Below are 57,671 nucleotides of genomic sequence, written 5' to 3' on the forward strand. Positions count from 1 at the left end.
GAACAGTTGAATCAATTATTAAACGAATTGGATTCAGGGTGAAAATATCAGGAGCGCAATGGAATATTGAGAGCGTTCCCTCTATCCTTTCTCTTCGCTGTGCTTATCTCAACGGTCAACTTTCAATTTGATGTATTTGCCAAAGTGAGATGCACCCCTCACAACGACAGAACCTTTAAAAGTTTTACTACTGGATTCAGGAGTTTTAGTCATGTGTCTTTACTTGAACTCGTTCGCTTAATTGTACCCAATTGACTAGCGGATGACGAGAAAAGCAGTTTACCTCTAAAACAAGATTTTCTTTAAAGCTTACAGGGTATAGCTTACAATCACATTCGTTTCGTAGCCTTCCAAGCTAACTATGCGGGTTCGATTCCCGCTGCCCGCTCTTTAATTAAATTACCTCAAACCTAGGATAAATCAACGGTTTGAGGCTTTTTATTGGCGAAAATACGGGGCTGTAGGGGGTCAGGTTGAATACAAAATGACTACGAAATGACCAAATTGACTATCAAATGACTACGAAATAGTCAAATTGAGTATCAAGTGAGTATCAAATCACTACCCGATCGCCCTTTTTGAATACAATTTGGAGACAAATGAATACAAATTGAATACAAAGCATACCTGTATTGAGTTTGAGCCGTTTAGCTTTGCAAGTATCTCTACAATCACTTCTACATCTCAGCTTGTGGTGAGCTGGGTGCAACAATAATTGGTTAACATAGAGTGCCCTGATTTGGCAAGATTGGCGATCGCCCTCAGCTTGAGTTATGACTGATTCAGAATCGCATCAGTCACAAGGAGAACCCGTGAAATATTTTTCAGTAGTCATGTATTTGCTGCGGGAACGGCAACAGTTTCTCGAAGAAATTCGCGACGGTGTTAAGCTCAAATCTAAAATTTTCGGTTTGTTAATTTCCAGTACCATATTTTTTGGCATTTACGGAGCAATATTAGGTGCATCTAGTACGTGGATGCAATGTCTGGTTTCCGCAATTAAATTGCCAGCACTTTACTTACTGACGCTGATTATCTGCTTTCCCACACTGTACTTTTTTAATGTCATGTTTGGTTCAAAACGCACTTTTGAACAGTATTTGACATTGTTGATGACATCGATGGCGATGATTAGCGTTTTGCTGTTTGGATTTGCACCTGTCAGCCTGTTTTTTCTCATCAGCAGTACCAATTACAATTTTTATCTGCTGCTCAATGTTGCTATTATGGCAATCACTGGATTTTTGGGGGTAAATTTCATTTATCAAGGAATGCACTTTCTGTCCGAACAAGATGCCGAAGGCAAAGACATCAGGCTAAATATTTTGCGGTTCTGGTTGGGACTTTATGCGTTTGTGGGCAGCCAGTTGGGATGGACTCTGAGACCGTTTTTTGGCGCGCCCGGACAAGCTTTTCAACTGTTCCGAAGTCGAGACAGCAATTTTTATATGAGTCTGTGGGATTCTATTAGGTCTCTGGCAGGATTTTAATTCATGCCAATTTAAGGAGATTTGGAAGAGTGATACAAGCGGATTTGGATGGGTTAAGAATTCCTGAAAAGGAGTTGGAAGATTTGAGCGGAATAGCTGTGAGCGACGGGTTTTCAGGGAATTTTTATCGACCTGCTACACTCCGGGACGGCAAAAAGCTGTTTGCTTTTTTGTTGCATGAGTTGCTGATATTTTGTGTGACCCTTGTTGTGTCGCTCCCTGTGGCTTTGCTGGTCAACAAACATGAAGTTAGTTCAGTTAGCGATGCTGAGATATTGGTTCGGGTTTTACAAATAACTTTGGGTTTGTCGCTGGCGATTACTGTTGCTTGGAATGTCTATCAATGGGTGAAAGCAAAGCCTTTAGAAACGTTGGCGAGTCTGCTGGATGAAGTTGAGAAGTATCATGAGGTGATTCAGGCTTTAGATATTATCGATCGCCTAACGGCTGCGGGCAATTTACAAGCCAATTTAATTAATCGACAAGATGCAATTGAAGCCTTACAAATCACTAAAGAAAGTTTGGTTTGTGCTTTAAAAACAGAGAGGATTCTGCGGGAAAATCAGCAATTTATCGGTCGCCGTTACGAGTTATTTGCTAATATTGAAAGTAATTTGGCGGCTTTGATGGCATTGGATGTCAGCGATCGGGCGTCTGAATACGGGCGGTTACTAAATGAGGCTTTGGAGATTGGGATGAGCGTGCACAAAGAGGTAAAAAAGTTGCAGAATGGCAAGTGATACCATTTGAGATTTGAGATTTGAGATTGCAATGGCTGATGAATTAAGTTTTGTAGGGTGCGTCGCCATAAACAATCCCTAAATTCACTCAATAATCTGACGGCGACGCACCTAGACAAATGCTATTAAAACTTTAATCGTCAAAGATATCTAACTGTTCGCCCTCAGACTCTTTTTTGCCATCTTTCTTAACACCTTTCCGCAGCCCGATCGCAATTTTGCTATGTTTCTCAATCTGCTTCATCACCTGTCTCGCCCTGTCAATCACCGACGGCGGTAAACCAGCCAACCTCCCCGCTTCAATTCCATAAGACTTATCAGCACCGCCGGGGTGAACTTCGTGCAAAAATACGATTTGATCCGGCAATTCCTTCACAGTCACCTGATAATTTGCCACATTATCCAAAATCGAAGCTAACTCGTTCAATTCGTGATAGTGAGTCGCAAAAATCGTCCGCGCCCGAATCTCGCTGGCTAAATATTCTGCTACAGACCAAGCAATCGAAAGCCCGTCAAACGTCGCCGTTCCCCTGCCAATTTCATCCAACAACACCAATGATTGCGGCGTGGCGTGATTGAGAATATTGGCAGTTTCGTTCATTTCCACCATAAACGTAGATTGACCTGTTGCCAAATCATCCACGGCGCCAACACGGGTAAAAATGCGATCGCAAATTCCCAAAGTCGCAGCTTTCGCAGGCACAAAACTGCCCATTTGCGCCATTAACTGAATCAAACCCACCTGCCGCAAATAACAACTTTTCCCGCTAGCATTCGGGCCAGTTAAAATAATTAAATCCGGGCGATTTAGCGCTGCTTCCCGACCCAAAAAAGCCGAATTCGGCACAAAAAATCCCGGTGGTAAAGACTTTGCTACCACCGGATGACAACCTTCAATAATTTTAATTTCCCGACTTTCAACCATAGTCGGGCGACAGTAATCTTGATAAACCGCTACTTCCGCCAAACCACACAAAACATCGGCCGCCGCCACCGCGCGAGAAACGTTGCGAATAATTTCCGCGTGCTCTCCTACCTCCGATCGCAATTTCGCAAAAATATCGTATTCCAACTGATTTAAATCTTCCCGCGCTGTCAGAATTCGCACTTCCCTTTCTTTTAATTCTTCAGTGCTGTAGCGTTCTTCATTGGTGAGAGTTTGCTTGCGGGTGTAGTCGTTCGGTACTTGGTCAATTTTAGATTTTGTAATACTGATGTAATAGCCGAAAGCTTTATTGTAGCCTACTTTTAAATTAGAAATTCCGGTGCGTTTCCGTTCGTTAGCTTCTAAATTGGCAATCCATTCTTGGTCTCCTGATGCAGTTTGGCGCATTTCATCAAGCATTACATTGATTCCCGATCGAATCAAACCTCCTTCTTTTAAATGAATCGGCGGTTCGTCAACTAAATGAGTGTGAATTTGAGTTGCTAATTCTTCGAGAAGTGGCGGGACAATTTGCAGCGCTTTCAAATAGGGCGATCGCCCTTGAGTTGCGATCGAGGCTAATTCCGGCAATTTCGAGAGAGAATCTGCTAAAGCGACCAAATCCCGCGCGCTAGCTGTTCCAGAACCGGCACGGCCAGTCAGTCTTTCGATGTCGTAAATTTGGCGGAGTAACTGCTGCAAATCTTGGCGCAGCGGATTGTTTTCTACTAATTCTTGAATCGTATCGTGGCGGGCGCAAATGCCTTTAATGTTGAGCAAAGGCTGCATCGCCCAGCGGCGCAAAGCCCGGCCTCCCATTGCGGTGCTGGTTTTGTCGATCGCCCACAGCAGCGAACCGTGAAACACCCCATCTCTGACGGTTTGAGTAATTTCGAGATTGCGCCTGGTTTGGTAGTCGAGTGTGAGAAAGTCGGTGAGAGTATAAGTGTGCAATCTTTGCAGAGCAACTGCTTTTTCTTTTTGAGTTTCTTCAAGATATTGCAGCAAACCGCCCGCAGCGCGCACTGCGAGGGAAAGATGTCCGCATCCCATGCCTTCGAGCGATCGCACTTTGAACTTTTGCAGGATTCTCTGTTTGGCTTCGGACAAACTAAACGGGATTTGCGATCGCAAAGAATAGCAAAACGAAGTCGGCAAACAATCGGGTAAATGCTCGGATTTCTCTCCTGGCCTCAACATCGTCACCAAATCCGGCGCATTAGTTGGTACCAAGACTTCCGAAGGCTGCAATCGCAGCAATTCTAGAGTTAATTGTTCTAAACTGTCCGCTTGAGTAGTGACGAATTCTCCCGTAGAAATATCAGTATAAGCCAATCCCCAATGGACTCCAGCGATGACGACTGCTGCTAAAAAGTTATTTTGTCGGGGTTTGAGCATTCCGTCGTCTGTCAAGGTTCCGGGAGTGAGAATGCGGGTGATTTCGCGCTTGACTTGGCGGCCTTCGCGGGCGGCGATCGAGGCATCTTCAACTTGGTCGCAAACTACTACAGCATAGCCTTTTTCTACTAACTGAGAACTGTAGCGATCGAGGGCGTGGTGTGGCACTCCTGTCATCGGCACTCGACCGATTTCTTTGCCGCTTTCTTTGCTAGTACAAACCAGTTCTAATTCCCGCGAAATTGTCACGGCATCTTGAAAAAAACACTCGAAGAAATCTCCGACTCTAAACAATAAAAGTGCGTGCGGATACTGTTCTTTCACTTCCACATACCGCTGCATCATCGGAGTCAGCTTGGTGAATTCTAGTAGGCGGTGGTCGGCATTGGGGATGTTGGCTTGACTGGGGTCTGTTGGGGTAGATGCAGTGTAAGGCATAAAAGGCGATCGATAAATTTTTATCTTTAACAATTTTACCGCAAGCTCGGCTTTGAGGTATAGCTAATGATACAGTATTTGACAATTAATCTTCCTGAAGCAGGGTGCGTGATGCTCAATTTTTAGGGCGAGTATTGAGCGATCCGAAAGTCAGACACCTACTTAATCATCGCTCAACCCCCTTTTTATTGAAAAATTTTAGGTAATAAATTATCTAATGTGAGCTAATTAACGACATTTCGTGAGAATTAATGGTAGTTTCGTTATTGAATCTGACCATTGTTCTCTTAACTTGCGATCGGCAATTTGCAGAAAATAAGTGTAAAGCTCTGTGTTTTCTGCTTCTCTAAATAAGAATTTTGTTTGCTATGGATAAAACAGCCTAAAGATAGATTTATAAATAATACCTAAGATAGAGACATCTAAGATTCAATCGATTTAAAATGAAAGTTGAATTGGCATTCATTATTCAATAAAAAACAATGCTTTTACAAGAAAAAGAATCCGGCGACTTGGTAGAAATTATCGATATCGAGACTTTAATCAGCCCTGCCAAAAATCATGTATCGGGCAGAATTCAAGCTGGTGAAGAAGAGCAAGACCCGGCAAATTTTGATAAGGATAAATTGGTTTTTCCGTCCGGCGAAGTTCTGCCGCGCTGCTGGATTGACGAAAATTATAAAACTAAAGGTTTGTAGTAGGGACTTCAGTCCTCGATTGACTCATTAAGTAATTCAGGACTCAAGTCCGAACGCTCAAACCTAAGAGAGGACTAAAGTCCTTACTAAAAACCACAGGTTCGTAGTAGGGACTTCAGTCCCTAATTGACTAATTAAGTAATTTAGGACTAAATTCTGAATGCTCAAACCAAACTGAAAGACTAACGATTATATTTGCGGTAAGAATAAAAATGGCGATTAATTGTTAACTATTCGATCGACTTGATGCGCTTCTGTGATGTCTGGAATATCCAGACGCTCGGCTAATTTGCGAATCACGGCTTCTGGTACAGGTGCGTTGCGGGAACTGTTGCGGCGCAATACTTCCTCCAAGGGAACTTCGAGATAAACAATCCGAATTCGCGCGTTGTAAGCAGCAAATAAATCAATTAACTGCTGCCGCATTTGTTTGCTTGTATTGGTGGCATTCCACACAAAAGAAGTTCTCGATCGCAAATATTCCTTAGCTCTTTGTTTTGCTTTGTCTAGAATAGCACTCTGGTTTTTTTCTGGGGATATATTCATCTCCAACCTCAGCGCATCCAAGGAAATTACGGGCAAACTTGGCAGGTTTTCTTTGATCCAATAATCTTTGCCACTTCCGGGCAATCCCGACATCAAAACAACTTCGCATTTGGTATCATCAAACATTTCAGCATCGGGATTGCCGTTATCTTTGCGGAAGTAGATAAATCGGCTGTGTGCTGAGGGGAATTGTCGGGGAGAATTCAAGCAATTATTTTCTTGACAAAACTCCCGAAATAGTTCTATTTTATCCAGGATTTCTTGTCTGTCGCTACACTCGCGGCCGCGCACGTCGGCTTCGGCTAAAAGTGCGAGGAAATCGCAGCGAACAACTTGACTGGCTTTAATTACAGACTGCTGTGGGTTGGGTTTGTCGAGTAGCCAGATGGGTAAACTGCCGAATTGGACGATCGCGCAAACAGTCTCCCGAATGCTAAACTGCACCGGCGGGTCGAATTGAGATAAAATTTGTCTGACCATCCTCGCACCTTGACGGGCGTGACCTTTTGAGCTAATTCTCCCATTTTCTTCTATCTTGGTAAAAGCCGGTTTTGCGACATCGTGCAGCAAAGCCGCAGCAAACAGCATTGAACGTTCTTGGACGCCAAGCTGCCGCCAATTCAGGGAAGAGATTAAGGCTTCGCAGACCATTTTGGTGTGAATTAAGACATCTCCTTCAGCGTGATAAATCGGGTCTTGCTGACATCCTTCTAAGTTTTGAATCCAGTCAAAATGATTTTGAATGCTTCCCCAATCTAGGAACCAATCGGGCGGTTCAGGACAAAAGGGAAAAGTCCAAGTTTGGGATTGTGAGAATAAAGTAGTCATGGTTTTACCTGTTTGTTAATATTGTAATTTCTTAGTCCGCGGAGGCGGATATTGTTTGTATAGTCGCGGTTTCAACCGCCGACTCTCAACGGACTATTAGGAGTCTTCAACTAAAATTAAATAAATCTGCGCCGGGACACAAAATATTAGGTACAATGGGACGATTCAGCCAATGTCCTTCGGCATTTTTAATAGCAGTCAAAAAGCTAGCGCGCACGTACTTATAACGCGCCTTGACAATTCCATTTTCTTCGATTTTAATATACAAGCCCTCCATAAAATCGCTCTGATCGGTCTCCTTCAAACACCGCTCTTCATCTAATCCTAATTGCCGGCATTGCAAGCGTAACCGATTCAAATGTCCGGGTTCAATAAAATTAGATTTTTCCATAAACTGCATCATTTGCTTGGGCGATTTTAGCACTCCCGAAAACAGCACTGGAACTGACATTAACGGCAGTCCGCTTAACAACTTGCAGCGGGCTTCTGTACTCAAAAATTGACGATTTTCTAAGTCCAGCACATCGTATTCCATAAAATAATGCGGCAAAAAATCATAAAAAACCGTGTGTTTGGCATAAAGCCATTCGCCGTACAGAATATAGCGATTTCCCAGCACTTCTCCCAGCACTCCGCTGAGACTGAAAGCCCACTGTTTGAACAAATTAAAATGTTTTTCTCTGGGCCCGCCGGTGAGATAGTGGCCACGACTTTGCAGCAGCATTTGTCCGTCTGGGGCGAAGCTGATGCCTGTATTTGCGCCGTCTACCTTTTCTTCGATGATTAAAGGGCGATCGGCAATAGCGCTAAACGGCACGCTGTCGAGGTCTTCATCACCCGGCTGGAAACGCGAACCTTCGATGTGATAAGTTCTAGGATATTTCACAATTTCCACCATCAGCTTACCCATCCATTTTATATTTTATATTTTATATTTTATATTTTAGAGGCTATCCAATCCATTTAACCATTATAATTGAATTATCACAAAGGAGCATATATTTTGAAATCTCAAAATTTCCAGAGCATATCATCAGCAATCGCTGGGATTCTATTAGTAGTCGCGATACTCCTCGGCTTTAACTCTTTTGTTGTCATCAATCCGGGTGAAGCAGGGGTGGTCAGCGTTTTGGGGAAAGCCACAGATGGAGCATTGTTAGAGGGATTTCACCTCAGACCCCCGTTGATATCCAAGGTAGATATATACGATGTAACAGTGCAAAAGTTTGAAGTTCCCGCCCAAAGTGCTACTAAAGACCTTCAGGATTTAAATGCTAGTTTTGCGATCAACTTTCGCCTCGATCCTACGAGAATTGTTGATGTCAGAAGGACTCAAGGAACCTTGGAGAATATAGTCTCAAAGATTATTGCTCCTCAGACGCAAGAAGCGTTTAAAACAGCGGCTGCACTGAGAACGGCTGAACAATCTATCACTCAAAGAAGCGAACTGAAAAAAGACTTTGATGCTGCACTGAAGGAACGGCTGTCAAAATATGATGTAATCGTGCTTGATACCAGCGTTGTCAACATTCGATTCTCGACAGATTTTGCCAAAGCAGTTGAAGAGAAACAGGTTGCTGAACAGCGGGCGCAAAGGGCTGTTTATGTTGCTCAGGAAGCAGAACAACAGGCTCAAGCTGACATTAACCGCGCTCAAGGTAGGGCAGAAGCTCAAAGACTTTTGGCGGAAACTTTGAAAGCTCAGGGCGGCGATTTGGTGCTGCAAAAAGAGGCGATTGAAGCTTGGAGAAGCGGCGGTGCTCAGATGCCAAAAGTGCTGGTTATGGGCGCAGGTTCAAGTCGGGTTCCTTTCATTTTTAATATGAATGATATGCAGGAAGAGCCCGCTCGCAAAACAGTGACTAACAATTAAAATCGGACTGACGCCAAGAAACCCGGTTTCTCCGAAAATATTGGCTTTGCTAACGATAAATCCCGCCAGCAACCGGGTTTGCTCAGAAAGCGTACATAAGTTTTATGAGAGTTTGCGGAGTATGCTACACTGCTGAAAGCCAAAAGATAACGACAGCTTAAAACCTGTCGCTATCAAAGCAAAGTCCGCAATTCATATGCAGACAACACACTCATTCTAGAAAGTAAGGAAAAAATCATGACCCGCGCGATTATGGAAACGAACAAAGGCACAATCAATTTGGAATTGTTTGATGCAGATGCGCCTAACACAGTTAATAATTTTGTTGACTTGGCAGAAAAAGGTTTTTACGACGGATTAGCGTTTCACCGAGTCATTCCTAACTTTATGGTTCAAGGTGGCTGTCCAAAAGGTACTGGAACCGGCGGCCCCGGCTACAAAATCAAGTGTGAAATCAACTCCAAAAAACATATTGCAGGAACTTTATCGATGGCTCATGCAGGTAAAGATACGGGCGGCAGCCAATTCTTTATTTGCCATTCTCCCCAGTCGCATTTAGATGGAGTTCACACAACTTTTGGCCAAACAGATGATATGTCTGTCGTGAATGCAATCCGCCAAGGCGATAAGATTATTTCGCTCAAAATCGAGCATTAATCCTCATTAATTACTTTCGTTTGTAATAAGGACTTTAGTCCTTATTACAACAAATTAAATACTAAATATATATATCTAATAAGTTATACTTTGGGATTCAAGAGGATTATGCTATCAATTGGCGATCGACCTTATTTGCTTGCATGACTTTTTTTGTAAATTTTTGCGATCGATATATTGCTCCTGAGATCAGTAATGATATAAAATAAATATAGTTCAGATCGGCAATTAAAAAAGTGAAATTAGTATGCTCAATAGAGGTTTGAGGAAAATAAAAAGAGAAGCTTCTCTGCTTCAATCTAGCTTATCTTATAAGTGGAGACTTTTGCAACACATCAAAAAATTACCTGCACTGAATCCGACGAATCAGTCCATTGTCGAGGCTCTTAGGAAGGAAGGGGCTTTTATTACTTCTCTACAAGCTTTGTCATTGCCAATGAATGAACAACTTTTGGATGCAGTGAAGGCGATATTACCTAATAATCCAAAATCTCCGGCTTTTGAAGATCAATACGTTTATCATGTTAATTCAGCAGAAATTATCAAGAATTCAGAAATCTTTTTATGGGGTCTTCAAGAGCGGTTGTTTGACATTGCTGAAAATTATCTTGGGGTTCCCGTTGCTTACCGGGGTTTGTTTTTTCAGAAAGATTTTGCGAACGAACAGCAGGTACATACAAGATTGTGGCATAAAGACCCTGAAGATCATAGACTTCTCAAAATAGCTGTTTACTTGAATGATGTGAATCCTGAAAATGGCCCGTTTGAATATATTCCAAAGCATTTCAATTCTCAGTTAAGCCCTCTCAAACGAAAACTTTTATTTTCTGATGCAGAAGTAGCGCAACATTTAGACCAATCAAATTGGGTTTCATGTACAGGGCTAGCAGGTACTGTTGTTTTTTTCGACTCTCACCATGTTTTTCATCGCGGTAAGATGCCTATCAAGTCACACCGCGACGCAATATTTTTTAATTATCACTCCAGACAACCGATTAAAGTGTTTTCTGATCATTGGAAAGCTCCTTTTTCACCAGATGAGTTACTCGTGCTTTCAAAAACTCTTTCTCCACGCCAGAAAGAATCAGTTTTTTGGTGGGAAAATGGTGCGGAGTCATTCCAGCCAAAGTTGATGGCTAGGTGAAACATTTAATCAAGGAGAGGGGAAGTGAATAGTATCCGCCAAACCGACAATATTATTTCATTAATCGAGCATTGATTCTCAGTAATTGAGTTGCGTTTGTAGTAAGGATTAAAGTTCTTATTATAAACTTAACTCGGTTAAATTGAATCATTCATCTTCAAGGGAAATGTCTAACTGTTCAATCTCTAAATTTTCTTCCTCATCCTCATAATTAAATTCCAATCTGCTCTGCTTAATAATTTCGTTCAACATATTATTTAAATATCCTTTGGCAACAGCCTCTTCAAATCTTTCGATAATAATAGCAACATTAATTATTTCTTCTATACATTCCATGTAACGTGAAACTATTGCATTTATTGAATACTGTTTTCGAGCTTGCGCCTCAATTTTAGATTTAATTTCAATATCAGAATCTGAAGATTTAACGACAAATGTTATCGGATACTTTTCAATTTTATCAATGTCTAGGAAATATTTATTCATATCTACAGTTTCTGTCACCTGAAAAAACCGTCCCAAAGGCTTCATTACAAAATCAATGCCACCATCATTTGCATTTGTCCGGCCTGTTTTAAACAGTTTTAAATTTTCTTGCTGGAGCTGATCAACCTCATAACCCCAATAAATCGATCGGTCACTATAGTAGTATTTTAATATACTGTAGCTGACGATCTCGAAGATTCTAGCATCTACCGTTGGTGCGAGTATTTGTTTAATAAATTCTATTACTTGACCCTCTGTCAATGCTTGAGCATCTTTACAAAGTTGAAGAAATTTTTCAAAGCTATCTCTCTTAGCTTCAACGTAGGCGTCAATAATTTGAATTACTGTTTCGGCTATATTATGTACGTTTTCCTGAATTTTAACTTTTAATAAATTCTCGTTAAACCAATACCTGTTAGTTTTTGGATTTCTCAGAATTGGGATGAAGTCACAAGTAGGAAAATATCTTTTAAATTCTTCATTAAGTCTGTGGTTCAAAGCATGGTTCTGAAGCTTTTGTCCAAACGGTAATTCGCGCTGTCTCTTAAAAATATTTGTATAAACTGCACCTTCATAATCTGAATACATCTCGCTTTGATGAAAATCTCTTGAAAAATAGTCTTCAACTAAAACATATATACCGTATAAATTGGCAAAACTCCCTCTTGATTTTGAGCCTTTATTTGCAGATTTAGTTTTGATATTCAAATATTGAATTAGCTCGCTTCCAGCAAATATTTGCTCGCCCGACGCACCAAAGTTTTCTTGTAAAACTTTTTTAATTGTTTTTGTAAATTCGTGTTCCATTTTATCAAAATTGTAAATTAAGTGTTAGTTGTTTTGGTGAACTTGCAAGTGAATTGACTTCGGAGCTTTGAGCCTGCTGATTGTCATCAGAAGTAATCTGTAATCTATTTAATCCTATTTCTACATATTTTTCTTGTAATTCTATTCCGACTGACTTTCTATTAAGCTGTTTGGCAACAAATGATGTAGTAAAAGTTCCAGAAAATATATCTAGTACAACGTCTCCCTCATTACTACTTGCTTTAATAATTCTTTCTAACAAAGATGTTGGTTTCTGGGTAGGATGATCTTCATATTGGGGCATACGATATCTGACTCTCGGAAACTCCCATACATTACCTGGAACTTTTTCAGAATTATATACTGATGGTGTAGACTTGCGGTAATCAATTAATTTTCTGACAGATCCAGTTTTTGCTTCTACCAGAATATCTGAGGAATTAAATGTATAATTTCGTTTGTCTTTGACACAATATAAAATAGGTTCGTACAGAGAACCATAATATTTTTTTGCTTGGACACCAGAACTGTCATAATACCACACTATGCGAGAAAGAACTGTTAAACGATCGCGCAAATATAAGTCAAAGTAAGGCATACATTGAGTGGATGCCATCAAATACAAGCTGCCGTTTTGCTTGAGCTTATCAATACATAAATTCAACCAAGTATAACTCCATTCTAAATAAGCGCTTTCAGATTCCCACTTATCTTTAAAACCATTGAAGTCCTTGCCAATATTATAGGGAGGGTCGGCAAAAATTAAATCAATTGAGTTGTCTTTAATTTCACTAGAAAGGACTTCTAATGCATCTCCCAATATGAGCTTGTGTCTGTCTACTTCAAAGATTTTCATTTTGCCTAACCTTTTTCAATCAATACGCGCTCTTGTCGGATATAGTTGGTATTTGCCAGAAATATTCAATACAATTCATACTTGAGCAAAGTACACGGAATTGAGCCATTGTAAACTGGAATCCGCTTTGATGTCCTGAGTCCAACTTGTTTCCCCAATTCCTTATTTCCTGTCAAAATAAACGCATTCCAACCTTTAAAACGCTGCTTGAAAATATCGCCTAACATTTTATAAAGTTCCCCTAATTCGCTAGCGTCTCCCAGTCGCTCTCCGTAGGGAGGATTGCATATCAGAATGCCGCTGTCTGATGGTGGTTCTAACTCGGATAACTCGGTACGAGCAAACTTGATTTTACCGGCAATACCTGCTTGCTGCGCGTTAGTGCGAGCTTGATCTAACATATCAGAATCGCGATCGCACCCGGAAATCATTTCTGGAAGCTCTGACAATTCGCTGTTTTCCGCTTCGGCCCACAATTTATCCCACAAAGGCTCGTCAAAATCCCGCCACGTCATAAATCCAAACTTTTCTCGAAACAATCCCGGTGCAATATTTAAGGCTTTTAAACTCGCTTCCAAAGGCAAAGTTCCCGAACCGCACATCGGGTCTAAAAATGGTAAATCTGGCGTCCATTCTGCCATTTCTAAAAGGGCCGCAGCGAGGGTTTCTTTGAGCGGAGCCAGCCCCATTGCCGGTCGGTATCCCCGCCGGTGCAAACTGCCGCCGGAACTGTCTAAACTCAAAATAGCGCGATCGCGATGAATGTGAATATTAATCAGCAAATCGGGATTCTCGACATCAACACTCGAACGCTTGTTAAATTGGTGGCGCTGTTGGTCGGCGATCGCATTTTTGACCTGCAAAGCTGTAAAGTGAGTATGATTTAACTTGTCGTTCCCACCTGTACAGTTGACTGCTAAGGTATTATCAGGATTTAGATATTCGTCCCAAGGAATTCTCTGGACTGCGCCGTAGAGCATATCTGAGTTATAACACTGAAATTCGGCGATCGGCATTAACACTCGAAAAATTGTTCTTGACCAAAGATTGACGCGGTACAATAAAGCGCGATCGCCCGCAAAGTAAACTCCTGTAAAATCTGGCTTGACATCCTGCGCGCCTAAGCTTTCTAATTCTTGGGCGGCAATTGTTTCTAAACCGCGCGCAACTGTAGCAAAATATTGATTCATTGATGATTACGAAGGAAGAAGGAAGAGGGAAGAAGGAAGAGGGAAAAAGGAAGAGGGAAGAGGGAAGAAACAGGTATGTGTGTATTCGTGACTTCTGGATCGCGAATAAAGGTTGTTGGGGATTGGGAATGGGTTTTTCTCGATCGCCCTTCATTTAGATAGTAGCTCGTTTTCATCCTAACTCTCACAAACAATACTCTACCTTAAGGTAGATGCCGAGAATCAAAGAACTGCTATATTGCAGGAAAGTTTATCAACAGGCGATCGCCCGCCTAGTCCTGTAGTTAAAAGGGCGATCGGGCGATCGCCACACCCGCTCAACCTCCAAAATCTAGCGGCAGAGCGGATTCACGCTTAATTCTCACCAAGGTTGGCAACTGCTGCGAATTATCCTGTCGGCCTGTTTATTGAACAAAATTCTTAACTATTTGCACAGGTTATTAACTTCATGTTACACTTTTAGTCAAAGTTGAGAATTCAAGCCCTAACGTCACAGTCAGGGAAAATTTCAGCTAAATTGGTGTACTACAACAATTAGAGGCCATTATGTCAAAGCAAATCAACGCATCGGCTCTCAAACTGTCCCGCGCTAGCAAAATCCAAGTAGAAGTCAAGGAAATTGCCAAGCACGCCACAGCTAAAAACATCTCTTCTACCCTCAATGTTGATGCCGATGGTAGCGATGTTACCAACGAGTAATTGCAGGTTTTTCCGTTAGACTTCGCCTCCCCAAACAAGAAGTAATAGATTTTATTTTTTGATGTCGGGAAGTCTGGAGTAATTGAGGACAAGCGCAAAGTGTTGTCCTCAATTATTAAATTGCTAAAATCTTATTGATAATTTTTATCGTTTATTTTTAAAATTTATGCGATCGCTCGCCAATCTCCTCAAACCATACAATCTGGAAGATTTTTTAAATAACAACTGGACAAACAAAGCAGTTGCGATTAAAAGTGAAGGAAAAAAAGACTTTGCACACCTATTTTCCTGGGAAAAACTCAACCACCTGCTCAACTTTTACCAATTAAAATATCCCGACATTCGCTTAGCAGTAGAAGGAAAAGTTCTCGACGAAAGCGAAAATGAAAATCTCATCAAATTGTGCCAATCTGGAGCAACGTTAATTATCAATCAAGTCCACAAACTCATACCAGAAATAGCTGAATTTGCAGCAGAATTTAAAGCAGACTTGGGTTATGGAAACCAAGTAAATGCCTACTGTTCTTGGCCGGAAAAACAGGGTTTTTCCTCCCATTACGACACCCACGAAGTTTTTATCTTGCAGACAGACGGAATCAAACAGTGGTACGTCTTTGCCGACACAATTAAATACCCGCTTACAGACCAAAAATCCTCCACTTTTCCGCCGCCAGAAACCCCACCCTATTTAACCTGCACATTGCACCCTGGCGACGTGCTTTACATACCGCGCGGACATTGGCATTATGCAATTGCTTCCGACGAACCGTCGCTGCATTTAACATTAGGAATTCACTGCAAAACAGGAATTGATTTTTTAGAATGGTTGGTGGGCGAATTGCGACAACAATCAGAGTGGCGGCAAAGTTTACCGCTGCGAATAAATCAAGATTCAATCGATACAAGTGTAAATAATTTAATTGCTGAATTTCACGGCTACACAAACAGTAAAAATCTGGGAGAAGAGTACAGCAGCTACCTCGATAGTTTAGCCAAACCTGTGGCGAAATATTCTCTCCCTTATCAAGCAGGGTTCAACATTTTTCCCTACGGCATTCAAACTAAATATAGAATTCCCAAATTTCAGCGGGTGAGAATTCACGAATTGCCTGACGGGTGCGGATACAAAATCGTTGTTGGAGGCAAAGAAGTATCTCTGAAAGGAGTAACGGATAAATTTACAGACAATCTATTCAGTACAGAAGTTTTTACAGGAGAGGATGTGATGGATTGGTTGCCGGATTGTGATTGGGAAATAGATGTAATGCCGCTTTTGTCGAGGCTAGTTGTTGAAGGAATTATTTTTGTTAGTTAAAGCTACATAAGAGTAATAGCTGCGATAAATTGGTTTGTAACATAGTAATTTATGACACACAATGAGGTATAACATGACGAATAGTTTTTTGTGCGCTGATGCTTCTAAATGCGTTCAAGAGGATATTATTGGTAGCGGTACTAATTACCAAACCTATGTATTAATTGAATGCTGTTTGCCTTGGGAATCAGAAGCTTTTAATTCCCAACAAGTTCCCCAGAATCTCAGGGATTTGGTGGAGGAAGTAGAACATTCAAAGCAAAAAATCAGATTTTTGTTGATAAATAGTGAATCAACTAAATGTGCAGACCGTCGCAAAATTTTGATTTACGAAAACAAAAGTCAAGATATTTTTGGTGGTTACGAAAAGCACGAATTTAATGCGAATAATATTGAAGAAGTGGCGGAAATAGTCAAAAGCTATTTAGCTGGAGAAGTCCCGGATTGCGAAGTTGAAAATAACCCAATTAGAGATATTTTGGTTTGCACTCACGGGAGTCACGATAGATGTTGCGCCAGATACGGCAATCCTTTTTATGCCCAAGCAAAAGCTGTGGTTTCCGAGTTAGAATTGAGTGATGTTCGTGTTTGGAAATCCAGTCACTTTGGCGGACACCGCATGGCACCGACTGCGATTGATTTGCCTGACGGTAGATATTACGGAAATCTCGATCGCACTTCGTTCAAATCTATTCTGACGCGCACTGGCGATATTGAATGTTTGAATAAAGTTTATCGGGGTTGGGGAATTTTGCCAAACGCAATTCAGGTTTTGGAACGAGAATTTATCATGCGCTACGGTTGGGATTGGTTCAACTACAAAGTTGCGGGGCGCATTGTTGAAAAATATCCAGAAAATGATGGTTTTGTTGCTGAATTAACTTTTGAAAAAGTCGATGGGACGTACACCTATCGGGCTAATTTAGTCAAAAATGACAGTAAAACAGTTCGGCTGAAAGGTTCCTGCGGTGCGAAACAAGAATCAGAGTTTGTCAAGTATTTGGTAAAAAATTATTACTTTTACTCGAAGACTGAAGAGTCAAAATTTGTCATCTATCCGGGAAGTCCGCAGCCGATATTGGTAGAGACAATGTGAGATGAAACAATCACAATCAAATAGGTTCGTAGTGAGGACTTTAGTCCTTGCATTTTGGATGCGGACTAAAGTCCTCACTACGAACCTTATCATGACACTAATTAAATCTCTAACTGCATGAATACGTGCGGAATTCCCAGGTAATCAAAAGGACTTTCTTGTGCGGAAAATCCGAGTTTTTGGTAAAATTGAACAGCGTTAATGCGAGACATCAGTCTCAGTGTTTTGAAATTATTTTCCTTAGCTTGTGCGATCAATTTTTCCATCAGTTTAGTGCCAATTCCCTGATTTTGGAATTCAGGAAGCACAGCAACATAAGAGATGCTTCCTAATTCTGGGGATAATTCTCGGAGTCGGCCTGATGCGATAATTTTGCGATCGCCCGTTGCTATGATATGACAAGCACCATTTTCGTGATCGTCCTTTTCGCTACCCCTTTCCATACCCAGGGGCGATCGCAAAACCAACCACCGCTGGTAAAACATCTCTTCTAATTCTTGTGCGTTTTTAACCGGACGTATATCTATATTTGGCATTTTTTTTGATAAATTACTGTAGGTTCGTAGTGAGGACTTTAGTCCTTCTTATGTAAAGGACTAAAATTCTCACTACAAACATCCGCTAACTGGCGGACTCATTGAATAACCACCTATCACAAACTGTCAGTAACACTCGTGAAATTAAAAGCTTTCACGCGCACTCCGGGCACGACATTACCGCCGTAACGTTTCACCTCGGTAACTGCATCGACATCGCGCAACATATCAGGTAAAACTTGATTGAAACGCATATTTTTAATCGGGTAAACAATCTTACCATTTTCAATCCAGAAAGTACCGTCGCGAGTCATGCCGGTTACTTCCGATGTTTTCGGATTCACGTAATTTACATACCAAGCTCGACTGACAAAAATTCCCCGCTCGGTTTGAGCGATTAAATCTGCTAAACTTTGATCGGAACCTGTCATCACTATCGGGTAATAAGCACCTTTCGTTTCTTTCCCTTTTTGCGCGGCCCAATAGCGGGAATAAGACAAACTTTGAGGGATGCCATTTTTGATGATTTCCAAATAGTTATTGCTGAATCCGTCGCCGAAAAAATTACCAGATCGCAACAAAGGATGACTTGGATCGCGCTGTACCTGCACTAACGGGCTGAAAAGTTGTTCTCCCGCGCGGTTTCCAGCGGGTTTTCCAGACTCATCGGCGATCGACATAAACGATCGCCCTTCATCCGCCGCCCGCGCATCCATACCCCAAATTATCCACGGTAGCAAGTCCGAAAACGCAGCGCCATCAAAGATTACAGGATAAACAGCGGGAGTAATTTCGCGGGGGTTGCGGGAGGCCTTCGCGCGATCGACAACTTGTGCTGCTAATTCGGCCACTTGTAGTTGACTAATACTCCAAGCTGTGGATTCAGTCCAGCTAGAACCGTTGTCAATGCGGGCTGTAAAGCCGAAATTCGCCTCTGTAGATTGGTTGCAGGCGCGGAGTCCGGTTGACGAGGCGATCGCGTACAGCGAAGCCTCAGCGCTCAATGTACCGGAAGCTTCCGCGCCTTCGCCAGATGCGATCGCACAAGCCTGTCGCACCATTTCTGCGCGGGCTAGAGGCGATACAGCGGCCGTTGCTTCATCAAACGCGGGCCTCGGTAAATCGTAGGTTTGAGGGGGCAGCAAGGGCATCCATTCGGGGTCTGCGGGGGCAATTCGGGCGAGTTCTTCCGATCGCTTGATGGTTTGGGCGATCGCATCTTCATCAAATTCAGTAACAGCAGCAGAAGCACTTTTGTTGCCAAAATAGCTAGTAATGTTGAGGCTAAATACAGTCTTGCTAATATTTTGGCTGATTTGATTTTCTGAGAAACGGGAAAGAGATTCTTCGCCAGTAGAGAGACTGACAAATACTGCTTCTGCTGAGGATTGTTTGACTACATTTTCTAGTAAAGATAAGGCTTGGTCTTCACTTAAAATTGCGGGAGATGTTGTAACGGTCATAAGCTATAATGCTAGCATGATTTGTTGGTATTTGAAAACATATTGAGCCGCAATATTACGGTTAACTTGCCTGTACTAAAGAGCGAACTGTTAACACTTCATCAGCTCGTAAAGGTTCCACATCTGAACGGGAGACAGCCACGACTAAAATCGATTCTCCTAACGCATTAAATATTTCTAACACGCAGCCATCTTCGCCTTGGATTGGGTGAGGTACGCGATCGACTAGCATAGCTACATCGCCTTTTTTTAGTTGATATAGAGGCATATCCCGGCACAATGCTACACGCTGATAAAGTTCAAGTTTCACGTCGAGGCTCCTTTTTAGGTTTGAGAGTAATAAAATGAAAACTTCCGTCAATTTGCCACTGCAACCAAATTGTAACAACTGCTAAATTACGTCCATTAACTGCTGGTAACTCACCTTCAGCGCGAAAGAACTTTCCGAATTCATTAGCACCATCTTCTACTGCCTCAGCAGATGCGATTAAAGACTGAATTGCTGCTAGCAAAGCTTCTGGGTTATATTGACTAAAACCACCCTGAGCCAGAAATTTTTATTTGTCATCTTGCGCTTTTAAAATAAGTAGATAGCGCGTTAATTTGGCTTCTGGTATGATAGCATCCGCTGGAATTTTCACGTTAACAACCTACGCTTTAAATTAAGCCCTTCCCCCAATTTGAATATCCCTTACCCGCACCGGCACACAAGCGTGAGTCATTTGAGCAACCTGTATCGGTTCACCTTTGCCGCACATATTCGTACCACATTGTACCCGTTCGGAAGCAGGGCCAATCGCATCTACTTGATTCCAGAAATCAGTGCTCATTGAATGATAGGTTACATCCTTCAACATCCCGACAACTTTACCTTTTTCCACCTTCCAAAACGCATTACCGCCGAATTGAAAATTGCGCCGCTGTTGGTCAATTGAAAAACTACCAATACCATCAATTAAAATCCCATCTTCCGTATCAGCAATCATCTCATCTAAAGTAGCAGTATGACTGCCACCATCCGGGCCTGGTTCCAATCCCAAATTAGGAATTCTCACCATCGGTACACTCGACCAACTGTCAGCGCAGGCAGAACCGTTGCTGCTACCGCGTCCGAGGCGATAAGCTGTTTCTCTGTCAGTGAGATAATCAACTAAAATTCCATCCTTGACAACGTACCAATCCTGTGATTTTACGCCCTCATCGTCGTAACCCATTGTACCGCGGCCGTGGGGTTGAGTGCGATCGCACTTGAAGTTAACCCAAGGTGCAGCGTATTGCAGCTTATTTAACTTATCGGTAGTAGCAAAACTCGTGCCAGCAAAATTAGATTCGTAGCCGTAAACCCGGTCTAATTCTGTTGGGTGTCCGACGGATTCATGGATTGTCAGAAACAAATTTGTCGGCTTGAGAATCAGAGATTTGCAAATACCAGCCGGGACTTTTGGCGCAGCGACTTTCTCAATCGCTTCGGCCGCAACTCGTGCGACTTGACTCAACAAATCATCTGGATTAATGTGTTCGTAACCGATGTTTAGGGGCGGGCGTTCGTAACTGCGACTTTGGGCATCGCCGCCCGCAATTGCCGTACAGCCAAAACCCGGATAGCTGCGGTAGATTGTTTGTTCGATTAGCGAGCCTTCTGTGGACGCAAAAACCTTGTCTTCGCGATTGAATGTCAAAAAAGAATAAGCTTTTTTGATGCCTTGTGATTCGTGTGCTAGCAGGCGCTCGTTGATGGTTAATAAAAGTTCGGCTTTGTCAGCAACGGGTACAGAAAACGGGTCAATTGCGATCGCACTAATGTAAGTATCGACATATTTTTCGACTGGTACTAAGCGCACCGGTTCCTTTTGAGTCAAGCGGCTGCCTTTAGCGATTTCCACAGCCAAAGCCACGATTCTGGCAACCTCTGCGGTGGTTTTGCTGTGACTAGCGGCAAAGCCCCAAGCACCGTCTAGCAGCACTCGCACGCCAAAACCGGAACTTACATTATCGGAGATATTGCTTAAAGAGCGATCGCGCGCATACAAACCTTGCCTCCGGTAACTGCAAAAACGCACATCACCGTATTCGCACCCACTTTTCCGAATTAACTCTACAGCTAAATTTGCCAATTCGTTAGCAGAGACTTTTGCAGTTAACAGTACCATAGTTATTCGTCGTTTGTCGTTGGTTATGAATGATTATAGCGCTGTTTAAGGATTTAAACGAACCGCGAAGACGCGAAGAGCGCGAAGGAAGACAAGAGAGAGAAGTTTTTCTGCTCTTCTTCTCTCTCTCTTCCTTCGTGTCCTTAGCGCCTTCGCGGTTTATTAAATCTTACTCCAATTCCTGCAAAACCGCTGTTAAAATTTCCAAAATGCGATCGATATGTTCCTGTTCAATAATCAACGGAGGCGACAAAGCAATAATATCACCAGTAGTCCGAACCAGCAACCCTTTTTCAAAGCACTGCAAGAAACAATCAAAAGCCCGTTTCCCCGGCTTCCCAGGGATAGATTCCAACTCAATCCCCGCCACAAGTCCGAGATTCCGCACATCAATTACATGGCGCACGCCCTTCAAAGAATGAACCGCATTTTCCCAATAATCAGCCAACTTATTAGCCCGTTCAAACAGCCTTTCTTCCTCATAAATATCCAGCGTCGCCAAAGCAGCCGCACAAGCCAGCGGATGCCCAGAATAAGTATAACCGTGAAAAAGCTCGATCGCATTTTCGGGAGCATTCATAAAAGCATCATAAATTCCCTCCTTCACAAACACCGCCCCCATCGGCACAGTACCGTTAGTTATCCCCTTCGCCACCGTCACAATATCGGGAACCACCCCAAAATATTCAGTAGCAAAACTCGAACCCAGCCTGCCAAATCCAGTAATTACCTCATCAAAAATCAGCAGAATCCCGTACTTGTCACAAATCTCCCGCAGCCGCTGCAAATAACCTTGGGGCGGAATCAAAACCCCCGTAGAACCAGCAACAGGTTCGACAATTACCGCCGCAATATTAGACGCATCGTGCAAAGCCACAATCCGTTCCAATTCATCAGCAAAATGCGCGCCCCATTTCGGTTGTTTGCGACTGAAAGCATTGTGCTCTAAATTATGAGTGTGAGGTAAATGATCAACTCCTGTCAGCAAACTGCCAAAAAATTTACGATTAGGGCCAATACCACCGACAGAAATTCCCCCAAAACCAACGCCGTGATAACCGCGTTCCCTACCGATTAATCTTTGACGAGTTCCTTCACCTTTCACCCGGTGATAAGCAATCGCAATTTTCAAAGCAGTTTCCACAGACTCCGAACCCGAATTAGTGAAGAAAACGCGATCGAAATTGCCCGGAATCATCTTCACCAAACGTTCCGCTAATTCAAAAGCGCCGGGGTGTCCCATCTGAAAAGGTGGGGCATAATCTAGGGTCGATACTTGCTTATGAATTGCCTCGATAATTTTCGGGCGACAGTGGCCTGCATTCACGCACCAAAGCCCCGCAATCCCATCTAAAATGGATCGGTTATCATCGGTTGTAAAGTGCATATCTTTTGCCGAAACCAAGATGCGCGGATTTGCCTTAAACTGTCGGTTAGCCGTGAAAGGCATCCAGTAAGCGTCCATATTTGTCATGTTTTTTATCCTTTTATATTCATCTTTCCGTTTTCAGACTATAACTTGTTACCGATTGCCGATCGACCGACACTTATTATAATTTTACAAATATCTCTTTTAAACAAACCGCGAAGACGCAAAGAGCGCGAAGGAAGATAAGAAAGAGCTTTTTCTCATTTTTAAATCAAGTCTTTGCCTAAAAAGATTTACCTATCTTCCTCTTTCTCTTCCTTCTCTTCCTTCGTGCCTTCGCGGTTCGTTAAATAGATATTATTTGCTAATTAACGATCGCACCAACCGACTAATGTTGCAACAAACCCGTCAGTATTTTCACAGGCCGCCCATCGTAGGGCCACGCGAAAGCATGGCGGAAAGCGGCCTCTTGACAGGCTTGTAACTGCCGAAAATCAATGATATCCAAAGTTAACAAATTCTCGTACTCAAAAGGCAGCCGCACGTTGTGCAATCCCGCATTGTCAGTACAAATAGCAATATCGACGCCAGCCTCAAAACATCGATCGAACACAACCTTCAATTCCCCCATATCCTGTAACGTCCCCGTCTTGAGATAGGTAGTCGGGCAAACCTCTAAGCATTGACCCCTGCGCGCGACCTCTGGCAGCAGTTCGGGATATTTTAGCGGAATTTGAATCCCGTGGCCGATACGCATCAAATAGGGCAGAAGTTCGGGATAACAGCCAGAGGTAGTTTCGTAGAGATGGCCGGTTGTCTTAATGCCGATCGACCTTGCGTACTGATACAATGCCACAAACTCATCCAGGCGATCGCCAATAGCAGCATCACCGCCCGCAAGATCGATCGCACAAACATATTCTCCCATCTCGGCTGCCAAATCGACGATCGCCCGATTCACCTCATGGGGTAAACGCGAGTGCATACACAAAATTTGGCTAGTCACAATCGGACAATCACCAATTTGACTTGCCTTCCCCACAACCCGTACAATTTCTGCCATCAAATCAATGCGTTTTGACTGTGACAAATGCTCTGGAGTCCGCAAATAAGGCGTATAGCGCAACTCCAAATAAGCCAAATTTTCAAATACATAAGCGCCGCGCATCAACCGATAGATAAAATAAGGCAAAGTCTCCACAGTTTGCACGCTTTCTACCAGCGTGTGCAGTTCCAAATACTCATCGAGAGTATTGCGCGGACGAGTGTAAAAATCCTCAAAAGCAGAGTAGTGTTGAAAGCGATCGACCATTTCAGCATTATGGCGATCGAAATAGCGCCACAGAATCCGAGGAACCACAGAACCGCCTAAATGTCGGTGCAACTCAGCGTGTAAAGTCATGCGATTTTAGATTTTAGATTTTGGATTTTAGATTGAAGAATTGGGAATGACTTACAGGATAATAAAGAAGATTGCAATAGACTATCCCATTCTCCCATTCTCCCATTCTCCTTTCGGAAGTCCCCCGATAGTGCTGGGAGTCTTTGATTGAGAGTAATACAGGCTCAATGCTCTTAATTGTAACAAAAATATATTTGACATCTGGGACACATTGCTACATAATCAGAGTTTGTGTCAACCTGAACTGAACGCGAGAAACCCTTGGCTAACGTAGTTGTAATCGGCGCCCAGTGGGGCGATGAAGGAAAAGGCAAAATTACCGATTTGCTCAGCAAATCCGCAGATATCGTTGTCCGCTACCAAGGGGGCGTCAACGCCGGTCACACGGTGGTAGTCAACGGTCAAACTTTCAAACTGCACTTAATTCCGTCTGGGATTCTCTACCCAGAGACACAGTGTATCATCGGCTGTGGCACGGTAATCGACCCTAAAGTTTTAATTGCAGAGTTAGATCAGCTAGAAAAACTGAATATTTCGACTGCCTCCCTGATGATTTCAGAGACTGCTCACATCACCATGCCCTATCACCGATTAATTGATGTGGCATCGGAACAGCAGCGGGGAAATTATAAAATCGGGACAACAGGACGCGGCATTGGCCCTACTTACGCCGACAAGTCGGAACGCACAGGCATTCGGATGCTCGACTTGATGGACTTGGAAGGCTTCCGAGAACAACTGGAATGGACGATTCATCATAAAAATGTCATTCTGGAAAAACTTTACAATTTGCCGCCTCTCAATCCGCAAGATGTTTTTGATGAATATCAAGTTTATGCAGAACGTTTGCGGCCGCACGTAGTAGACAGTTCCCTGAAGATTTATGAGGGACTTCACACGCGGAAAAATATTCTGTTTGAAGGCGCGCAAGGCACTTTATTAGACTTAGACCACGGCACTTATCCTTATGTTACTTCCAGCAATCCCATCGCGGGCGGCGCTTGCGTGGGAACGGGAGTTGGGCCCACAGCGATCGATCGCGTAATTGGCGTAGCAAAAGCCTACACAACCCGCGTCGGAGAAGGCCCCTTCCCTACCGAAATGGTCGATGGAGTTGGCGCAATTTTGGGCGAAAGAGGTGCAGAATTCGGCACCACAACCGGCCGGAAACGCCGCTGCGGTTGGTTCGACGCGGTAATCGGCCGCTACGCAGTCCGCATCAACGGCCTTGACTGTCTGGCAATTACCAAACTAGATGTTTTGGATGAATTAGAAGAAATAAAAGTTTGCGTTGCTTACGAAATTGACGGCGAACGCTGCATCGATTTCCCGAAAAGTTCGCGGATATTTGCTCGGTGCAAACCCATTTATGAAACCCTTCCCGGTTGGAAACAGTCCACGGAAGAGTGCCGCAATTTGGAAGATTTGCCGCCGCAAGCATTGGATTATCTCAAGTTTTTGGCAGATTTGATGGAAGTGCCGATCGCCATTGTATCTCTCGGAGCCAGCCGCGACCAAACTATCATTGTCGAAGACCCAATTCACGGGCCCAAGCGCGCTTTGCTTTCTCATGACGGTACGCCAGCCTAACGTTGCCTTTAAAATACATTTTGGGTATCAACCAATCATACTCAAAGCTGTTGCCAGTCTCGCCGCTACCTACTTAGTTTAAGGTTCCAGCAGATTTAGTGCACTTGACCCACGGCGAGGTCAAGTGTATCTTTATTTACAGGGAGTCAAGTAAATGACTGACGAAGATGAACTGATAGCACGGCTAGAAGTTCACAGAGATATGATTGGATGGCTTATAATGGAATTAAGCAAAGAAGGAATACAAGCCAAAAGAACAACCGGAAACAATCCCAAAGGTGATATTTTGATCGTCAACGATCGGGATGTTCCGCGAGTTAAACAGCTACTCCGCAATTTACAGATCGAATTTAATGGTTAATTTATCAAAATAATAAAAAGTATAAACAATAATGAATGAACCGCATATTGAAATTAAAGCCTGGAAAAACAAAAAACTAGATTCCACAAAAGCTAAGGAAATATGTCAAAAAGGAACTGTAATTGGAGTTATTACCACAGGGGGAATTACTAAACCAGCTAAGGTTGTATTCGACAAAGCAGATGTAGCTTGGGTAGAAAATTTTCCAGAGAGTAAGTTGGTGAATCAGGAAGGTCAGGAGGAAAGCTAATGTTAGACATGATTTTTTATGCCTTCAAAACTAATCAGCCACCCCACTATGTCGGAATGTCTGAAGACGTTTATGAGTGGTTGGCAAAATCAGAATTTTCCAAAATTGGCAAATCTGTCCCCAGAAATATTTTGATAGATGAAGAGGAGGAGAAGCTACCTTTAGTTGAGTTAGATCAAGATATACGCCAGAAGTTTAGAAATTTTTTCCGCGATGCAATCATCTGCGAAAGCGATACCGTCCTTGCTAAGCTGGGTGATTCCCCTCTCAAAGAAGAATACCAAGCAGGAACGTACCGTTTGAGGAAAATGCTGGAATTGCTTAAGTGTCTGGAAAATGAGAATTATCAGTATCTTCAGCGAGTCGTTTAATTAGGTGCGATCGCGATATCACAATTCTGGTAAAATGTGAAAACAATCAACAGAAAGTCATAAAATGGAACTCGCAGTAGAATGTCAAAAGCGGGTAGAAGGCAGCAAGCCTAACGCCCTCCGCCGCTCAGGAATGATTCCCGCCGTCCTCTACGGACACAACGGCTCTGAATCCATTTCCCTTACCATCAAAGCCAAAACAGTTGAACACCTGCTCAAAAAGCACGTAGTCAACAACGCCCTAATTGACCTCAGCATTCCCGAACTCTCTTGGACAGGAAAAACCTTGCTGCGGGAAGTTCAAGTTCATCCTTGGAAAGGCTTTCCTTACCACCTGAGCTTTTTCTCCGTCGCAACTCAAGATAGCCTGGAAGTTGAAGTATCGCTGAGTTTTGTCGGCGAAGCTATCGGTGTCAAGTTAGAATCCGGTATGTTAGAAACTGTGTTGACGCAAATCGCAGTTAAGTGCAAACCTGATAGCATTCCTGATGCAATTGAAGTAGATGTTTCTAACTTAAAGGTAGGGGATGCGCTGCACATTCATGAGTTAGTTTTGCCTCCGGGAGCAGAAGCTCTTGGCGATCCAACTCAGGTGGTTGTTACCGTTCTGGGAACTAAAGCCAGTGCTGAAGAGATAGCAGAAGAAGAAGAAGCAGCAGCAGCAGCAGCTTAATTAGTAATTGCTAATAGTTGTTAAGTAATTCTTGAAAAAAAGGCGATCGCTCGATCCGAAAAGGGCGATCGTTTTTTATTCAATAAGGCTATTCTAGTTTTGGTGCGATCGCACTTGCATTGCTCCGCCTTGAATCTGCTGTCGCACCCATTGACGAAAATCAATCTCTGCGGCAACTTCATCTATGAAAGCCACTTCTAGAAACTGGTATAAATCCGTTTTTTCAATAATCCCAAAAGTGGGAGATCGATCGCACTCGACACAAGCCCCATCGACTAATTGCAGAATCCGCCATACCCGCCCGTTAAACCGCCAAAACTCAGGCACGCCCATACTCGCATAGAGTGTATTTTTATTGATATCGGTATGGGTAATATCCACTTCCACGACTAAATCGGGGGCTGGATCGATATTCAAGTTAACCGGGCGATCGGCAACTAAGGCATAATTCTGAATATAATATCCATTGTCTGGCTCGGCGCTCTTGAGTAGGTCTTCGCGATCGAGCGTAGTCGATCCCATCGTCTTAATTTTCATCCCCATCTCAACCACAAGGACTCTCACAAAGAGTTCAATCAAGCGAGCAGAGCGTTCGTGTCCTTCGAGGCCTCTGGTAATTTCTAACGCTCCGTTATCGTAGGTAAAGCGGGCGCGGGTGCGCTCAGTCAGCAAACTTTGAATTTGCTTGAAGGCGCGCCAATCGAGATCGCGAAAGGTGAGGCGCTTTTCTCCGACAAGTTGAGGTGGTGGTTGTAACAACATCAAAATTACCGCAATTTGAGGAAAAGTTGACAGAACATTTACTGTGCACTTATTGTAAGATATTTCTGCAATAAGTCTTGTGGTGCAGGCATCCTGAGTGCGATCCATCAATTTTGATACTACTCGTTCTGCTCTTCAACCCTTGGCAATGCGGGTTTTGTTTGTATAGACGCGGTTTCAACCGCTGAGTGTCTCCCCAGCACCCGAAGTCAAAAAAATTAATAATTAGGGGAACAACCCTGCTATTGTTAGTGTCAAACCCGACTATAATTGTGAAACGCTTTAACTAGCCTATTTAATTGCTGCCTCGGTCGCCACCGCCTATATATGCCATCAACAGTCAGTACAGAATCAACAGCGGTTCAATTTAACCAACAGGGAGAAACGTATTTATCCCAAGGGAAATTAGAAGAAGCGATCGCCTCCTGCGAGCAAGCTTTGAAGATTCACCCCAATTTTGCCCCGGCTTACAAGACTTTGGGTAACGCGCTGCAAGCTCAAGGCAGGATGGAAGAGGCGCGGCACTGGTACGCTAAAGCTATTGAAATAGCACCGAATTTTGCGGAAGTATACGCGAATTTGGGCAGCATTAGCGCGCAGCAGGAAAAATGGTCGGAGGCGATCGGATTTTATCAAAAGGCGATCGCCCTGAAACCGAATTTCGCGGGAGTATACCGCAATTTAGCCAAAGTATTTGGACAAATTGGCAAAGGGGCAGAAGCTCAGGAATGCTGGTATCGTGCATTCTCTTTGGAACCAGAAAAAGCATCGCCGGCAGAACACTTAGGTATGGGTGATGCTTTTTTCCGGCAAGAAAAGTTTCCCGAAGCTATTTCTTGTTACGATCGCGCCATAAAATTAAATCCTAATTTGCCCCAGGCTTACCAAAATTTGGGCGAAGCGCTGAAAAAACAAGGCAAGTTAGAAGAAGCGACAGTATATTATCGCAAAGCTATTGAACTGAACGCAGCTAATGCGAGAAACGGCAGCGAGGGAGAGCAAACTTTGGCTGGTGCAACCGCGACTAACGGTGCTGCTAAGCCGCCACAAGTTCAACAACAAATACCGCAAAAAATTCAACAACCACAATTTCAACAACAAATACCTGAGCAAATATTGCGAAAAATACCGCAAGAAATACTGAAACAAATACCGCAACAACTTCAACAACAGCTTGGGCGTCAACAAGTTCAGCAACCTGTTAATGCTGGAATTACTACAGAAGATCCAGAAGCATACAAAATACTGGCAGAAGGTTATTTTGCTCAGGGGAAATGGGAACAGGCAATTTCTGCTTGCAAGAAAGCTCTACAAATTAAGCCGGAAGCGCCGCTTTACAAAATGCTCGGCAACGCCCTCCAAGCTGTTAGCAAAATTGATGAAGCTAAAAGTTGCTATGTCAAAGCAATAGAAATTAATCCGAATTTTGCTGAAGCTTATGCTAATTACGGCAGCATTTGCGCGCAGCAAGAACAGTGGCAGCAAGCGGTTTCTGCTTACGAAAAGGCGATCGCGCTGAAACCAGATTTTGCAGGTGCTTTCCGCAATTTTGCGAAACTTTTGACTCAGTTAGGTAAGTCGGAAGCGGCGGCCGAAGCTTTGTATCGAGCTTTGGCGATCGACCCGAAATCGGTTCCGGCTGAGGAACATGAGAATTTAGCTAAAACTTTGATCGAGCAAGGTAAGGTAGAGCAAGGAATTGACTGTTACCGGCGCGCGGTTGAGTTGAACCCAAATGCTGGCGCAGCTTATCACGAATTGGGCGAACTTCTGAAGGGTCAAGAACAGTGGGAAGCGGCGGTAGATGCTTACACCAATGCCATTAAAACTAATCCCGAACTTTCTTGGTCGCACAACAATTTAGCTGAGTCGTTGGTGAAGTTGGAACGCTGGGAGGAAGCTGTAAATGCTTACCGCAAGGCGATCGAATTAAATCCTGATTTTAGTTGGTCTCACAACAATTTAGCAGACGTGCTGCTGAAGTTGGAACGCTGGGATGAAGCGGTTGTGGCTTACACCAAAGCAACTGAATTAAATCCAGAGTTTAGTTGGTCTCACAATTATTTAGCTGACGCGCTGATTAAACTGGAACGGTGGGAAGAGGCAATTTCGGCTTACCAAAGGTCGATCGAACTTAACCCCGAACATTTTTGGGCGCACAACAATTTAGCAGAAGCGCTGGTGAATTTGGAACGCTGGGATGAGGCGGTGGTTGCGTACCGGCGCGCTAATGAACTGAATCCGAGTTTCTTCTGGTCGCACAGTAAGTTGGGCGACGTGCTGCTAGAAATGGAAAGGTGGGATGAGGCGATCGAGGTTTACCGTCGCGCGGCGGAGTTGAATGGCGATTTTCCGTGGACTTATTACAACATGGGGACGGCTTTTGAGAAGCTGGAACGGTGGGATGAGTCGATCGCTGCTTACCGCTGTGCTGTGGAAATTCAGCCGAATTTGCCGTGGATTTCGCAGAAGCTGGCTGATGCTTTGAGGATGCGATCGCAGTGGGATTTGCAGCAGGCGATGCGTTTGTACCGCAGGGCGATCGAGGAGAAGCCTGATGATGTGCAGTTGTATCACAAGGCGCTGGAAATTGCGCCGAATGATGCTGATCTTTATGTGGGGTTGGCTGATGCTTTGGTGCGGCAGAATTGGCCTGATGGGGCGATCGTCTTTTATCAGATGGCGTTGCAGGTGCGGCCTGATGACGAGGCTATTTCTGGGCTGTTAGAAGAAGTATTAAAAAAAAAGGGTATAACTAAAACGACGGGAAAGGGCGATAGATATTAATTCTGATTTAGCTGAAGTTCATGATAAGTTGGGTCATAGTTTGGCTAAAGTGGTGCGACAACAGGAAGCTAGTGTTTGTTGTAGTCGGGGACTGGAAGTGAAGGCGAAGGGCAGGTGATAGTATTCCTATATCTGCAATTCCATTGAAGATTGACTGTAATTCAGTAAAAGGTAGTAAAACTATGCTTATGGAAATTAAAAAAATGGAAGTGGCTGAACTATTAATATTAGGGAATACACTAAGAGAACAAAATAAAATAGATGAAGCGGCGGCAGTTTACAGTCAATCGCTCTATCTCAACCCTAGTTGTTTTTGGGCCCATTATCACTTAGCTAATATTTGGTTAGAACAGGCGAAAGTAAATGAGGCAATAGTTTCTTACCAAAGAGCAATTGAGATTGATCCTAGCTTTCATTGGAGTTATCATCATCTGGGCAATGCTTTTGCCCAACAACAAAGATGGCAGGAAGCTGCTGTTTCCTTCCAGCAAGCGCTCTCTCTTCACTCGGAGCATTATGGAACTTATCATGGCTTGGGTCAAAGTTTACAAAAACTAGGAAACTTTGACGAAGCGATCGTGGCTTTTCAGAAAGGAATAGAATTAAACCAAGATAGTGATTGGCTAAAATCAGATTTAATTGGGGCAATTGAACAAAAGCTAGATCTAAAAAATCAGCTTTTATTCAATACTTATTACTCATTGGCTCAGTCTTTTGTAAAACAGGGCAAACAAGAAGAAGCTATAAGTTACTGGCTGATAATTTTACAGCAGTTCTCAAATATTTTGGAACCAGAAACTTTAAGACAAGTAGCTAGTAATATTATAGGGGAACAATTAGTAGATGACGATCGCATAAAAATCTATGGCAAAATAAGTAAAATGTTTTTTCATAAAGGACAGTTAGAACAAGCGATTACTATTCTGTGTAGCGCCATTTTACTTAACTCTAATTGCCAAGAATTATATCACATTCTTGGGGAAATTATTTCTCAAAAAATGGGATTACAATCAGAATTAGACCAGTTGAGAATGGATTTAGATGAAACACAAACTCAATTGCTACAAGTTCAGGCAAAATTAACTAAGTCGGAAGATATTAAAACAGCCTTTAATGAAACACAAACTCAATTACTACAACTTCAGGCAGAATTAACTATATCTAAAAATATTGCTAAAAAATCTATTAGCTATTACCAATGGGCTGTTGAAAGCCATCCTGAAGAATTGCTAAGTAAAAAAGAGTGGGAGCAAGCAACTAATACCTTACGTTACGCTATGGAAATTGCCCCAGAGTCGGGGTATAATGCTTATGTTTTGGGGTTAGCATTGACTAGAATTGGTCAAGAAGAAGAGGCACTTGCGGTGTTTCATAGGGCGGTAGAATTATTAGAACAACAAGCAAAGGTAGAATTGACGATACTTTCCTATCAAGAGATGCTAAAGCTATCGTCAAATGGAGATATATTCTTTAAATTAGGGATGCTGCTGGCACAGTGTGGTCGGTTTGCAGAAGCCTTAACCGCATACGAACAGGCTTTGCAAAGCCCGTCAGGAAAACCAGAAGATTATGCCAAATTGGCAGTGATTTTAGTCCAGCAAGGATTTGGAGAAGAAGTATTTAATTGCGGTCAAAAGTTAGAAAGAACCAATGATCTGATTAAGCTCTATCAAGAGCTAGGTTTGTTGTTATACCAAGAAGGTTTGGTAACTGAGGCGGTTAGATTTTTTCAGCAAGTACCGGGAGTCAAAACGTCTGGGAAATGGAAAATTTATCAGGACATTTGGGATGATTTGAACCAAAAAGATGTGTTAGCAGCAGGAGATTGGAACTATCCTACAGAAATTGAGTTAGAAGAAGTGGCAAAATACTTTGCTAATATTAGTAACTACAGAGTAATGACTCTGGATTCATTGAGTGAATCTGATAAAGATTATCTAGAAAAGCATGGCTTATATCTGCCATATTTGAAACTATTTATAAATAAAACTTTTAGCTTAGAGCAAATACTAATTAAGAGTTTTGATGACTCACCAGAAATATTAGGCAAAAAAATTAACTTAGCAGGCTATGGTTCTTGTGATTTTTCTTATGAACAAAGTCTGATAGAAACAGGCTATATCTACTCGTTCTGTCCCTTCAGTGGAAAAATTTTGCGCTCTAATCAATCCCTTGTAATTAATCACAGAGACCTTGATGATAAGCAACGATTTGATCTTCATGGTTTTTGTTATAGATTTGTGGGAGAGGAAGTGTTTTACCTGATGACAGGTCATGTCTTTGGCTACATTTTGCTGATCTACTTTCCTAAATTAGATTTAATTATAAACATTAATGCCTATCACCTAGCAGATTTCAGTTACAAACCGGTAGAAAATATGAACAAACTCAAAAGTTATATGGTTACTTGCTGGAAACAGGTAAAATCATACATCGCATCCCCTCATGTAAAACAAGTAGTTGATGTAATTGGTTTACAATTTAATATGGGTCATTACTTTTGGCAAGATCTAGTAGGTATTCATGTTCTGTGTAAAAATGGTCTTCTTCATAAACTAGATAAAATTTTAGTAGGACCCGGAGATTATTTGAGGGCTAAAGACGTATTTCCGGAAATACCCTCGGAAAAATTTGTTGAAGTTGAGGATGTGTTGCAAGTTTTTAAAACTGTTGTAGCCAATAATTATGTAGCCTTAAAAGTCAATGGGATTTTTATAGAAGAGGATTTAGCTACTAAGGTATATCAGGGTGGAATCAAGCAATCTTCAAATGTTTTTTTACAGGAAGTGGAAAAAGCTAAAAAACATTTTCCTTTAATATTGATATGGATTCGTAGTCATAGCCGAGTCTGGTTGTCTCAAGTAGAAGGATTTGCTAATATCATTAATACATTAGCTGCTGAGTTCCCTAATTTAGGGATTATATTTGATGGTTGGGGAAGCAAAAAAACTTATGAGGAAGGTACCGCTAGAGAAATAGAAAGGGTCAATGAAACTATCCATAAAATTTTACCTCTGATTACTCAAGATGTTTACATATATAACTCTAATGGTAGCATGAACCATCAAAAAGTGGTGTGTTCAAGACTTATAGACTGTTACATAGCATCTCATGGAAGTGCTCTGACTTTTCCTGTATGGATAGGGGGTAAACCAGGTGTTGTACATGGAACACCTTATGACAAGGAACAATTTTCTAAATGTGAATTTTCAGGCATTTTTAGAGAAAATGTTGTAGATGCTATACCTTTATTACCTGATGTGTTTGACTCAAATGGATGGGTAAATGAGTATGATATGGATTGGCGAAGAATTTACGAGGAAGTTGTCAAAATAATACGCGGTCTTTCCAGTTAATTAAAAGCCACACAATACAATTAATTTTAGATATCTAGTGAGCCTAAGTCATTGGTGTAAATATGTAGAAGCGATGCCAAGATTGCCTCCAGGCATTGAGATGGCAACTACGGGGGAATTGCCTCTGGAAGGGATACACAATTCATTCAGCCTCGCTATAGTTCATTGGAACTGTTTTATAATCTAACAATGTGGTACTATCTAATTACTAGAAATCACCCATGCTAGAAGTAATCTAAGGAAACAACACAATGATAAGCCATCATAAATGAACTTAGAAATTGGCGTTGCTGAACTTCAGTATGATCTGCCTGTAGGGGTAGAGCCAAGAGTGCTTACCCCGTCGGCGGTAGGAGCTCGACCGGGGGGGATTGCCCCTACGAATTTCATACTGAAGTTCAGCAACGCCTAGAAATTTTCTACTCGGTTACTGATGAATGAGGAATCATAGAATGGCTAAAATTCTCGTCGGCGGCTCAGGTGGCGCTCCATCTAACAACTTTATTCGCTCATTACGCGAATCTTCTCGTAATGACTATCTAATCGGTATGTCTTGCATTCCTTCAGATCTATTCTTAGCAGATACCGAAGAAAAGCATCTGGTTCCTTATGCAGTAGATCCTGAATATCCAGAAGCAATACTGAGACTTTTACAGAAGACTCAACCAGACTTTTTACACTTGCAAAATGATTTTGAGGTACTAGCTATCTCTCGCCTCCGAGATCAAGTTCAAGCGCTGGGAGTCAAGCTTTTTCTGCCTGCCTCAGATACGGTGGAAAATTGTGTAGATAAGTATGAATCCTACAAGATTTGGAGTCAATCTGGGATTAAAGTGCCTGAAACTATCATGCTCCATACTCCAGAAGACCTAAAATTGGCATTTGAAAAGTTTGGTCATAAGGTTTGGGTGAGAGCCATTACAGGAGGTGGCGGACGCTGGGCACTCCCAACGGATAACTTTGATTTTGGCAAGTTATGGATTGACCGTTTTCAAGGTTGGGGTGAATCTACAGCAGCAGCGTGCCTCACTCCCCAGAGTATTACTTGGCTCTCCATTTGGTACGAGGGAGAGCTGGTAGTAGCTCAAACCAGGCGGCGGAGAAGTTGGAACTTTGGCAACCGAACACTTTCTGGAGTTACTGGAATTACAGGGGTTGCTGAAACCTGTTCCGATGCGATTGTAGACCAAGTGGCACAAGATGCTATCTTAGCAATTGACCAGAAGCCACACGGGATATTTGGCGTAGACATGACCTACGACCAAGAAGGGTGCCCTAACCCTACGGAGATCAATATTGGTCGATTCTTTACTACCCATTACTTTTTCACTAAAGCTGGTCTAAATATGCCAGAAATCTACTGTAATATTGTTTTAGATGGAAAATTTCCAACTCTCGATCGTAAAATTAATCCGCTACCGAATGGCTTGGTGTGGATCAGGGGTATGGATGTGGAACCTGTGATGACAACTGTTGAAGAAATGGAAAAAATGGAGCAATGTCAACTTTAAATTTATTGGAGAGAAAGACAGTTTTAGTGACTGGTGCTACTGGGTTCATTGGCGCTCATTTAGTGCGCCGTCTGTCCCAGAATCCTGCCATCCATCTGGTGCTTCTTACTAGAAAACCTATGGTTGAAAGTCGAGATGGCATAACTTGCATAGCAGCAGCTCTCGACCAACTGACAAAGAAAACCTGGCAAGCAGCAGGCATAGAAAAAATTGATGTGGTACTTCATCTGGCGGCATTCATTCCCAAAAGTAATGATGCCATTAATGCGGTGGAACAGGTGTACCGAGACAACCTTCTGGGAACCCGCAGCCTATTAGAAAGCCTTCCAACTCCGCCTCAACGAATTGTTTTCGCTAGTACCATTGATGTGTATGCCGCACTACCTGATGGCGTAGCTTTGAGTGAATCATCACCCATTGAACCTGCTAGTTTATATGGGGCATCAAAGCTATTTTGCGAACAACTAATTCGTACCTACGCTCGCCAGCAAGATTGCAATTATGCTATTTTGCGTTATGGTCATATATTTGGTTCAGGGGAAGCAGCTTATAAGAAGTTAATCCCCCAGACAATCCAGCGATTACTTCAAGGGAAAGCTCCAATTTTGTATGGGGACGGGAGTGCGGAGCGGGATTTTTTGTACGTGGAAGATGCAGTTGAAGCAACTTTGCGAGCAGCTACTTCTGAGATCCAGCAAATAAGCCCTCTTAACATAGTGCGTGGAGAATCAAGCTCAATCCGCAGCATCATTGAAACTCTCATTCAGCTTACCGAATTTTCAGGGACTATTCAATATTTAGCGGATAAGCCAGTAGGAAATTCTTTGCGTTTTGACAGTAGCAAAATGCAGGATATTCTGGGGAAATGGAAACTTATTTCCTTAGAAGAAGGTCTAAAAAATGAAGTTGAGTATTTTCGGAATCTAATCCCATGAGCCATAGTGAAGAAAAAGACAGAGTTGAACAGATATCAGATTGGTATTTAAAGGAGCAGCTTGATTTTGACAAGCGCTTAATTCGCCTCCGCTACCAAAGTCTGAAACCTTACTTGCAAGCACCGGAAGGCTTGGAACTAGGGTCAGCAGAAGGGGAAATGACCCAATTTTTATTACAGGACTTTGCAAGACTAACCTGTGTAGAAGGTTCGGCTGAACTGTTGGCTAATATTCTTGATGCTCCCAATTTGGTCAAGATACACGCACTATTCGAGGAGTTTGAACCAGACAGGCAATTCAATACGATTGTTATGGAACATATTCTGGAACATATAGAGGAGCCAGTGGCATTGTTGCAACGTGCCAAACATTGGTTAGCTCCTGGGGGGAAAATCCTCGCAGGTGTGCCAAATGGTAATTCTATTCATCGGCTTGTCGCTGTCAAAATGGGACTATTGAAACATCCTTGTGAACTGAACGCAAGAGATCATTCCTTGGGACATCGCCGTGTGTACACGCCTGAAACATTTAGGCAGGACATAGAACTTTCAGGACTTCATATTACTGAAATGGGGGGTGTTTTTTTCAAACCTCTTTCCAATCAGCAAATTCAGGATTATTGGACGGAAGAGATGATTCAAGGTTTCTATGAATTAGGTAAGGATTTTCCCCACTATGCGGCAGAGATATATGCTGTTTGTGAACTGCCATGATTCAATTTGTTATTGTTGACCTAGACGGCCCTATTTTGGATGGAAAATTTCGACATTATGCCTGTTATAGTCAAATTTTAATGCAACGAGGCTATACACCAATTAGTTTGGAAAACTATTGGCAGATGAAGCGAGAACAAGTGAATCGGAGAGAGCAGTTAGCAGCATCTGGATCTGAATCAATGTATGAAGAATTCTTACAGGCTTGGCTGAAATTAATTGAACAGCCACAATTTCTGGCGTTAGATCGCCCACAACCGGGTATGATTGATAAATTACAACAATGGCGCAATTCGGGACTTCAATTAATTTTGGTCACTCTGCGACGCTCCCCAGAACGTCTTCATGCTCAACTGGTTGAATTAGGCTTAGATAGTCTTTTAGATTATGTATTGCCGTGCGCTCATCAATTAGGAGCAAATGGCAAAGTTGAACAAGTTAAAAAAGCAGTTAGCCAAGTATCTCCTGAAAATTCTATTTGGATTGGGGATACAGAGGTAGATGTTGAAGCTGCCAGATTACTGGGATGTCCCATCTGGGCAGTTACCTGCGGTCTTCGCACAGAATTATACTTAGCATCCCTATCTCCTGATTTCTTAAGTCCTGACTTATCAAGTATTAATTTGAGGTGTTTAGATGGGAATTGAGCAATGTCGGATTATTGAATTACCAAAAATTTCAGATCCTAGAGGAAACTTAACTTTTGTTGAAGCTAATAGGCATATTTCATTTGATATAAAGCGAGTTTACTATCTTTATGATGTTCCAGGGGGTTCGGAACGGGCGGCTCACGGTCACAAACAATTGCAGCAGCTATTTATTGCCATGTCAGGGAGTTTTGATGTACTAATAGATGATGGGTATGAAAAAAAGAAGTATCACATGAACCGTTCTTATTACGGTTTATATATTTGCCCTATGATCTGGCGAGACCTTGATAATTTTTCGTCAGGATCGGTTTGTATGGTTTTAGCCTCTGATTACTACGATGAGTCTGACTATTACCGTGAGTATCAAGATTTTATCAATGCAGTTAAGAGGTAGGAAATGAATATTTATTTACAAAAAATTGATCGCCATGAGCCTCATGCTGTGCGCTCGACATTCAAGCCGCGCCAAGCGGCTAGGAAAGATTTTTTTGAGGTAGAGCATATGCTTATAAAAAACCTCTGAAAATTAGGAAGAGAAGTAGACTTTCTTGTGGATAGCGATTCCTTCAATAATTGGAAATATGATAAATTTGATTAACACATCTTGAATGGTAGTTACGGTCTAGAATGACAGGCAAACGATGGCTCGATTTAAATATTTGACTAAGGAGTGAATTTCAATGCTTATTCCCTTTCTAGATCTAAAAGCACCTTACCTAGAACTCAAGGAAGAATTAGACAATGCTTACCACCGAGTGATGAACTCTGGCTGGTATCTGCTCGGAAAAGAATTAGAAGCGTTTGAAGCAGAGTTTGCTAGCTATTGCGAAGCCAAATACTGTGTGGGAGTCGGCAATGGTTTAGAAGCTTTGCACCTAATCTTGAGAGCTATGGATATTGGCCCTGGTGATGAAGTGATTGTACCAGCCCATACTTACATTGCTACCTGGCTGGCAGTTTCCTATGCAGGAGCTACACCTGTTCCTGTCGAGCCTGACGAAAAAACCTATAATATCGATCCAACTCGTATTGAAGCTGCAATTACAGAACGCACCAAGGCAATTTTACCAGTGCATCTTTATGGTCAACCTGCTGATATGGATTCCATCAATCAAATCGCAGTACGATATGGTTTGAAAGTGATTGAAGATGCTGCTCAAGCTCACGGCGCGTGTTATAAAGGACGACGGGTTGGTGGGCTGGGAAATGCTGCGGGTTTTAGCTTCTATCCTGGAAAGAATTTAGGTGCTTTTGGAGATGGGGGTGCAGTTGTTACAAATGATGCGATAGTGGCAGAACGGGTAAAAATGCTCCGTAACTATGGGTCTAGTGTTAAGTACCATAACGAAATAAAAGGATTAAACTCTCGGTTGGATGAGGTGCAAGCTGCTTGGTTGCGAGTTAAATTAGCCAAGTTAGATGAATGGAATAATCGTCGGCGACTGATAGCGAGGTACTATATTGAATCTCTTCAAGGCTTTTCTGACTTGACTTTACCCTATGTGCCAGAATGGGCGGAACCTGTTTGGCACTTATTTGTTATCTGTCATCCCCATCGAAATATATTACAAAAAAAACTAATAGAGGTGGGGGTTGCAACGTTAATTCATTATCCCATTCCCCCTCATTTGCAATCAGCCTATGCAGACATGGGATTTCAGCCTGGAAGTTTTATGATTGCAGAAAAATTAGCTAATCAGATATTGAGTGTTCCTATTGGCCCCCATTTATCTGATGAAAGTCTGCATATAGTTATCTCACAACTTCGACTAATCCTCAATTAAATGGTTTTACCTTAAGCCATTTTTCCCCAAGAACTGGGTTCTTTAGGTTATGATTTACTGAGATGTAAGATCGATCGCTCTAATTCTGATTCGACTGTTTCAGTTTTAAGCTTGATCGCTCTAATTCTATCTGAATCTGCTGGGCTGTCTGTTTCCAACTCTTTAATTGGGCTTCCGTCCAGTCTTCGTGCTTTTGGGTCCGTTCTACCTTCTGTGCTGTTTCTCCCCATATTTCCCGTTGAGATTGGATCTGCTGTTTTTCTTCCTGAATCTGATGCAAATGTGCGATTGCTTCTTGTTTATCTGACTGGAGTGCTAGATGTTGAGCTTCTATCATAGCCGAGTTACCCTGAACATACTGGGTATATTTGTTGTAAATAATCTCCCTAGTTCTGAAAAAATCACTACGATTTTTACTTGTCGTTGTGCTTCCATCATTTCTCCATACAAATTCACAGGTGGTTTCTTTGATGTGAGCAATACTAAATTTGCGAGATAACCTGATTAGCAAATCCCAATCTTCGTGAGTGCCAAGATTTAAATCGAATGCTCCTGTTTCATCTAAACATGATTTTTCGTGCATTAGGCAAAGAATAGGAATGAAGTTATTGACTAGAATTTTGTCATAGTCAAAATCAAAAGAATAGGGGACGCTGCGATCAGTGGTGACATACTTGCCATCTTGCTTTTGCTGTTCCGCCATCACTGCGTCGGTATAGGCTACTTTGTATTCGCTATTTTTCAATAATTTTACTAGGGTTTCTAGATGATTCGGATAATAGGTATCATCATCGTCTAAATAGGCGACATATTTGCCACTTGCAGCGTGAATGCCTGTGTTGCGGGCTGCCGAACGGTCAAGATTTTGATCGTGTTTCAGATAGAGGATATTTCCCTTTGAGTTAAGAGGAGTGAGAATATTTTGGACATCTATACCACCGTCGTTAATTACAATAATTTCGATATCAGAGAAGGTTTGATTGAGGACGCTTTTCACAGCCTGGGCAAGCATTTCTGGCCGGTCTTTGGTGGGGATGATGACGCTGACAAGAGATTTTGCTGCTGTTCGATAGGGTAAGGCTTGGAGTTCTGATGCAAAAACTGGTGCAGGGATGGAAGTCTTTGCTGTCACTACACGCTTGAGGATGCCATATTCTTCCAGTATTAGATTGGTTTCTTGCTGAGATATTGGCGAAGCGTGTTCCAATCCTTGTTTATTGTTATAGTACAATCCAAGAATTTGTGGGAGACGCACAATATTTTCTGTTTTGCCTATTCGCAGCCAAAACTCATAATCACCAGCCGAAGTGAATTCTGATCTGAAATACCCGTATTTTTCGTGCAGCAACTTTCTCCACATCGGCTGTGGGCCTAGAATACAACGCCGTTCAAGTTCCCTGTAGTCAAATGATGGCCAGTTCCAGCGTTGATTAGCTTTAGTTGTCGCCCATGTATCGTTACTAATGTTGGTTATTAACTGATCGGCAAAGACTACACTTGTTTGAGAGTGAGTGTCTAAGTAGCTTGCCATTACTTCCAAAGCGTCGGGGCGGTGTCTATCATCAGTGTTAGCATTGGTGATGTACGCCCCACGTGACATTTTAATTGCTCTATTCCATGAAGCGTAGAGAGTTTCACGCTTGGAAGTACGCTCATAAACTATATTCGGATATGTCGCTTTAAACTTTTGAATGATTTTCTGTTCGTTTTGTTCAGAGGCACTGTCAATTACTATGATTTCAAGCAAACCTTTTTTGTATAGAGTTTGATTGATCAAGTTCTCTACACAGTTTGATATAAACTTTTCTGAATTGTAAGTAGAAACTATTGCTGAAAGTTTATAACAGTGACTTTTTTTTTTGAATCATCAAATTCAACACTAACATCTTTTGCGAGATATTGTTGTGGACAATACTTAATGATTTTAGTTCTTTCATTGGTATAAATTTTGTCCAGAATATAGTCTCCTAATTTAACCAACGGATCGAAACTATACCAATTTTCATGGCTATAATTGTCGGACTGTATTTCTTCTACCATTTTCGCATAAGAAGCATAATCTAGGTAGTATCTCCCTATTTTCATGCCATACTTTCGCCAAGCCAAATCAGAAAAATTAGTAGGATGTACAACATGATAAGCTACTCTTGAATCTAGAAACTTCAAGTTAACATTTGTGGGAAAAAGAGCAGCGGGCATCCAGTAATCCCACCAAGGCATACCAATACAAAATGTGTCGGTTGGATATAGGTCTATGATAGAAGTATCAAAGAAAAAATAATCAAAACCATGTTCATACTTCCCTACTGTATTATCTATCCAATCAATTTGCTGTAAATATACATCATCAATGGAAGCTAGATTAATCCTGTTACCAAATACAAGAGAATTAACCGACTCTTGGGCAATAAACAAACGAAAGTTAGAATCTGCTTTCAAACATATATCTGAATTGACAATGCCACCTATTTTTGTACCATGTTGTCGTAGATACAGCAGCATATCATCAAGATACACCAGTGGTCTGCCCGCCTCAGAATGTGCGTCACGAGTGACGGCATGAAAAAGTACATTTGCGTAAAGAGTTTGTAGTTGGTCAATTTCTGACTGTATATTTAATGAAACAACCGAAAATCCTAAAGCTTGCCAGCTATCTATCGCAGCGCGTTGTTTTTCGTAATTATTGGGCGCAATACTTGTCACAATTATTACATCATCTTTCTGATTAGATTGCTTTTTAGACTCTCCTTTCTCAAGAATTGTAACTGTGGCTCTACCCCTGTTATTATCTTGTTGTTCATTTTGTTTTTTAGGAGCAAAAATTTCTCCAATCGGTACCTTAACAATGATTGGTTTTGGTGCAGGTGTTGAACTGGTGTATTCTCCATGCTCTGTCAAAAGGCGTTCCTGACTCACAACCAACTCTACTTCCTGCATATATTTATCTATATACAGTTTTGACCGCTGACCTTCATAGGATCTAAACCCTCCTAAAAAATCATCGATAGCAAATAAAGGGGCATATCGAGAGAAACGCACCCACAACTCGAAATCACCTGCAAGTTCGAGACCTAAATTTAGATTGGAACCTGCTTGCTCCCAAAGAGAACGTTTCCAAAATGTACTTTCTTGTTGAATAAATCTTCGTCTTTCTCTAATTTCTTGAGTTAAATTCAACAGATATTCTCTTGACCATTTTGGAATAGATGCTTCAAAGTAAGTAAGTTTGCCATCTCTATCCCATGCAGTGGCTCTGCCAGTTAGCCACTGTATTTCTTGATAGTGAGTAAAAGCTGCTACTACTTTAAAAAAAGCGTTTTGATGATATTTATCATCTGAATTTAACCAGGCCATGATTTCGCCTGTAGTATTTTTAAAAGCATCATTAATGGCAATATATTGACCACCATCTGGCTGACTTTGCCAGTAGCTTAGATACTTTTCATATTTTTTAATTATCTCAACTGATCCATCTTTACTACCACCATCCATAATAATATATTCAAGATTAGGATAACCCTGTTCCAAAATTGATTGAATACATTCCTCTAAAAATTCTCCTTGATTAAAAGAGGGTGTAACTATTGATATTTTGGGTAGTATTTTTTTGATGATAAGGCTTGCTGACACATTGTTACAGTTATTTTGTATCGAATTATTTACAGGAGAAGATGGTAAACTCGAAGATACATTGATACTATTAATTGATTGTTCTTTCAACAGTTCTTGCTTTTTCCATAAAACATTATATGACAGTGGCTTCCCAAATATTTTATAGCTTTGATGAGTAACAGGTTCCCACATCGCATTGTAAGCCTCTTCAGGCATTACATACAAATCCCCGTCTTTTTGCATTTCAGAAAATGGAATCATCTGATTCACGGTTTCAATGTGTTGAAAAATATATAATAGAAGTTGATTTGTCCAAACATTTGTCTGAACACCTTCTTTTTCGATCACAACATCGAATAAATGAAGAGAAAGACCACCTGATTTCAAAACTCGATTGATATCATCACAGACATTTTTAAAAGTTTCGTTATTTTCTGGATATACGTGTTCTAATGTGGAGAGACTGAATACACAGTCAAAATAATCATCTGGAAGTTCAGGACTAAACTCTCCCATGTATGCAGAAACAAGATGATAACCAAGCTGATCGTGGATTTGTTGAGGGCCATTGCCTACGCCTTCAAATTTATCCACATTCCAGATTTCGTATTGCTGCTTTAATGCTTGAATAACACGAGAGTTACCTCCTCCAACTTCTAACAGTTTTGAACCAGGAGGCAGATTGTCAACTATGAAGTTGTATACAAGAATATCTTGATATAACTTCAAGTTAGCTAGGTTATGATTTACTCCTATATGTTCGCCGAATCTAGGAAGCTTATAAAAATGACTTTGCTTGGAATAGGTAAAATATTCAAAGTCATTCCACATAGATTTTAGATTGATATACACTTCGTTTATATCATTTGATTGAGAATTAAAATCGCTAAACATAAGACACCTCTTCCTCTTCAAAGTATAACTTTATTCTATTACAAGGGTTGTTGTTTGTGTTTGATTTTTTTTGTAATTCGCTTGTATAGCTCTTGACAACAAAAATCGTGAAAGTTCTAGATCCTCTTTTGTAAAATCTGTTACATAACCTAATCTTTTCAACACTTGAGAATATTCTTGGTTTAATTTTCTAATCGTTGACATTTTTAGTTTGCGCCTATGATCTCCAGGTTCAACTTGCCTTTTGTGTGCATACATATTTTCTTCTACTTCAAAATTAGTAGAATTAATTAAATTATTTAATACTTTTTGGTCTGGTTTTTTGTCAACTCCAAAATTATTATTTGCAAATTTATTGACCATAACAGAACTCAACCTTTACCTACACTAATTCGGCGTTGCATCAGTCTCTTCCACTCTTGTGAATTTGTCAACTCATAAGTATCAAAGAGTTGTCCCTTTTCTGCCGAGAATTGGCAAAAATTTTCTAACCAATTGAGTAAAGACTCTGTTAGTGAGACTGATGTAAGTTTCAAAGAGTCCAGCAAATACTCCTGCATTTTTTGCAAATCACCATTTTGATAAGCATACCACGCATCCCATACAAGTAATTTATACTTAATATTATTTTCTAACTGCGGCTCAGTTTTTACAGACTGTTGTTGTAATTTAGTCCTAACTAATTCTAACTGTGTTACAGAAAAATGAGCTTTTAATTGTTCTAACTCTTCCTGAGCCTGATGTAATTTAGCTTTGATTTTATGTAATTGAGATTGATTTGCGGCTAAGTCAGCCTTAGTTTGGTAGAGTTGAAATCGATAACTCTCGAATCCCCAATTTTGCTGGTACAGTTGAGACTGCGACTGTTCCAATACCCCCTGAGTTTGGTGGAGTTGCGACTGCGACTGTTCCAATTCCCCCTGAGTTTGGTGGAGTTGCGACTGCGACTGTTCCAATTCCCCCTGAGTTTGGTGGAGTTGAGACTGAGACTGTTCCAATTCCCCCTGAGTTTGGTGGAGTTGCGACTGCGACTGTTCCAATTCCCCCTGAGTTTGGTGGAGTTGCGACTGCGACTGTTCCAATTCTCCCTGAGTTTGGTGCAGTTGCGACTGCGACTGTTCCAATTCCCCCTGAGTTTGGTGGAGTTGCGACTGCGACTGTTCCAATTCTCCCTGAGTTTGGTGCAGTTGCGACTGCGACTGTTCCAATTCTCCCTGAGTTTGGTGCAGTTGAGACTGCGACTGTTCCAATTCTCCCTGAGTTTGGTGCAGTTGAGTTTGGTAATTTTCTACTTCCACCCTAAGCTGGTGCAATTGCCCTAGATGGTATTGCAATTCACTTTGAGTATGCTGTGGCAGTCCATAAGGCATAGTAGGCAACTTATTTTCTGAATCAGTCATTTGATTTGGTTTCCTGTCTATTCAATAAAGCAATCGATGAAATTAGCTTAGCAAAATACTGCTCTTCTTTCCAGCTTTCCCTCTCTTGGGGGTTTGCAAGCAATATATCTAGTGGAATTGTGTTCCACAGATCCTGCCAGTGAGGACGTTTGGAATCCAGCACATCTCGCATTTCTTCGTAAGAGTAACCCAACTGAATAAACTGTTCTGCCCCTAAAAATTCTAAATAATCATTAGCTAATCGCCAGATTTGAGGCTTTTCTAAATCCAATACCCATCTATCTACATTTAGGGGATCGGGTTTAGTCTGTTGATAAACCTTATTTTGATCTCCATATCTCCAAGCGGGACAATCTTTGACCTTTCCATAATTAATCATCTCTGGCAAAAAATCAACTCCTAACCAGCTACAAATCTTACTCATTTCCCATTCCGGATTGAGCAGCAACCATTCATAATGTAATACTATGCAGTTATTTTTTAACTGATTGATGCTATTGAGTAATCTAACAGGAGCTTCTAATAAATCATGCTTGTATAGATGAAGCTTAAACCAATCGTCTTGAGTCCAAGTATTTATCATAGAACATAAAACAGCCAGAGGATTCCGAATAAGAATAATATAGTAAGCCTCTGGAAATGTTTTGTAAAGCTCAGAAATTATAAAATAATAGCGTGGTGTTTTGTCCAAAAAATAACGCTTTCCTGAAGGGATAGTAGCACAACTATACAAATAAGAATACATTCGACGCAAGCCATTAAAATAAGATTCCTCTCCCTCCGGGATATCATTAATAAAACCTTGTACAGCATCCCTAGCCCATTGAGTATTATATTCTACTTCATATCCCTCAGAACGCAAAGCATAGAAAGGATGAAGCATTAACCAAGGTTCAGAAACTGTATGAATTTCTGAGTGACTTCCCAATATTCGTTGTGTTAGTGTCGATCCAGCACGAGGTTGAGAAATTAAAAATATTAAGTTCTTACCTTTCAAAATACTATCTTCTGAGATATCATTGGTCATACTTTTCATTTCCTGCAAGACTCTTTGACTGTATGTTGCCTGAATAATTTAGTGCCCCCAGTCTAACAGCCTCACCATTATCCCACAGCTCGTTCAAATATTTATACTCCCGGTAAGTATCCATCGCGAACAAGAAACCGCCCTACGAGTCAGCCATCAACTGCCCTCAAACCATCCTCGCCTCCACCATCATCCGCACTACATCGGGCATCTTGTACTTCGCCTCCCATCCCAACTTTTCCTTCGCCTTACCCGGATTGCCCAACCCAACCGCAATCTCCGTCGGTCTGTAGAGACTCGCATCAGTTACCAAATGTTCCTGCCAATCCAAACCCGCACAAACAAAAGCCGATCGCACAAACTCCTCCAAAGGATAACTTACACCAGTAGCAATGACATAATCATCCGGTTCATCCTGCTGCAACATCAAATACATCGCCTCCACATACTCCGGCGCCCAGCCCCAGTCCCGCTGCACCGAAATGTTGCCCAAATGCAGTTTTTCCGAACTACCCGCAGCAATTCGGCACACCACAGATACAATCTTTTGCGTCACGAACCTCTCCGGCCGCAGCGGCGACTCGTGATTGAATAGAATACCAGAACACGCAAACAAATTGTACGCTTCCCGATAATTTGCTACTTCCCAAAATGCGGTGGCTTTCGCTACCGCGTAGGGACTTCTGGGGCGAAAAGGCGTATTTTCATCCGCTGCTGTGCCTCCGGTATCCCCAAAACATTCGCTAGAACTAGCATTGTAAAGTTTGATTTCCCCCCCGGTAAACCGGATTGCTTCTAACAGATTTAATGTGCCTGTGGCAATGCTTTCGAGGGTTTCTACAGGTTGCTCAAAAGACAAGCCGACGGAACTTTGACCTGCTAGATTGTACACTTCGTCGGGCTGAATTTTCGCTAGTACCTGCAAAACGCTGCGAAAATCGTTGAGAGACATGGATTCTAGTTTTACTCTGTCTCGGATTCCCAAACGGGCTAGATTTCCGAAACTCGACATTTGCGCGTCCCTGGAGGTGCCGGAAACTTCATAACCTTTATCCATAAGCAGTTGGGCTAAATAAGCTCCGTCTTGACCGGATATACCACAAATTAACGCTTTTTTCATATAATTTTTGTTTTTAAAACTCTACCGTAGAAGAACGGGCGGTTGCAACCGCGTCAATACAGACAAAACCCACCTCCGTGGGTTGAAGACCGGGCGGTTGCAATTGGGTTATTCTTCCGTCCGCGGAGGCGGACATCGTTTGTGTAGACGCGGTTTCAACTGTACCTCTACATCTACAAACAAATTTCAGGACTTACGCCGGGGACTAAAGAAACCGGGTTTTTTACCGATATTAAGGGTTTGAACCAAATATTGGGGAAAAAACCCGGTTTCTGCTCACCCGTGTGATATCGCGAAATCTCGTTTATATCCGAGGCCTGATCCCCCTAAATCCCCCTTAAGAAGGGGGACTTTGAGAAGACTCCTGTCCCCCCATTTTTTAGAGAAGACTCCTGTCCCCCCCTTTTTAAGGGGGGTTAGGGGGGATCTGGGCCTAAGAAGACCGGGCGGTTGAAACCGCGTCTATACAGACAAAACCCACCTCCGTGGGTTGAAGACCGGGCGGTTGAAACCGCGTCTATACAGACAAAACCCACCTCCGTGGGTTGAAGACGCGGCACTTACAATTGGGTTATTCTTGAGTCCGCGGAGGCGGACATCGTTTGTGTAGACGCGGTTTCCACCTTACGTCCTATCTAGCCTTCCCACCGTTGGGCGACCAATTCAGCCAAGTCAACAACCCGCTGACTGTAGCCCCACTCATTGTCGTACCAAGACAACACCTTTACCAGGTCGCCGTCCATAACTAGCGTCAAGCTGGAATCCAGGATCGAAGAAGCATCATTTCCGCGATAGTCGCAAGAAACCAGAGGCAAATCGTTGTACTCCAAAATCCCCTTCATCGGGCCTTCGGCTGCTTCTTTGAAAACTTGATTTACCTGCTCGGTAAAAGTCTTTTTCTCTACCTGAGCCACAAAATCAACTACCGACACATTCGGAGTCGGCACGCGCATGGCTATGCCATTTAACTTACCCTTCAACTCTGGAATCACCAAAGCCACAGCTTGAGCAGCACCAGTAGAAGTTGGCACAATGTTCATCGCCGCAGCCCGCGCCCGCCGCAAGTCGCGGTGGCTGGCATCCAACAAGCGCTGGTCGCCAGTATAGCTGTGCGTAGTGGTCATCATGCCTTTGATGATGCCAAAATTGTCGTTAAGCACTTTCACTACGGGAGCTAGACAGTTAGTGGTACAGCTAGCATTGCTGATGACTGTGTAGTCACTGTGCTTGTAGTTGTGGTGGTTGACTCCCATCACATAGGTGCCGACTTCAGGCCCTTTGCCCGGAGCTGTAATCAGCACCTTTTTTGCGCCTGCTGTGATATGCTTCGATGCACCAGCTTGGTCAACGAATACACCAGTCGCTTCAATAATCAGATCAATACCCCAATCTTTCCAAGGCAGGTTGAGCGGATTACGATCGCTCACACATTTAACTGTCTTGCCATTGAGAATAATCGAATTTTCATCCGTACTGATGTCCACACCCTTCAACGTTCCCATCATGGAATCGTATCTCAGCAAGTGAGCATTAGTTTTGGGATCGGAAGTGTCATTAATTGCTACCAGCTCAAGCTGGCTATTTTCTCGGCCCAGCAAGCAGCGCGTAAAACTGCGCCCAATACGTCCAAAACCGTTGATCGCGACTCTAATCACCTAGTACCTCCTAATGATGGCAGCCCTTAGCTCAGGCTGAAATTTTGGAAAAATTTAAGAATTGACTTATGAGACAAAATCATATCGCAAAGCTCGATCCTTTCTCACTTTTTGTGTTTATCCAAAAAACCTAAACTTTTTTAGAAGGCAGAAATCCCAACACACAAGGCATTCAGCTTTCGACTGCTGGTTGCTGGTAAAGGCTGTGAGTCGCAATATAACTTCGGACACTTTCGGGTACTAAGTAGCGGAAGTCGCGACTTTCGGCCGAGCAGCGACGGATGTGGCTTGACGAAATCTCGATCGCCCGCATCGCCAAAACCTGCCACCGAAGTTGCACTCCCAAAACAGCCATCTGTTCAGCAACTTTACAGCAAACAGCACTTGTCTCAACCTGCATATTGTCTCCGGCCCAATCATCAATGCTCGACTTTCCCATCTCCGACTCCCCCACTCCGACACTTTCCCGTCCCGCCACCAACCAGTCACACAAACCGGCAATTTCCGCACAGCGGGGCCATTTGGGGAGAGTTTGGAGTGCGTCAGCACCGATAATCCAGTAACGCTGAGCCTCGGTCGCCAAATTTTGTAAATACAGTAGGGTGTCAATAGCAGAAGTTCCAGAGGCATTGGTATCCACTGGCAAAAATGCAAAATCCGACCGCCCGGCCGTTGCCAGAGCCACCATTTCCCGCCGTTGGTCAAAACTTGCCAAAACACTGTGCGACTTGTGACGAGGCGTGTGATCGATCGCCCAAATGACTCGATCGATCCCAAATTGACTCACCGCCGTCTCGGCCATCAACAAATGCCCGCAGTGAACCGGATCGAAAGTCCCCCCCAAAATTGCTACTTTTTCCATACAAAGTGGTAGTCTTGGTAAATCTTTGTGGGTTTCACCCCACATCGGGCTTAATTCAGTTGACAGTTGACAGTTGACAGTTGACAGTTGACAGTTGACAGTTGACAGTTGACTGCTTGAGGGCGACCTCTACCTAAAAGCAAGAGAATTGGAGTAATGAATAGTTTTCTTTTAATTTCTCCCGATCAGGGTTCCGGCTTTAAACCAATTCTTTCTGATAAAAACATCCCCCGGCTGTGCTGACGTATCCCAGCACAGCCAGGAGATGGAAAAAAATCATACAGGAATATGCGATGCGATCGGCCCAAATCAGTCTGTTGCCCCAGACTGCAAAGCCCATCCTCTCTAACCTGCAATTTTATAGTTGTGACTATTCCGGAAATCGACTCGGTACTAAGTCAAATAGGATACAAGACAAACCTCTCTACAAATCCCCAAATTTAGGGAAGGGCAGAGAATTGTATACAAAAATGTCTAGCGAACTGTATCCTGAAAAAAACAATTCTTGATGTCAGGAACCTCAGCTATCAGGCATGAGGCTTGTAAGATTCTTACGAGCCGTTCTGACCAGCTATAGTCTTAACTGACTACGTTTTTTGAGTCACGACTGAGGATGCGAAGCTAGTCCCCTGAGAGTGTCATTTGCAGTTAAACAGTTCTAAGGTCACTGGAACGGTGCTGCAAGTCTAAAAAGCTCTTAAAACTTTGACCGACAAGCTAACTTTACCCCACAAGGGAGTTTTGGAGACAACCATATCTCCACGGAGGGGCAACCATGCTCCTCCTTCCCGAAAGGGAATATAAAGCCGTCCTATAAGGCTCGCCCTGAGCTTGCCGAAGGGACGGGGTTTCTACCCATTTTTTTGATGATATCGCGTGTTATTGGCGTGGCGTGGTGTGTGAGGAGCGAAGATGCCGAGTTCTGTTGATTTCAGCGGTAGACCATTTCATTTCATCGGCATTGGCGGGATTGGGATGTCAGCCATTGCCTATATTCTAGCTAAACGCAAGTTGCCTGTATACGGCTCCGACATTAAATCGAGTCACATAACCGAGCGCTTGCAAGGAATGGGAGCTCATATTTTTTGGAGTCAAGACGCCAGCAATTTTGAAGTATTTCAAACGGCACTCAACGGTAGCAGTCCTGACAGCGAGATGATTGGGGTCGTATCCTCGGCAGTCGCTGGTACGGTAGGAACTTCCGTCGCGACAGCCGAAGCTCTCAAATTGAACGGCAACGGTTCAAGCGCCCAAGCAATTGGGGGATTGCCTCAAGTAGTCTGTTCGACGGCAATTCACCCGGCAAATGCCGAATATCGAGCTGCTTTAGATTTGGGCTGTCCGATTTTTCATCGATCGGATGTGTTGGCAGCCTTAATTCAAGATTACCAAAGTATCGCCGTAGCCGGGACTCACGGCAAAACTACTACTAGCAGCTTAATTGGCTTCATGCTGATGGCTGCGGGTCTAGATCCGACGATCGTAGTCGGAGGCGAGGTAAATGCCTGGGAAGGTAATGCCCGTGCCGGCGAAGGCCCCTACTTAGTTGCCGAGGCTGATGAATCCGACGGTTCTCTCGTCAAGCTGGTAGCAAAAATTGGCATAGTGACCAATGTGGAACTGGATCATCCAGACCATTACGAGACTCTCGATCAGGTGATAGACATATTTAAGGTGTTTGCCCAAAACTGTCAAACCTTGGTGGGCTGCATAGACGACGAAATCGTCAAAGACTGCCTCGCCCCTCATGTCAGCTACAGCTTGCAGCCGGACAAGGGTGCTGACTACACGGCTTCGGACGTGGAGTACGGCGCAGAAAGCACTAAGGCTCAAATTTGGGAGCGAGGAGCTTTCCTGGGGGAAATGGAGTTGAAGTTGCTAGGTAAACACAATCTCAGCAATGCACTAGCTGCGGTAGCAGTGGGTCGATTGTTGGGGTTGGAGTTTTCGGCGATCGCGACAGCGATTGCCGGCTTTGAAGGCGCTCGCCGCCGTTTTGAGGTGCGGGGTTTTCATAATGACATCCTGTTTGTGGACGACTACGCCCACCACCCCAGCGAAATTCTTGTCACCTTGGCGGCGGCTCGGTTGCGCATCGCAGGTAGCGACAAGACTCCCCAATCCCGAAGAGTAGTTGCTATTTTTCAACCCCACCGTTACAGCAGGACTCTGACATTTTTGCCAGAATTTGCTCAATCTTTTGGGGATGCCGATTTGGTTGTGGCTTGCGATATTTATAGTGCTGGGGAACCGAATTTAGGAGAGATTAGCGGGCAGCAAGTTGCTGATTTGATTGCTAAAGAAGGCCGAGAAGTTGTGTTTGCGCCTTCTCTGGAATCGGTAAGTAAGTTTTTAACCGAAAATCTGCAACCGGGGGATTTGGCTCTGTTTTTGGGTGCTGGTAATCTGAATCAGATTATTCCAGAGGTTATGGCTTTCTATCAAGCAGCCGATCGCCCGGATTAGCTCTCAGATGCGGGATTAGCTCGACATGATGGCGGTGCAGGTTCTACCGACACCGCTGGAAGAGCGGCTCGCTCAAAGCAGCGACATAAGTTGCGTAAATGAATTTTCAACCACCTCTTCAAGCGAATGTATTTTTAAGGATTTTCAAGATGGTGACTATCTCGAATGACTCCTCTGTTAAGGAAAATCGGCGAGTGTATTCTCCTATTTCTTTGCGGGGAACTGACTGTAAGATTAACTCCCAAGTGGCGCTGGCCGGTCTGACTTCCTTCCGAGTGGGCGGCCCGGCCGAGTGGTACGTGGCTCCCCGCAGTTTGGAGGATTTACAAGCGAGTTTTGCCTGGGCACACGATGAAGGAGTGCCGGTGACTCTGCTGGGCGCGGGTTCTAATCTGTTGGTGAGCGATCGGGGTTTGTCCGGTTTGGTCGTCGGCACTCGCTACCTGAAACAGGTAAATTTTAATGCAGAAACAGGTCAAGTTACAGCCGGGGCGGGGGAGTCAATCCCTCGTCTCGCTTGGTTGGCTGCTAAACGGGGCTGGAAAGGTCTCGAATGGGCGGTTGGTATACCTGGCAGCGTGGGAGGGGCTGTGGTGATGAATGCGGGGGCTCACAGGGGCTGTGCTGCTGATATTCTGGTCAATGCTCGCGTCCTATCCCCCGGTGGTAAGCTGGAAATTCTCACACCGGGAGATTTGGGCTATCGCTACCGGACTTCTCTGTTGCAAGGGGGCGATCGCCTGGTAACAGAAGCGACTTTCCAGTTGCAGCCAGGATTCGATCGATCGCAAGTAATGGCAGAAACTAATCACAATTTTAGCCAGCGGCGGACGAGTCAACCCTACCATCTGCCTAGCTGTGGCTCAGTTTTCCGCAACCCCAGCCCGAAGGCGGCAGGCTGGTTAATCGAACAAGCGGGACTGAAGGGATATCAGATCGGCGGCGCACAAGTAGCTCAGCGCCATGCTAATTTTATACTTAACTGCGGGTCGGCAACGGCCAATGATATTTTTCAAGTGATCCGCCACGTTCAACAGCAAGTCGAGCAGCGGTGGTCGCTGTTGTTGGAGCCAGAAGTTAGAATACTGGGAGAGTTCCCTTTCTAAGGCATCATTGAAGTAATACGAAGGCGGCAAACTGCCAGCCCACACACCATCAGAAACTAGCTGTCAGGAACTCTGGTCTAAAGACACGCTCGCTTGGTCGCGAGCAAGTCTCGAAGCAAGCTATTCTGACCAGCTATAGTCTTAACTGACTACGTTATTTAGGTCACGACACCCTGTGGATGCGAAGCTGTCCCCTGCTCTGTCGCTAGTGGTTAAACAGTTCTAAAGTCACGCTTTACAGTGCTGCTAGCCCTGCGCAAGCCCTGATAACATTGACCGACAAGCTAACATCACCCCGCTTTCGTAGGCTCTAATCGAGCAAACATTATGCGTACAGGGTTGTAAGGTTTGAGATGGTAATTGTCCCATCGAAAGTACACTACAAAAGTACACCTGATCGAACAACTCGCCCGGCGGTAATGGAAAGATTCAATGCGGTTAAAACCGCCTGGTCGTTTTTCTCTCAGGTCTAAAGACTCTGAGTTTCCCACTTACCTAGTGTTTTTATGACAAAATCAGGACAAGGATTTGGCTTCGGCCTGGGCAAAATGAAGGAACTGACTGAAGCTTTCAAAAAAGCTCAGCAGGTTCAAGAAGGAGCTAAAAAGCTCCAAGAAGAGTTGGATGTAATGGAAATTGAGGGAACTGCCGGCGGCGGCTTGGTTAAGGTTTTTCTCAGCGGCAACCAAGAACCCCGCCGGGTGGAAATTTCGCCGGATGCGATCGGTGAAGGTGCTGATGTGGTTTCTGAACTCGTCACGGTGGCGATGCTGGATGCTTACACTAAGTCTACGGCAACGATGCGGGAGAAAATGGAAGAACTCACCGGCGGACTGAATCTCCCTGGTTTCTAAGTCAGTTGGCAGTTGACAGTTGACAGTTGACTGTTGACAGTTGACAGTTGACAGTTGACAGTTGACTGTTGACAGTTGACAGTTGACAGTTGACTGTTGACTAAAATCTTGTAACTACCAACTATTAACTGTTGACTAAAATCTGGTAACTGCCAACTGCCAACTAGCCACCGCCAACTGCCAATTAGCCACTGCCAACTGCCAACTGACTAATGACTAAATTATTGTTTGTCTGCCTGGGAAACATCTGCCGATCGCCCTCAGCAGAAAATATCATGAATCACTTAATAAAAAAAGCTGGTTTGGGCGATCGCATCACCTGCGATTCGGCTGGAACTGCCGGCTATCACATTGGTAGCCCCCCTGACAGCCGGATGGCGTTGGCAGCGAGGAAGCGAGACATTGAATTGTTAGGCGCAGCCCGCCAATTTAAAAAGAAAGATTTTGAAGATTTCGATTTGATTCTGGCGATGGATCGGGACAATTATCGGAATATTCTTGCTGTTGATACTGCGGGGAAATACAAAGATAAAGTGCGCTTGATGTGCGATTTTTGCCAGCAATACGACCTCAAAGAAGTTCCCGATCCTTACTATGGTGGGCCGGAGGGATTCGATCGGGTAATTGATTTGCTGCTGGACGCTTCGGAGGGTTTGTTGGAGTATGTTATCAGTCAAGAAAAATTCCGAGTTAGCGGCAAGCAATCAATTTAAAAAAGTGCCTTCTTCCGCCCGAATATTAGCAATACTGTAGGGGGGACAACGCTGACAAAACTCGTCACTAGGGATATCAGATTTTTGCCAGCACCCCCTCCCAAGAGAATACTTGGTGACAAACAAAAAGTTAAACTTGTCAATACAAAATTGGGAGAATTGATACTTAAAGCAGCAATTGGCAGCAAAATTGATGGATACCAAGGCATTAGCCAAGGTGTAGCAAACAAAAACAAAGTTAGAGTCGTCCATCCAATATCTGATACCAAATTAATTGCCGAATCATTTTTGCGGAAATATGATTTAATTAACGTCCCTGCATAGTAAAGTATCCAGCTTAAATACGCAAAATATTTGAGGAATGATAAAATACTTTCCCTGGCTTCAACAGTTACATTGGGGAAAAAATTCAGAAATAAATTGATAGCATGGTGAAACGATCGAGCTGTAGCCCCCGACACTCCTGGATTTAACAAACTTCTCCAAGCTGAAACTGTTGGCAGAAATGTATAAGTTACCACCACGATAATTAATAAAGAAAGTAAGATTAATACTGCTAAATCTCTCCACCGACGGTGCTTGCAGAGAAAGACAAAAACTAAGGGCAGCCAAATAATAGGCAATGTTTTGACGAGAAAACCCACCCAAATTGCTAAAACTGCCAAAACATATCGCCGATAGTAAAGATATCCTATTAAAACAATCAATGTATTAGCAAGAAATACGTCAAGGTGAGCATTAGCGATCTGCTCGTTTAACAAAATTGGATTGATTAAATAGGCTATTGTTATGAGGTTACGGTTTTCATAGTTTGTTAGCAACCTCCAAATCAAGTAGGCATTGAGTGTATGTACCAAGACGCAGATTATTTTAAAAATATAAACTCCCAGTAGAGGGCTAATTGGTAAAGCAAGTGCTGATATAGCAAAAAAGAATAGAGAAACTGGGCCGTAGGTAGAAGTTTGCCGCCAGTGGAGGAAAGGAGATACGTTAGAAACAAATGTAGAGGAACTATTAAGATAAGGATTTATTTTATGTAAGCTCAACGATCCGTAATGCAAGTACAAATAAATATCACTGCTTGCGGGATAAGCTATGAGGGCAAGTGCCAGAAAGGGGATTGCATACTTGCAAATATCTAAAAAGCTAGAAATGGTCGCCTTTTTTTGAATTAACCAGATAATATATGTAACTGTTGCTATTAAGTAGGAACCGTTAATTAGAAGTCTGATGACACTGAAACGGCTGGTAGGGAAATCGTTATAGTTTTCTCCCCCCTGTAAAACGCTGTAAAACTTGGTGATTCCCATTGATGTCATGGAAATACAGAATATTATGGAAGCTGCTAATGCGACAGCATATAGAATTTTCTCATTTTTTAAGTAATTTTTGAGTGTGCTGTTATTCATATTTGTGGGCTAAGTGCAGGTAATTTTCGTGCCAAAAGCGGTTTGCGGTTATCTGACTAAATGGTGTTCCATCGCAAAACGCACGAGTTCTGCACGGTTGTTTCTTTCAGTTTTTCTGAACAAGCTGCTAACGTGCTTTTCGATGGTGCGAGGACTGAGGTGGAGCCGATCGCCAATTTGAACATTAGAAAGACCTTCTGTCAGCAAATCTAGCACTTCCTGCTCTCGCTGCGTCAATTTCGGAGCATTTGGGCTTGGAGATGCACGCGCGGCGTAGCTCTCCCGTAGGGAATCACCCGTTTTTGACTTTTGAGTTAAAAAATCCGTTTCTGGCTTGTCATTGGCTCTGCTGCGTGCCTCTAATGGCATCGGTTCGGGTTCCGGGGAACGAGACGGTGCCTGAGCAATTAGAGCATAGCGATCGAGCAAAGAGCGAATTACCGCCCCCAATTCCTGGAGTTCAAAAGGCTTAGCCAGAAAATTGTCGCACCCCATCTGATAGCCACGAATCCGTTCCTCAGTGCTCGTGCGTTCCGTCAAAAAAATCACCGGCAGCAAGCGGAAAGCGGGACGAGTCCGAACTCGTCGCACAAATTCGTAGCCATCCATTTCGGGCATTGTAATGTCGGTAACAATCAAGTGGGGCTGAAATTCCTGTACCAACCCTAAAGCTTCTTTGCCGTTCTCAGCAGCGATGACAGAGT

The 57,671-nt window shown here is 42.9% G+C and carries 51 protein-coding genes and 1 pseudogene (1 of these 52 running past the window's edge); 28 read left to right on the forward strand and 24 right to left on the reverse strand.

Annotated features, from left to right (window positions below; translation table 11 throughout):
• The 3 genes and pseudogenes from K4039_RS09870 to K4039_RS09880 all read left to right on the forward strand — a co-directional run.
• Positions 1-131 (forward strand): annotated as a pseudogene (locus tag K4039_RS09870) (ISKra4 family transposase); the annotation flags it as partial.
• 642 nt (positions 132-773) lie between these two features.
• The gene (locus K4039_RS09875) at positions 774-1,490 is read left to right on the forward strand and encodes an actin-binding WH2 domain-containing protein (protein ID WP_265234998.1); all 717 of its coding nucleotides are present in this window, start codon (positions 774-776) and stop codon (positions 1,488-1,490) included.
• Between the two features lie 29 nt (positions 1,491-1,519).
• Positions 1,520-2,230 (forward strand): hypothetical protein, encoded by a 711-nt coding sequence (locus K4039_RS09880; protein WP_265234999.1) that lies wholly within the window; start codon positions 1,520-1,522, stop codon positions 2,228-2,230.
• Between the two features lie 133 nt (positions 2,231-2,363).
• On the opposite strand, the gene mutS is transcribed toward K4039_RS09880, so the two are convergent.
• Positions 2,364-4,991, reverse strand: coding sequence for a DNA mismatch repair protein MutS (gene mutS, locus K4039_RS09885; RefSeq protein WP_265235074.1), 2,628 nt, complete (start codon positions 4,989-4,991; stop codon positions 2,364-2,366).
• 482 nt (positions 4,992-5,473) lie between these two features.
• Here mutS and K4039_RS09890 point away from each other — a divergent pair, with 482 nt between their 5' ends.
• Complete coding sequence (locus K4039_RS09890) at positions 5,474-5,689, forward strand: acetyltransferase (RefSeq protein WP_265235000.1); 216 nt, start codon at positions 5,474-5,476, stop codon at positions 5,687-5,689.
• 219 nt (positions 5,690-5,908) lie between these two features.
• Here K4039_RS09890 and K4039_RS09895 read toward each other — a convergent pair whose 3' ends face one another.
• Together K4039_RS09895 and K4039_RS09900 are read right to left on the reverse strand one after the other, a co-directional pair.
• Positions 5,909-7,063, reverse strand: coding sequence for an AAA family ATPase (locus K4039_RS09895; protein WP_265235001.1), 1,155 nt, complete (start codon positions 7,061-7,063; stop codon positions 5,909-5,911).
• Positions 7,064-7,169: 106 nt separating this feature from the next.
• Positions 7,170-7,973, reverse strand: a complete 804-nt coding sequence (locus K4039_RS09900) for an RNA ligase family protein (protein WP_265235002.1) — start codon at positions 7,971-7,973, stop codon at positions 7,170-7,172.
• A gap of 93 nt (positions 7,974-8,066) precedes the next feature.
• On the opposite strand from K4039_RS09900, the gene K4039_RS09905 reads away from it, so the two are divergent.
• The 3 genes from K4039_RS09905 to K4039_RS09915 all read left to right on the forward strand — a co-directional run bounded on the left by K4039_RS09905 (position 8,067) and on the right by K4039_RS09915 (position 10,737).
• Positions 8,067-8,936, forward strand: coding sequence for a prohibitin family protein (locus tag K4039_RS09905; protein WP_265235003.1), 870 nt, complete (start codon positions 8,067-8,069; stop codon positions 8,934-8,936).
• 237 nt (positions 8,937-9,173) lie between these two features.
• On the forward strand, positions 9,174-9,593 hold the full coding sequence (locus K4039_RS09910) for a peptidylprolyl isomerase (RefSeq protein ID WP_265235004.1): 420 nt from the start codon (positions 9,174-9,176) through the stop codon (positions 9,591-9,593).
• Positions 9,594-9,840: 247 nt separating this feature from the next.
• Positions 9,841-10,737, forward strand: a complete 897-nt coding sequence (locus K4039_RS09915) for a phytanoyl-CoA dioxygenase family protein (RefSeq protein ID WP_265235005.1) — start codon at positions 9,841-9,843, stop codon at positions 10,735-10,737.
• 147 nt (positions 10,738-10,884) lie between these two features.
• Here K4039_RS09915 and K4039_RS09920 read toward each other — a convergent pair whose 3' ends face one another.
• From K4039_RS09920 to K4039_RS09930, 3 genes are all read right to left on the reverse strand, one after another.
• Positions 10,885-12,030 carry a restriction endonuclease gene (locus tag K4039_RS09920; RefSeq protein ID WP_265235006.1) on the reverse strand — a complete coding sequence of 382 codons (1,146 nt, stop codon included), beginning with the start codon at positions 12,028-12,030 and terminating at the stop codon, positions 10,885-10,887.
• A gap of 4 nt (positions 12,031-12,034) precedes the next feature.
• Positions 12,035-12,886, reverse strand: a complete 852-nt coding sequence (gene yhdJ, locus K4039_RS09925; protein ID WP_265235007.1) for an adenine-specific DNA-methyltransferase — start codon at positions 12,884-12,886, stop codon at positions 12,035-12,037.
• Between the two features lie 65 nt (positions 12,887-12,951).
• Positions 12,952-14,076, reverse strand: coding sequence for a class I SAM-dependent RNA methyltransferase (locus K4039_RS09930; RefSeq protein ID WP_265235008.1), 1,125 nt, complete (start codon positions 14,074-14,076; stop codon positions 12,952-12,954).
• Here K4039_RS09930 and K4039_RS09935 point away from each other — a divergent pair.
• The 4 genes from K4039_RS09935 (at position 14,076) to K4039_RS09950 (ending at position 17,186) form a co-directional block, all read left to right on the forward strand.
• Entirely contained in the window at positions 14,076-14,234 is a 159-nt protein-coding gene (locus K4039_RS09935) for a hypothetical protein (protein ID WP_265235009.1), read from the forward strand. The two genes, K4039_RS09930 and K4039_RS09935, sit on opposite strands and share 1 nt — an antisense overlap.
• Positions 14,235-14,622: 388 nt before the next feature.
• A complete protein-coding gene (locus K4039_RS09940; protein ID WP_265235010.1) occupies positions 14,623-14,775 on the forward strand; it encodes a hypothetical protein in 153 nt (50 codons plus the stop codon).
• Between the two features lie 166 nt (positions 14,776-14,941).
• On the forward strand, positions 14,942-16,090 hold the full coding sequence (locus K4039_RS09945; RefSeq protein ID WP_265235011.1) for a cupin domain-containing protein: 1,149 nt from the start codon (positions 14,942-14,944) through the stop codon (positions 16,088-16,090).
• Positions 16,091-16,163: 73 nt separating this feature from the next.
• The gene (locus K4039_RS09950) at positions 16,164-17,186 is read left to right on the forward strand and encodes a sucrase ferredoxin (protein ID WP_265235012.1); all 1,023 of its coding nucleotides are present in this window, start codon (positions 16,164-16,166) and stop codon (positions 17,184-17,186) included.
• Between the two features lie 101 nt (positions 17,187-17,287).
• Here the strand turns inward: K4039_RS09950 and K4039_RS09955 are convergent, their stop codons facing one another.
• The 7 genes from K4039_RS09955 to K4039_RS09985 all read right to left on the reverse strand — a co-directional run bounded on the left by K4039_RS09955 (position 17,288) and on the right by K4039_RS09985 (position 24,106).
• Positions 17,288-17,722 carry a GNAT family N-acetyltransferase gene (locus K4039_RS09955; protein ID WP_265235013.1) on the reverse strand — a complete coding sequence of 145 codons (435 nt, stop codon included), beginning with the start codon at positions 17,720-17,722 and terminating at the stop codon, positions 17,288-17,290.
• A 116-nt stretch (positions 17,723-17,838) separates the two neighbouring features.
• Positions 17,839-19,185, reverse strand: a complete 1,347-nt coding sequence (locus K4039_RS09960) for a TldD/PmbA family protein (protein ID WP_265235014.1) — start codon at positions 19,183-19,185, stop codon at positions 17,839-17,841.
• 61 nt (positions 19,186-19,246) lie between these two features.
• Complete coding sequence (locus K4039_RS09965; RefSeq protein ID WP_265235015.1) at positions 19,247-19,495, reverse strand: DUF4926 domain-containing protein; 249 nt, start codon at positions 19,493-19,495, stop codon at positions 19,247-19,249.
• Entirely contained in the window at positions 19,485-19,736 is a 252-nt protein-coding gene (locus K4039_RS09970) for a DUF6883 domain-containing protein (protein WP_332967280.1), read from the reverse strand. Before K4039_RS09970 ends, K4039_RS09965 begins: the two co-directional genes overlap by 11 nt.
• Before the next feature lie 111 nt (positions 19,737-19,847).
• Complete coding sequence (locus K4039_RS09975) at positions 19,848-21,335, reverse strand: TldD/PmbA family protein (RefSeq protein ID WP_265235017.1); 1,488 nt, start codon at positions 21,333-21,335, stop codon at positions 19,848-19,850.
• A gap of 169 nt (positions 21,336-21,504) precedes the next feature.
• Entirely contained in the window at positions 21,505-22,809 is a 1,305-nt protein-coding gene (locus K4039_RS09980; protein ID WP_265235018.1) for an aspartate aminotransferase family protein, read from the reverse strand.
• A 283-nt stretch (positions 22,810-23,092) separates the two neighbouring features.
• Complete coding sequence (locus K4039_RS09985; protein ID WP_265235019.1) at positions 23,093-24,106, reverse strand: adenosine deaminase; 1,014 nt, start codon at positions 24,104-24,106, stop codon at positions 23,093-23,095.
• 261 nt (positions 24,107-24,367) lie between these two features.
• Here K4039_RS09985 and K4039_RS09990 point away from each other — a divergent pair, with 261 nt between their 5' ends.
• The 5 genes from K4039_RS09990 (at position 24,368) to K4039_RS10010 (ending at position 27,351) form a co-directional block, all read left to right on the forward strand.
• Positions 24,368-25,696 carry an adenylosuccinate synthase gene (locus K4039_RS09990; RefSeq protein WP_265235020.1) on the forward strand — a complete coding sequence of 443 codons (1,329 nt, stop codon included), beginning with the start codon at positions 24,368-24,370 and terminating at the stop codon, positions 25,694-25,696.
• 154 nt (positions 25,697-25,850) lie between these two features.
• Positions 25,851-26,057: a hypothetical protein gene (locus K4039_RS09995; RefSeq protein WP_265235021.1), complete on the forward strand. Its 207-nt coding sequence runs from the start codon at positions 25,851-25,853 to the stop codon at positions 26,055-26,057.
• Positions 26,058-26,088: 31 nt separating this feature from the next.
• Complete coding sequence (locus tag K4039_RS10000) at positions 26,089-26,307, forward strand: hypothetical protein (RefSeq protein ID WP_265235022.1); 219 nt, start codon at positions 26,089-26,091, stop codon at positions 26,305-26,307.
• Entirely contained in the window at positions 26,307-26,678 is a 372-nt protein-coding gene (locus K4039_RS10005; protein WP_265235023.1) for a hypothetical protein, read from the forward strand. Before K4039_RS10000 ends, K4039_RS10005 begins: the two co-directional genes overlap by 1 nt.
• A 64-nt stretch (positions 26,679-26,742) precedes the next feature.
• Positions 26,743-27,351, forward strand: coding sequence for a 50S ribosomal protein L25/general stress protein Ctc (locus tag K4039_RS10010; RefSeq protein ID WP_265235024.1), 609 nt, complete (start codon positions 26,743-26,745; stop codon positions 27,349-27,351).
• 93 nt (positions 27,352-27,444) lie between these two features.
• Here K4039_RS10010 and K4039_RS10015 read toward each other — a convergent pair whose 3' ends face one another.
• Positions 27,445-28,113: a Uma2 family endonuclease gene (locus K4039_RS10015; protein WP_265235025.1), complete on the reverse strand. Its 669-nt coding sequence runs from the start codon at positions 28,111-28,113 to the stop codon at positions 27,445-27,447.
• A gap of 327 nt (positions 28,114-28,440) precedes the next feature.
• Between K4039_RS10015 and K4039_RS10020 the strand changes: the two genes are divergently transcribed.
• The 8 genes from K4039_RS10020 (at position 28,441) to K4039_RS10055 (ending at position 39,849) form a co-directional block, all read left to right on the forward strand.
• A complete protein-coding gene (locus K4039_RS10020; protein ID WP_265235026.1) occupies positions 28,441-30,900 on the forward strand; it encodes a tetratricopeptide repeat protein in 2,460 nt (819 codons plus the stop codon).
• Positions 30,901-31,088: 188 nt separating this feature from the next.
• Entirely contained in the window at positions 31,089-34,256 is a 3,168-nt protein-coding gene (locus K4039_RS10025; protein ID WP_265235027.1) for a tetratricopeptide repeat protein, read from the forward strand.
• 452 nt (positions 34,257-34,708) lie between these two features.
• Complete coding sequence (locus K4039_RS10030) at positions 34,709-35,767, forward strand: hypothetical protein (RefSeq protein WP_265235028.1); 1,059 nt, start codon at positions 34,709-34,711, stop codon at positions 35,765-35,767.
• Positions 35,755-36,702 (forward strand): NAD(P)-dependent oxidoreductase, encoded by a 948-nt coding sequence (locus tag K4039_RS10035; protein ID WP_265235029.1) that lies wholly within the window; start codon positions 35,755-35,757, stop codon positions 36,700-36,702. The genes K4039_RS10030 and K4039_RS10035 overlap by 13 nt, the downstream gene beginning before the upstream one ends.
• Positions 36,699-37,415 (forward strand): bifunctional 2-polyprenyl-6-hydroxyphenol methylase/3-demethylubiquinol 3-O-methyltransferase UbiG, encoded by a 717-nt coding sequence (locus K4039_RS10040; RefSeq protein ID WP_265235030.1) that lies wholly within the window; start codon positions 36,699-36,701, stop codon positions 37,413-37,415. Before K4039_RS10035 ends, K4039_RS10040 begins: the two co-directional genes overlap by 4 nt.
• Complete coding sequence (locus K4039_RS10045; RefSeq protein ID WP_265235031.1) at positions 37,412-38,062, forward strand: HAD family hydrolase; 651 nt, start codon at positions 37,412-37,414, stop codon at positions 38,060-38,062. The genes K4039_RS10040 and K4039_RS10045 overlap by 4 nt, the downstream gene beginning before the upstream one ends.
• Positions 38,052-38,459, forward strand: a complete 408-nt coding sequence (locus tag K4039_RS10050; protein WP_265235032.1) for an FdtA/QdtA family cupin domain-containing protein — start codon at positions 38,052-38,054, stop codon at positions 38,457-38,459. The genes K4039_RS10045 and K4039_RS10050 overlap by 11 nt, the downstream gene beginning before the upstream one ends.
• A gap of 286 nt (positions 38,460-38,745) precedes the next feature.
• Positions 38,746-39,849 (forward strand): DegT/DnrJ/EryC1/StrS aminotransferase family protein, encoded by a 1,104-nt coding sequence (locus K4039_RS10055; protein WP_265235033.1) that lies wholly within the window; start codon positions 38,746-38,748, stop codon positions 39,847-39,849.
• 79 nt (positions 39,850-39,928) lie between these two features.
• Here K4039_RS10055 and K4039_RS10060 read toward each other — a convergent pair whose 3' ends face one another.
• From K4039_RS10060 to nadD, 8 genes are all read right to left on the reverse strand, one after another.
• On the reverse strand, positions 39,929-41,626 hold the full coding sequence (locus tag K4039_RS10060) for a glycosyltransferase (RefSeq protein WP_265235034.1): 1,698 nt from the start codon (positions 41,624-41,626) through the stop codon (positions 39,929-39,931).
• A 47-nt stretch (positions 41,627-41,673) separates the two neighbouring features.
• Positions 41,674-44,355 carry a glycosyltransferase gene (locus K4039_RS10065; protein ID WP_265235035.1) on the reverse strand — a complete coding sequence of 894 codons (2,682 nt, stop codon included), beginning with the start codon at positions 44,353-44,355 and terminating at the stop codon, positions 41,674-41,676.
• A 30-nt stretch (positions 44,356-44,385) separates the two neighbouring features.
• A complete protein-coding gene (locus K4039_RS10070) occupies positions 44,386-44,718 on the reverse strand; it encodes a hypothetical protein (RefSeq protein WP_265235036.1) in 333 nt (110 codons plus the stop codon).
• Between the two features lie 8 nt (positions 44,719-44,726).
• The gene (locus K4039_RS10075) at positions 44,727-45,755 is read right to left on the reverse strand and encodes a hypothetical protein (protein ID WP_265235037.1); all 1,029 of its coding nucleotides are present in this window, start codon (positions 45,753-45,755) and stop codon (positions 44,727-44,729) included.
• Positions 45,748-46,782, reverse strand: coding sequence for a sulfotransferase (locus tag K4039_RS10080; protein ID WP_265235038.1), 1,035 nt, complete (start codon positions 46,780-46,782; stop codon positions 45,748-45,750). The genes K4039_RS10075 and K4039_RS10080 overlap by 8 nt, the downstream gene beginning before the upstream one ends.
• Before the next feature lie 166 nt (positions 46,783-46,948).
• Positions 46,949-47,902 carry a GDP-mannose 4,6-dehydratase gene (locus K4039_RS10085; RefSeq protein ID WP_265235039.1) on the reverse strand — a complete coding sequence of 318 codons (954 nt, stop codon included), beginning with the start codon at positions 47,900-47,902 and terminating at the stop codon, positions 46,949-46,951.
• 635 nt (positions 47,903-48,537) lie between these two features.
• A complete protein-coding gene (locus K4039_RS10090) occupies positions 48,538-49,557 on the reverse strand; it encodes a type I glyceraldehyde-3-phosphate dehydrogenase (RefSeq protein ID WP_265235040.1) in 1,020 nt (339 codons plus the stop codon).
• Between the two features lie 172 nt (positions 49,558-49,729).
• On the reverse strand, positions 49,730-50,464 hold the full coding sequence (gene nadD, locus K4039_RS10095) for a nicotinate (nicotinamide) nucleotide adenylyltransferase (protein ID WP_265235042.1): 735 nt from the start codon (positions 50,462-50,464) through the stop codon (positions 49,730-49,732).
• Between the two features lie 867 nt (positions 50,465-51,331).
• Between nadD and murC the strand changes: the two genes are divergently transcribed.
• The 4 genes from murC (at position 51,332) to K4039_RS10115 (ending at position 55,558) form a co-directional block, all read left to right on the forward strand.
• Entirely contained in the window at positions 51,332-52,885 is a 1,554-nt protein-coding gene (gene murC / locus K4039_RS10100) for a UDP-N-acetylmuramate--L-alanine ligase (protein WP_265235044.1), read from the forward strand.
• A gap of 149 nt (positions 52,886-53,034) precedes the next feature.
• Positions 53,035-53,991: a UDP-N-acetylmuramate dehydrogenase gene (gene murB / locus K4039_RS10105; RefSeq protein WP_265235075.1), complete on the forward strand. Its 957-nt coding sequence runs from the start codon at positions 53,035-53,037 to the stop codon at positions 53,989-53,991.
• 506 nt (positions 53,992-54,497) lie between these two features.
• A complete protein-coding gene (locus K4039_RS10110; protein ID WP_265235045.1) occupies positions 54,498-54,845 on the forward strand; it encodes a YbaB/EbfC family nucleoid-associated protein in 348 nt (115 codons plus the stop codon).
• A gap of 212 nt (positions 54,846-55,057) precedes the next feature.
• The gene (locus tag K4039_RS10115; protein WP_265235046.1) at positions 55,058-55,558 is read left to right on the forward strand and encodes a low molecular weight protein-tyrosine-phosphatase; all 501 of its coding nucleotides are present in this window, start codon (positions 55,058-55,060) and stop codon (positions 55,556-55,558) included.
• Here K4039_RS10115 and K4039_RS10120 read toward each other — a convergent pair.
• Together K4039_RS10120 and K4039_RS10125 are read right to left on the reverse strand one after the other, a co-directional pair.
• On the reverse strand, positions 55,555-56,967 hold the full coding sequence (locus K4039_RS10120) for a hypothetical protein (RefSeq protein WP_265235047.1): 1,413 nt from the start codon (positions 56,965-56,967) through the stop codon (positions 55,555-55,557). The two genes, K4039_RS10115 and K4039_RS10120, sit on opposite strands and share 4 nt — an antisense overlap.
• 48 nt (positions 56,968-57,015) lie before the next feature.
• Positions 57,016-57,671: the 3' portion of a DNA-binding response regulator gene (locus K4039_RS10125; RefSeq protein WP_265235048.1), read on the reverse strand. 79 nt of this gene lie beyond the right edge of the window; 656 of the gene's 735 nt are visible here — the last part of the coding sequence; its start codon lies off the right edge, out of view — the gene reads right to left on this strand; its stop codon occupies positions 57,016-57,018.

This window comes from Lyngbya sp. CCAP 1446/10 (genome assembly GCF_026130175.1).
GTDB lineage: Bacteria > Cyanobacteriota > Cyanobacteriia > Cyanobacteriales > Microcoleaceae > Microcoleus.

Bases quoted from the DNA above. Each gene is read 5' to 3' on its own strand.
- murB (WP_265235075.1), top strand. From the start codon at position 53,035: ATGGTGACTATCTCGAATGACTCCTCTGTTAAGGAAAATCGGCGAGTG.
- K4039_RS10050 (WP_265235032.1), top strand. From the start codon at position 38,052: ATGGGAATTGAGCAATGTCGGATTATTGAATTACCAAAAATTTCAGAT.
- K4039_RS09960 (WP_265235014.1), bottom strand. From the start codon at position 19,185: ATGACCGTTACAACATCTCCCGCAATTTTAAGTGAAGACCAAGCCTTA.
- K4039_RS10035 (WP_265235029.1), top strand. From the start codon at position 35,755: ATGTCAACTTTAAATTTATTGGAGAGAAAGACAGTTTTAGTGACTGGT.
- K4039_RS10000 (WP_265235022.1), top strand. From the start codon at position 26,089: ATGAATGAACCGCATATTGAAATTAAAGCCTGGAAAAACAAAAAACTA.
- K4039_RS09940 (WP_265235010.1), top strand. From the start codon at position 14,623: ATGTCAAAGCAAATCAACGCATCGGCTCTCAAACTGTCCCGCGCTAGC.
- K4039_RS10065 (WP_265235035.1), bottom strand. From the start codon at position 44,355: ATGTTTAGCGATTTTAATTCTCAATCAAATGATATAAACGAAGTGTAT.
- K4039_RS10045 (WP_265235031.1), top strand. From the start codon at position 37,412: ATGATTCAATTTGTTATTGTTGACCTAGACGGCCCTATTTTGGATGGA.
- K4039_RS10005 (WP_265235023.1), top strand. From the start codon at position 26,307: ATGTTAGACATGATTTTTTATGCCTTCAAAACTAATCAGCCACCCCAC.
- K4039_RS10015 (WP_265235025.1), bottom strand. From the start codon at position 28,113: ATGTTGTTACAACCACCACCTCAACTTGTCGGAGAAAAGCGCCTCACC.
- K4039_RS09985 (WP_265235019.1), bottom strand. From the start codon at position 24,106: ATGACTTTACACGCTGAGTTGCACCGACATTTAGGCGGTTCTGTGGTT.
- K4039_RS09930 (WP_265235008.1), bottom strand. From the start codon at position 14,076: ATGAATCAATATTTTGCTACAGTTGCGCGCGGTTTAGAAACAATTGCC.
- K4039_RS09910 (WP_265235004.1), top strand. From the start codon at position 9,174: ATGACCCGCGCGATTATGGAAACGAACAAAGGCACAATCAATTTGGAA.
- yhdJ (WP_265235007.1), bottom strand. From the start codon at position 12,886: ATGAAAATCTTTGAAGTAGACAGACACAAGCTCATATTGGGAGATGCA.
- K4039_RS10030 (WP_265235028.1), top strand. From the start codon at position 34,709: ATGGCTAAAATTCTCGTCGGCGGCTCAGGTGGCGCTCCATCTAACAAC.
- K4039_RS09975 (WP_265235017.1), bottom strand. From the start codon at position 21,335: ATGGTACTGTTAACTGCAAAAGTCTCTGCTAACGAATTGGCAAATTTA.
- K4039_RS10025 (WP_265235027.1), top strand. From the start codon at position 31,089: ATGGAAATTAAAAAAATGGAAGTGGCTGAACTATTAATATTAGGGAAT.
- K4039_RS10115 (WP_265235046.1), top strand. From the start codon at position 55,058: ATGACTAAATTATTGTTTGTCTGCCTGGGAAACATCTGCCGATCGCCC.
- K4039_RS09895 (WP_265235001.1), bottom strand. From the start codon at position 7,063: ATGACTACTTTATTCTCACAATCCCAAACTTGGACTTTTCCCTTTTGT.
- K4039_RS09890 (WP_265235000.1), top strand. From the start codon at position 5,474: ATGCTTTTACAAGAAAAAGAATCCGGCGACTTGGTAGAAATTATCGAT.
- K4039_RS10040 (WP_265235030.1), top strand. From the start codon at position 36,699: ATGAGCCATAGTGAAGAAAAAGACAGAGTTGAACAGATATCAGATTGG.
- K4039_RS09900 (WP_265235002.1), bottom strand. From the start codon at position 7,973: ATGGGTAAGCTGATGGTGGAAATTGTGAAATATCCTAGAACTTATCAC.
- K4039_RS09915 (WP_265235005.1), top strand. From the start codon at position 9,841: ATGCTCAATAGAGGTTTGAGGAAAATAAAAAGAGAAGCTTCTCTGCTT.
- K4039_RS10055 (WP_265235033.1), top strand. From the start codon at position 38,746: ATGCTTATTCCCTTTCTAGATCTAAAAGCACCTTACCTAGAACTCAAG.
- K4039_RS10085 (WP_265235039.1), bottom strand. From the start codon at position 47,902: ATGAAAAAAGCGTTAATTTGTGGTATATCCGGTCAAGACGGAGCTTAT.
- nadD (WP_265235042.1), bottom strand. From the start codon at position 50,464: ATGTGGGGTGAAACCCACAAAGATTTACCAAGACTACCACTTTGTATG.
- K4039_RS10120 (WP_265235047.1), bottom strand. From the start codon at position 56,967: ATGAATAACAGCACACTCAAAAATTACTTAAAAAATGAGAAAATTCTA.
- K4039_RS10010 (WP_265235024.1), top strand. From the start codon at position 26,743: ATGGAACTCGCAGTAGAATGTCAAAAGCGGGTAGAAGGCAGCAAGCCT.
- mutS (WP_265235074.1), bottom strand. From the start codon at position 4,991: ATGCCTTACACTGCATCTACCCCAACAGACCCCAGTCAAGCCAACATC.
- K4039_RS09875 (WP_265234998.1), top strand. From the start codon at position 774: ATGACTGATTCAGAATCGCATCAGTCACAAGGAGAACCCGTGAAATAT.
- K4039_RS09995 (WP_265235021.1), top strand. From the start codon at position 25,851: ATGACTGACGAAGATGAACTGATAGCACGGCTAGAAGTTCACAGAGAT.
- K4039_RS10080 (WP_265235038.1), bottom strand. From the start codon at position 46,782: ATGACCAATGATATCTCAGAAGATAGTATTTTGAAAGGTAAGAACTTA.
- murC (WP_265235044.1), top strand. From the start codon at position 51,332: ATGCCGAGTTCTGTTGATTTCAGCGGTAGACCATTTCATTTCATCGGC.
- K4039_RS10020 (WP_265235026.1), top strand. From the start codon at position 28,441: ATGCCATCAACAGTCAGTACAGAATCAACAGCGGTTCAATTTAACCAA.
- K4039_RS09950 (WP_265235012.1), top strand. From the start codon at position 16,164: ATGACGAATAGTTTTTTGTGCGCTGATGCTTCTAAATGCGTTCAAGAG.
- K4039_RS09955 (WP_265235013.1), bottom strand. From the start codon at position 17,722: ATGCCAAATATAGATATACGTCCGGTTAAAAACGCACAAGAATTAGAA.
- K4039_RS10110 (WP_265235045.1), top strand. From the start codon at position 54,498: ATGACAAAATCAGGACAAGGATTTGGCTTCGGCCTGGGCAAAATGAAG.
- K4039_RS09920 (WP_265235006.1), bottom strand. From the start codon at position 12,030: ATGGAACACGAATTTACAAAAACAATTAAAAAAGTTTTACAAGAAAAC.
- K4039_RS09980 (WP_265235018.1), bottom strand. From the start codon at position 22,809: ATGACAAATATGGACGCTTACTGGATGCCTTTCACGGCTAACCGACAG.
- K4039_RS09945 (WP_265235011.1), top strand. From the start codon at position 14,942: ATGCGATCGCTCGCCAATCTCCTCAAACCATACAATCTGGAAGATTTT.
- K4039_RS10070 (WP_265235036.1), bottom strand. From the start codon at position 44,718: ATGGTCAATAAATTTGCAAATAATAATTTTGGAGTTGACAAAAAACCA.
- K4039_RS10075 (WP_265235037.1), bottom strand. From the start codon at position 45,755: ATGACTGATTCAGAAAATAAGTTGCCTACTATGCCTTATGGACTGCCA.